42 protein-coding genes (1 of these 42 running past the window's edge) are annotated in these 57,671 nt (G+C 42.1%); 18 read left to right on the top strand and 24 right to left on the bottom strand.

Annotation, left to right across the window (positions count from 1 at the left end; all coding sequences use genetic code 11):
- From ACE1EF_RS05480 to ACE1EF_RS05465, 4 genes are all read right to left on the bottom strand, one after another.
- Positions 1 to 805: the 5' portion of a 3-deoxy-D-manno-octulosonic acid transferase gene (locus ACE1EF_RS05480; RefSeq protein ID WP_375719620.1), read on the bottom strand. It extends 344 nt beyond the left edge of the window; only the first 805 of its 1,149 coding nucleotides appear in the window; its start codon is at positions 803 to 805; its stop codon lies off the left edge, out of view.
- Between the two features lie 85 nt (positions 806 to 890).
- Positions 891 to 2,021, bottom strand: a complete 1,131-nt coding sequence (locus ACE1EF_RS05475; RefSeq protein ID WP_375719619.1) for a DUF819 family protein — start codon at positions 2,019 to 2,021, stop codon at positions 891 to 893.
- A gap of 300 nt (positions 2,022 to 2,321) precedes the next feature.
- Positions 2,322 to 3,365: a glycoside hydrolase family protein gene (locus tag ACE1EF_RS05470; RefSeq protein WP_375719618.1), complete on the bottom strand. Its 1,044-nt coding sequence runs from the start codon at positions 3,363 to 3,365 to the stop codon at positions 2,322 to 2,324.
- Between the two features lie 229 nt (positions 3,366 to 3,594).
- Complete coding sequence (locus tag ACE1EF_RS05465; protein WP_375719617.1) at positions 3,595 to 4,776, bottom strand: low temperature requirement protein A; 1,182 nt, start codon at positions 4,774 to 4,776, stop codon at positions 3,595 to 3,597.
- A gap of 225 nt (positions 4,777 to 5,001) precedes the next feature.
- Between ACE1EF_RS05465 and rpoN the strand changes: the two genes are divergently transcribed.
- Positions 5,002 to 6,447: an RNA polymerase factor sigma-54 gene (rpoN, locus tag ACE1EF_RS05460; RefSeq protein WP_375719616.1), complete on the top strand. Its 1,446-nt coding sequence runs from the start codon at positions 5,002 to 5,004 to the stop codon at positions 6,445 to 6,447.
- Between the two features lie 3 nt (positions 6,448 to 6,450).
- Complete coding sequence (locus ACE1EF_RS05455; protein ID WP_375719615.1) at positions 6,451 to 7,062, top strand: hypothetical protein; 612 nt, start codon at positions 6,451 to 6,453, stop codon at positions 7,060 to 7,062.
- Between the two features lie 53 nt (positions 7,063 to 7,115).
- Here the strand turns inward: ACE1EF_RS05455 and ACE1EF_RS05450 are convergent, their stop codons facing one another.
- Complete coding sequence (locus ACE1EF_RS05450; RefSeq protein WP_375719614.1) at positions 7,116 to 7,811, bottom strand: response regulator transcription factor; 696 nt, start codon at positions 7,809 to 7,811, stop codon at positions 7,116 to 7,118.
- Positions 7,812 to 8,075: 264 nt separating this feature from the next.
- Between ACE1EF_RS05450 and tyrS the strand changes: the two genes are divergently transcribed.
- The gene (tyrS, locus tag ACE1EF_RS05445; RefSeq protein ID WP_375719613.1) at positions 8,076 to 9,368 is read left to right on the top strand and encodes a tyrosine--tRNA ligase; all 1,293 of its coding nucleotides are present in this window, start codon (positions 8,076 to 8,078) and stop codon (positions 9,366 to 9,368) included.
- Between the two features lie 47 nt (positions 9,369 to 9,415).
- Here the strand turns inward: tyrS and ACE1EF_RS05440 are convergent, their stop codons facing one another.
- From ACE1EF_RS05440 to ACE1EF_RS05425, 4 genes are all read right to left on the bottom strand, one after another.
- Positions 9,416 to 10,285, bottom strand: a complete 870-nt coding sequence (locus tag ACE1EF_RS05440; protein WP_375719612.1) for a VIT1/CCC1 transporter family protein — start codon at positions 10,283 to 10,285, stop codon at positions 9,416 to 9,418.
- Positions 10,286 to 10,332: 47 nt separating this feature from the next.
- Positions 10,333 to 12,834 carry a TonB-dependent receptor domain-containing protein gene (locus ACE1EF_RS05435; protein WP_375719611.1) on the bottom strand — a complete coding sequence of 834 codons (2,502 nt, stop codon included), beginning with the start codon at positions 12,832 to 12,834 and terminating at the stop codon, positions 10,333 to 10,335.
- Positions 12,835 to 12,974: 140 nt separating this feature from the next.
- Complete coding sequence (locus ACE1EF_RS05430; RefSeq protein WP_375719610.1) at positions 12,975 to 13,196, bottom strand: DUF2795 domain-containing protein; 222 nt, start codon at positions 13,194 to 13,196, stop codon at positions 12,975 to 12,977.
- A 66-nt stretch (positions 13,197 to 13,262) separates the two neighbouring features.
- Positions 13,263 to 13,820 carry a cob(I)yrinic acid a,c-diamide adenosyltransferase gene (locus ACE1EF_RS05425; RefSeq protein ID WP_375719609.1) on the bottom strand — a complete coding sequence of 186 codons (558 nt, stop codon included), beginning with the start codon at positions 13,818 to 13,820 and terminating at the stop codon, positions 13,263 to 13,265.
- Between the two features lie 161 nt (positions 13,821 to 13,981).
- Here ACE1EF_RS05425 and ACE1EF_RS05420 point away from each other — a divergent pair, with 161 nt between their 5' ends.
- From ACE1EF_RS05420 to ACE1EF_RS05410, 3 genes are all read left to right on the top strand, one after another.
- Entirely contained in the window at positions 13,982 to 19,063 is a 5,082-nt protein-coding gene (locus ACE1EF_RS05420; RefSeq protein WP_375719608.1) for a carboxypeptidase-like regulatory domain-containing protein, read from the top strand.
- A 101-nt stretch (positions 19,064 to 19,164) separates the two neighbouring features.
- The gene (locus ACE1EF_RS05415) at positions 19,165 to 20,247 is read left to right on the top strand and encodes a winged helix DNA-binding domain-containing protein (protein ID WP_375719607.1); all 1,083 of its coding nucleotides are present in this window, start codon (positions 19,165 to 19,167) and stop codon (positions 20,245 to 20,247) included.
- A 255-nt stretch (positions 20,248 to 20,502) separates the two neighbouring features.
- Positions 20,503 to 22,842, top strand: coding sequence for a type IA DNA topoisomerase (locus ACE1EF_RS05410; RefSeq protein ID WP_375719606.1), 2,340 nt, complete (start codon positions 20,503 to 20,505; stop codon positions 22,840 to 22,842).
- A gap of 117 nt (positions 22,843 to 22,959) precedes the next feature.
- Here the strand turns inward: ACE1EF_RS05410 and ACE1EF_RS05405 are convergent, their stop codons facing one another.
- Both ACE1EF_RS05405 and ACE1EF_RS05400 read right to left on the bottom strand, forming a co-directional pair.
- Positions 22,960 to 23,559: a LysO family transporter gene (locus ACE1EF_RS05405; protein ID WP_375719605.1), complete on the bottom strand. Its 600-nt coding sequence runs from the start codon at positions 23,557 to 23,559 to the stop codon at positions 22,960 to 22,962.
- Positions 23,556 to 23,825, bottom strand: a complete 270-nt coding sequence (locus tag ACE1EF_RS05400; RefSeq protein ID WP_375719604.1) for a LysO family transporter — start codon at positions 23,823 to 23,825, stop codon at positions 23,556 to 23,558. Before ACE1EF_RS05400 ends, ACE1EF_RS05405 begins: the two co-directional genes overlap by 4 nt.
- 132 nt (positions 23,826 to 23,957) lie before the next feature.
- Here ACE1EF_RS05400 and lpcA point away from each other — a divergent pair, with 132 nt between their 5' ends.
- From lpcA to purD, 4 genes are read left to right on the top strand one after another with little or no spacing between them, the layout of a single operon-like run.
- Entirely contained in the window at positions 23,958 to 24,545 is a 588-nt protein-coding gene (gene lpcA / locus ACE1EF_RS05395) for a D-sedoheptulose 7-phosphate isomerase (RefSeq protein WP_375719603.1), read from the top strand.
- 22 nt (positions 24,546 to 24,567) lie between these two features.
- A complete protein-coding gene (locus tag ACE1EF_RS05390; RefSeq protein ID WP_375719602.1) occupies positions 24,568 to 27,636 on the top strand; it encodes a protein O-mannosyl-transferase family in 3,069 nt (1,022 codons plus the stop codon).
- Positions 27,637 to 27,642: 6 nt separating this feature from the next.
- Positions 27,643 to 28,257, top strand: a complete 615-nt coding sequence (locus ACE1EF_RS05385) for a polysaccharide deacetylase family protein (RefSeq protein WP_375719601.1) — start codon at positions 27,643 to 27,645, stop codon at positions 28,255 to 28,257.
- A 3-nt stretch (positions 28,258 to 28,260) separates the two neighbouring features.
- On the top strand, positions 28,261 to 29,535 hold the full coding sequence (gene purD, locus ACE1EF_RS05380; RefSeq protein WP_375719600.1) for a phosphoribosylamine--glycine ligase: 1,275 nt from the start codon (positions 28,261 to 28,263) through the stop codon (positions 29,533 to 29,535).
- Positions 29,536 to 29,719: 184 nt separating this feature from the next.
- On the opposite strand, the gene ACE1EF_RS05375 is transcribed toward purD, so the two are convergent.
- Positions 29,720 to 30,928: an aspartyl protease family protein gene (locus ACE1EF_RS05375; protein ID WP_375719599.1), complete on the bottom strand. Its 1,209-nt coding sequence runs from the start codon at positions 30,926 to 30,928 to the stop codon at positions 29,720 to 29,722.
- 159 nt (positions 30,929 to 31,087) lie between these two features.
- Here ACE1EF_RS05375 and ettA point away from each other — a divergent pair, with 159 nt between their 5' ends.
- Positions 31,088 to 32,773 (top strand): energy-dependent translational throttle protein EttA, encoded by a 1,686-nt coding sequence (ettA, locus tag ACE1EF_RS05370; protein ID WP_375719598.1) that lies wholly within the window; start codon positions 31,088 to 31,090, stop codon positions 32,771 to 32,773.
- 53 nt (positions 32,774 to 32,826) lie between these two features.
- Here ettA and ACE1EF_RS05365 read toward each other — a convergent pair whose 3' ends face one another.
- Complete coding sequence (locus tag ACE1EF_RS05365) at positions 32,827 to 33,264, bottom strand: hypothetical protein (RefSeq protein ID WP_375719597.1); 438 nt, start codon at positions 33,262 to 33,264, stop codon at positions 32,827 to 32,829.
- A 584-nt stretch (positions 33,265 to 33,848) separates the two neighbouring features.
- On the opposite strand from ACE1EF_RS05365, the gene recR reads away from it, so the two are divergent.
- The 4 genes from recR to ACE1EF_RS05345 are packed head-to-tail and all read left to right on the top strand — an operon-like array spanning position 33,849 to position 36,620.
- Positions 33,849 to 34,472 (top strand): recombination mediator RecR, encoded by a 624-nt coding sequence (gene recR, locus ACE1EF_RS05360; RefSeq protein WP_375719596.1) that lies wholly within the window; start codon positions 33,849 to 33,851, stop codon positions 34,470 to 34,472.
- Positions 34,453 to 34,950 carry a hypothetical protein gene (locus tag ACE1EF_RS05355; protein WP_375719595.1) on the top strand — a complete coding sequence of 166 codons (498 nt, stop codon included), beginning with the start codon at positions 34,453 to 34,455 and terminating at the stop codon, positions 34,948 to 34,950. Before recR ends, ACE1EF_RS05355 begins: the two co-directional genes overlap by 20 nt.
- 2 nt (positions 34,951 to 34,952) lie before the next feature.
- On the top strand, positions 34,953 to 35,402 hold the full coding sequence (locus ACE1EF_RS05350) for a BT0820 family HAD-type phosphatase (RefSeq protein WP_375719594.1): 450 nt from the start codon (positions 34,953 to 34,955) through the stop codon (positions 35,400 to 35,402).
- 42 nt (positions 35,403 to 35,444) lie between these two features.
- Positions 35,445 to 36,620: a glycosyltransferase family 2 protein gene (locus ACE1EF_RS05345; RefSeq protein ID WP_375719593.1), complete on the top strand. Its 1,176-nt coding sequence runs from the start codon at positions 35,445 to 35,447 to the stop codon at positions 36,618 to 36,620.
- On the opposite strand, the gene ACE1EF_RS05340 is transcribed toward ACE1EF_RS05345, so the two are convergent.
- Positions 36,615 to 37,586 carry an aminodeoxychorismate synthase component I gene (locus tag ACE1EF_RS05340; RefSeq protein ID WP_375719592.1) on the bottom strand — a complete coding sequence of 324 codons (972 nt, stop codon included), beginning with the start codon at positions 37,584 to 37,586 and terminating at the stop codon, positions 36,615 to 36,617. The genes ACE1EF_RS05345 and ACE1EF_RS05340 overlap by 6 nt on opposite strands.
- A 58-nt stretch (positions 37,587 to 37,644) precedes the next feature.
- On the opposite strand from ACE1EF_RS05340, the gene ACE1EF_RS05335 reads away from it, so the two are divergent.
- Together ACE1EF_RS05335 and ruvC are read left to right on the top strand one after the other, a co-directional pair.
- Positions 37,645 to 37,956 (top strand): DUF4286 family protein, encoded by a 312-nt coding sequence (locus ACE1EF_RS05335; RefSeq protein ID WP_375719591.1) that lies wholly within the window; start codon positions 37,645 to 37,647, stop codon positions 37,954 to 37,956.
- Positions 37,957 to 38,514, top strand: a complete 558-nt coding sequence (ruvC, locus tag ACE1EF_RS05330; RefSeq protein ID WP_375719590.1) for a crossover junction endodeoxyribonuclease RuvC — start codon at positions 37,957 to 37,959, stop codon at positions 38,512 to 38,514.
- Between the two features lie 250 nt (positions 38,515 to 38,764).
- Here the strand turns inward: ruvC and ACE1EF_RS05325 are convergent, their stop codons facing one another.
- Together ACE1EF_RS05325 and ACE1EF_RS05320 are read right to left on the bottom strand one after the other, a co-directional pair.
- The gene (locus ACE1EF_RS05325) at positions 38,765 to 40,018 is read right to left on the bottom strand and encodes an arginine deiminase (RefSeq protein ID WP_375719589.1); all 1,254 of its coding nucleotides are present in this window, start codon (positions 40,016 to 40,018) and stop codon (positions 38,765 to 38,767) included.
- 172 nt (positions 40,019 to 40,190) lie between these two features.
- The gene (locus ACE1EF_RS05320; RefSeq protein ID WP_375719588.1) at positions 40,191 to 41,048 is read right to left on the bottom strand and encodes a phosphatase PAP2 family protein; all 858 of its coding nucleotides are present in this window, start codon (positions 41,046 to 41,048) and stop codon (positions 40,191 to 40,193) included.
- Between the two features lie 213 nt (positions 41,049 to 41,261).
- Here ACE1EF_RS05320 and ACE1EF_RS05315 point away from each other — a divergent pair, with 213 nt between their 5' ends.
- Positions 41,262 to 42,173, top strand: a complete 912-nt coding sequence (locus ACE1EF_RS05315; protein ID WP_375719587.1) for a proline dehydrogenase family protein — start codon at positions 41,262 to 41,264, stop codon at positions 42,171 to 42,173.
- Positions 42,174 to 42,280: 107 nt separating this feature from the next.
- On the opposite strand, the gene ACE1EF_RS05310 is transcribed toward ACE1EF_RS05315, so the two are convergent.
- The 8 genes from ACE1EF_RS05310 to ACE1EF_RS05275 form a co-directional block, all read right to left on the bottom strand.
- Entirely contained in the window at positions 42,281 to 43,003 is a 723-nt protein-coding gene (locus ACE1EF_RS05310) for a phosphoglycerol geranylgeranyltransferase (protein WP_375719586.1), read from the bottom strand.
- Positions 42,990 to 43,622 carry a 4'-phosphopantetheinyl transferase family protein gene (locus ACE1EF_RS05305; RefSeq protein ID WP_375719585.1) on the bottom strand — a complete coding sequence of 211 codons (633 nt, stop codon included), beginning with the start codon at positions 43,620 to 43,622 and terminating at the stop codon, positions 42,990 to 42,992. The genes ACE1EF_RS05310 and ACE1EF_RS05305 overlap by 14 nt, the downstream gene beginning before the upstream one ends.
- Positions 43,622 to 44,194, bottom strand: a complete 573-nt coding sequence (gldD, locus tag ACE1EF_RS05300; RefSeq protein WP_375719584.1) for a gliding motility lipoprotein GldD — start codon at positions 44,192 to 44,194, stop codon at positions 43,622 to 43,624. The genes ACE1EF_RS05305 and gldD overlap by 1 nt, the downstream gene beginning before the upstream one ends.
- Positions 44,184 to 45,536, bottom strand: a complete 1,353-nt coding sequence (gldE, locus tag ACE1EF_RS05295) for a gliding motility-associated protein GldE (protein ID WP_473774484.1) — start codon at positions 45,534 to 45,536, stop codon at positions 44,184 to 44,186. Before gldE ends, gldD begins: the two co-directional genes overlap by 11 nt.
- Positions 45,537 to 45,573: 37 nt before the next feature.
- A complete protein-coding gene (locus ACE1EF_RS05290; protein ID WP_375719583.1) occupies positions 45,574 to 46,044 on the bottom strand; it encodes a single-stranded DNA-binding protein in 471 nt (156 codons plus the stop codon).
- An 860-nt stretch (positions 46,045 to 46,904) separates the two neighbouring features.
- On the bottom strand, positions 46,905 to 48,905 hold the full coding sequence (locus ACE1EF_RS05285) for a CotH kinase family protein (protein WP_375719582.1): 2,001 nt from the start codon (positions 48,903 to 48,905) through the stop codon (positions 46,905 to 46,907).
- Positions 48,906 to 49,304: 399 nt separating this feature from the next.
- Positions 49,305 to 52,448, bottom strand: coding sequence for a T9SS type A sorting domain-containing protein (locus tag ACE1EF_RS05280; RefSeq protein ID WP_375719581.1), 3,144 nt, complete (start codon positions 52,446 to 52,448; stop codon positions 49,305 to 49,307).
- 648 nt (positions 52,449 to 53,096) lie between these two features.
- A complete protein-coding gene (locus tag ACE1EF_RS05275; protein ID WP_375719580.1) occupies positions 53,097 to 56,051 on the bottom strand; it encodes a hybrid sensor histidine kinase/response regulator transcription factor in 2,955 nt (984 codons plus the stop codon).
- Positions 56,052 to 57,671 lie beyond the last annotated feature (1,620 nt).

Below are 57,671 nucleotides of genomic sequence, written 5' to 3'. Positions count from 1 at the left end.
CTGTTGCAGCTTCATCTTTACCTGTTGAAGTATAACGACAGAAACGGTTATCTCCAAGGCCGTTAATGATTTGCTGCACATGTTTATCATGTATCTCGTGAGGAGCAATAATGAATTTTACAGAATGATTTACAGCTTCTTCGCGTAAGTAACGAGAGATCAGTTCTTCGTCGGGTGGCCAGGTGCTGCCACAAACAATAACTTTTGAGTCTTTTGCAAAAGCATCCAGTGCGGGATCATTAAATTCGCTGGAGGGCAGGGATGTGACACGATCGAACCTGGTATCGCCTGCCTTTATGGCATTATGAATTCCGATTCTGGCCAATCGTTCAACAGATTCATCGGTTTGTACAAAGAGCATGGTAAACAGTTTCAGCAATTTGCGGTACCAGCCTCCGTACCATTTAAAGAACAGTTGATTTTCACGGAATATGGCAGATACAAGATAAACAGGAATGTTTCTTTGTTGCAGGCCGGAGAGGAATCTGAACCAGAAATCATACTTTACAAAAAAAGCTTTTTCAGGATTTATGATATCCAGAAAAAACCGCACATTGTTTTTGGTGTCAAAAGGCAGATAGAGTATGATATCTGCACCACTATAATTTTTACGAATCTCATATCCTGATGGAGAAAAGAATGTGAGCACAATTTTATGTCCGGGATTTTTTGCCTTATATGCTTCCAATAACGGGCGGCCCTGTTCAAATTCGCCCAGGGAACTGCAATGAAACCAAACATAAGTGCTGTTTACATCTGTGGCATTTTGCAACTTTTCTTTCCAGTTCCTCCGACCTTCAATCATTAGTTTCAATTTTGAATTAAAGGGTGCGGCAAGAATCAGGAAAAACCTGAATAATCTGATTCCGGTAGAATATAAAAGTTTCATTTCAGTGTAAAATGTATGCAAATAAAAAACCCAGATAATTTCCCACTGCATATCCAATTACGCCTACTGTAATTCCCGGTATCAACAGGTTTTTATTGTTCAGTGTTCCTGCAATAACGGGGACAAAAGGAGGAGAACAGATGAGTGCCGTGGAGGTAATCATCATGGTGTCGGCATCAACTCCAAATACTTTTGAAAAAATAAAATGCAGTGCAAAGGTAGAGAATATTACGAATGCAACATAGTAAAATATGGTGCTGCTCAGGTGTGCAATCTCATAAAAATTAGCACGGGTGGCAATGGCCAGACTGAATACATATATGAAATACATCCCTGCCGGAAACGATTTTTTCAGTGTGGAAGCAAAACTGAACATTGATATGGCAATAGCCAGCGTAGTGATCATCAGAATGATGACGATCATCTGGTATTTTTCATGCAGACTTAAGCCGGTGAATGCACTGACGCCGGCAATACCAAGGCTGATCAGCAAACCGAGAATAGCATGTTTATAATCGAAAGTCACGATCCATTCTTTAAGACGCTTCGGTTGTTGTTCTGTGCTGACATCTACCGCCTGAACATTCGGATTATGTTTCATCACTTTCCTGAACCAGACCTTTCCAAGTGTCATAAGAAAGAAGAGATAAACGGCACTTAAAATAGTATCCATGGTATGAACGCCGATATAGACATCGTTCGAGACCTCCAGACCGGTTTTTATGGATGCCAGATTTGGCGTACCACCGGTATAAACCCCGATAAGCATAGCGCCTATTTTCCATCCGTCTTTTAGTTTTGATCCGAACATCGTATGTCCTACAGCAACAACCAACATCAACACAGTTACTGCAATGATCATAGATTTCAGGGTTACACCGGCTGTTGCTTTCCAGTGTCTTGGATTGGCATCAAATAATAAAATTGGTAAAGCCAGCAGAATGGATCCCGAGGCTATATTATCCTGAAGTTCATACGTTGTTTCATTGAACATTGGGGTGTGTCCCAATAAAATGCCAATAGCATAGCAGATTAATACTGCCCCAATTTTATTTAAAGCCTTGTAACGTTGCGTTAGGTAAGAAATGATTAAAGGTAGAATCAGAAAAAACAGTATTAAAAGAATGGTCATAACAGTTCACTCCATGTAAGACATCAAACAAAGATGTGAAATTATTTTTAAAATCAGTCCCGGATGGTGATGTTTTTATGCCATGTTATCAACCACATTACAGAAAATAAATGAGTATCTTAGGTTATCATCTGATTGTAATATTATTTAGTAAGTTTACAGTAATTGTAAGAAGATAGTAAGGAATAATCTGAACCTCTATTTAAAAGAAATGAATTCTCATATTAAACCCATTCAACTCAAAACTATGCTTACGAATTTCTGTATGTAGGGTAAACAATGAAATCAAAAGTCCACATGTTAATTGGTAGCCACGGCATAATTTATTGATGGACCCGGATGCCATGCTGAAAACCACATGACAAATTTATTATGGTCAATCAATACCCGAGGACTAAAAAGCCCGGTACTGTTTTTTGAGCGACTTATAACTGGATTATGTGAATATCTTTGCCACCTGATTCCATCTTCGGATGTAGCATAGCCAATTTTCGCAATTGGATATCCTCCGGTCAGCATCGTTGAGCCTGAGTACCACATTTCGTATGTATCCTTAATCTTAATGACACTACCGCAAACTGCAGTGCTCTTGTCAAAAGACTCTCCCACCTTAAACACTGGTTCCTTACGAACTGACCATTGTATTCCATTCAGAGATGTTGCATAGCCGGTTTGCCACATTGTATTAGTTGTTGGGAATGCATATGGTCCAACCCCACCGATAAACCACATTTTATATAAGCCATCTTCTTTAATAACCGGCCCGGGTAAAACTCCGTCTTTATTCCAGTCAAAATTACCTGTAATTACAGGATTATCTTTCCATTTCCAGTTTATTCCATTGTTTGATGTGGCGTAACCAATCATCATGCCTGTTGATGTAACAGTGCCACCTCCAATCCACATTTTTAGCGTATCCTCATCAATTATTACAATGGGGCAGGCAAGGTGAGGATATGCCCAGCCGTCTGGTCGTGCTTTAAGAACAGGATGAGGTAATTTATCCCATTTCATTCCATCTGTAGACCAGGCATAACCTATATTTATCGTTCCATCAAATGGAGCAGAGGTACTTCCCTCATACCACATCCTGAGTGTGTCCTTAAAATTCACAATAGTTGGTGCATCTACAAGTAATCCATCCCATTCATCTGGCTCGCCACTTGTTGAAATAACAGGATTGTTGGAATACAGGCTCCATATGGTATGGGGTAGGGCAGTATTTTGCCCGGTAGTATCACGGTCATCGCCTTTTACTGTCGTCTCATCTTTGCTGCATCCGGTAAGGATGTAGAAAATGAAATATAGCACCAATACAGGTACACTAATCCTTTTAATTAACATGTTTAATGTAATTGATTTTACTAAAAAAGCTGAATCTAATTGCTTAGATTTAACAGATACTTTTGCGATTGATATTAAATATACCAATGATGAGAGAAAATAAGACCAGGATTGCTTTGCTGAATAGAATTAGATCAAATATAAATAATATGATTCAGAAAATGAAACAATTAAGTGGATATTTTTGAAGAATTACTTCAAAGTTTTGTTCAGAAATAACCTTTACAGCTCAAACCTTTTTTCTTTGCAATGCCATATACCTTAAATTCAGGAATAAAATTTCGCTCACCAGAATGATTAATACACCAGCCAGGTAATACGTTCTGTTGATATGAATTTTAGTAAATGTTGAAACCAAAAACACGGTAGCTGTGATGAGTAAGGATATATCGATTGGCTTTTTCAGTGGGCGCATTCCTTCCGGCAATACCAGAAATAGCATCATAAGTCTGATACAGACCAGGAATGTGGCAATAGCATAACCAAGATTTTGAAGCGGAATCTCATGATGCGTATCAAAGAAAACGGTAAAGCTGACAGCAATCAGACCGAGCGATAGAAGCAACGGTATAAACAAGTATTCAAGTAACGAGGCTTTTAAAAAGCCTTTTTGAGCATCTCTTTGTGCAACAAGCGTAAAAAATATCCACCAGAGGGCAAATACAATTGCAATTTCAAGTGTAAAGTTAAGCCAGGTTGTAAACTCAGAGGCGTTTGTTTGTGTAATGCCGTTTACTACGCCCAGTACAACTTCACCAAACATAATAATTACTAACAGGCCCATACGTTCAAACATGCTTGATGACAGAGCGATATCTGATCTGTCCCGGTTCAGTAATACCACAGAGAACATTGGAGGGGCATAATTGCATGCAATGATCAGGGGGAAAAGGAGCTTCTGCCATTCAGGGTTTAAAAACAGTGTCAGCCCCATTAAACCGAGTGAAATGAGGTAAAGAATCGTATATGGTCTGTTGTAACGTCGGTGCGATTTATCATAAAATCCAACGCTCCACCACATGTAAGTGATATACAGCTGCATGATCATCAGCACGATCATAATATTAAAAAAGCGGTTCTCCTGTGTTTGATCGATAACTACTGCCAATGCTGCAATAATCACCATTTGCCAGAGGGTCATCAAACGGGTCCGTAATCCTTCATTTCCGTGAATATCGTGATAAAGGCTTCCGTTCACCCAGCCCCAGTAGATAAGGATGAACATAACTGCATATTCAAAAAAACTTTCGCTGGTGATGTGCAAGGAAAAATGATGGGTGATCCGTGAAATGGCTATCACATAAACCAGGTCGTAAAACAGTTCCAGCCAACTGACTCGTCTTTCTTCCTGCGGGCGGTCAAATTTTTTTGGTGGACCCCACCACGATGCAGAATTTGTGGTTAATCGCATATATTTTATGTTTGGTGTGGGATGAGATAAATATACAATGAAAAGATGGTACTTCAAATAGTAAATGAACTCCGAATGGTAAACAATCAGACTTCTTTTTAAGGGAGCCTTATAACTTGTTTTGATCCTTAATTCGCAGAGTTTTTAAACATTTTGTTGTTTTTAAGAAGTTCTGTTATTCTGTATAAACCAATTTTGTTAAATTTGGTTTGTTAACTCAGAGAGATGCAAAAACTAACGTTACAACAAAAGCTTCAGCAGAAGTTGTCACCACTGCAGATTCAGGTGATAAAACTTCTTGAGGTGCCGGCCATTGAACTGGAACAGCGCATAAAGAAAGAGCTGGAAGAGAATCCGGTGCTGGAGGAGGGGAAAGATGAGGACCTTTCTGTTAAGGAAGAGGATCCGTATGAAGAGAGTGGCGTGGATGACGACTTCTCTCTGGATGAGTACATTAACCAGGATGATATTCCGGCATATAAACTCCGCTCACGGAATTACTCCAAAGACGATAAAAAAACAGAGATCCCGTTTTCTGTCGGTAAATCTTTCCATGAGTTTCTGCTGAACCAGCTTGGTGAGATTGATCTGAATGAGGAAGACAGGCAGCTGGCTGAATACGTTATTGGTAATATCGACGAAGATGGTTATATCCGTCGCGATGTAGAAGCAATGTCCGATGATCTGGCGTTTATCATGAATCTGGATGTGCAGGATGCACATCTGATGAAAATACTGAAGAAGATTCAGAAATTTGACCCACCGGGAGTTGGTGCACGCGATCTGCGGGAATGCCTTATCTTACAGATTCGCCGTAAGGACCGTTCAAGGGATGTGATTCTTCGGGCTGAAGAGATTGTAGATGAGCATTTTGACTCGTTTACCAAAAAACATTACGAAAAAATTCTGAAAAAGACCGGCTGGACCCAACAGGAGTTTAAGGACGCAATGGATGAAATACAGAAGTTGAATCCTAAGCCGGGTAGTTCATATAGTAACCAGCAAATGAAATCGGTTCAGCAGATTGTCCCCGATTTTATTCTCGACCTGAAAGATGATGAGTTGGTATTGTCGCTGAATAATAAGAATGTTCCCGATTTGAAGGTGAGCCAGACTTATTCTGATATGCTTGAAACTTATGCATCTTCCAAAGGAAAACAGTCGCGCGAGCAGAAGGATGCAGTACTGTTTGTTAAGCAAAAGCTGGACTCGGCCAAGTGGTTCATCGAAGCAATTAAGCAAAGGCACAATACACTGATGACAACAATGCAGGCTATCGTGGATATGCAGCACGACTATTTTGCTGACGGAGATGAGACGAAGTTAAAACCGATGCACCTGAAAGATATTGCAGCAGTCACCGGTTATGACATCTCGACTATTTCAAGGGTAAGTAACAGTAAATACATCCAGACTCATTTCGGGATTTTTCCTGTTAAATATTTCTTTTCCGATGCAATGCAGACCGATTCCGGAGAGGAAGTGTCCACCAAAGAGATTAAGACAATTTTAAGTGAAGCGATAGAAGCGGAAAATAAACGACGGCCGTTAACTGATGATAAACTGGCTCAGCTGTTGAACGATAAAGGTTATCACATTGCCCGCCGAACCGTTGCAAAATACAGGGAACAGCTGGGTATACCGGTAGCCCGATTAAGAAAGGAATTATAGGTTATGAATGATAAGATTGCGAAGACCCTTTCAGTTGTTTTTCACCCGCTTTTCATGCCGACGTTTGGACTGGCTTTACTGTTTGGATTTGATAACCTTTACGGGTTTTTTCCACCGGTTTACAAATGGTTTAATATTCTCGTCATCGTTGTTTTTACCTTGCTTATTCCCTTGATCTCATTCTGGGTTCTGATGAAAACCGGGCAGATTTCGGATATTAATATCCGTGATAAGAATGAAAGGCTGGTACCAATGATCCTGACGTTTCTATCTTATGTGGCAGCGTATGTATTATTACTGCGCTTTAAGGTGCCACAGATTGTTACCCGCTTTGTGTTGGGAGGTGTGATTACCCTGCTTATTTCAGGTATCATCACACCGTTTTGGAAGATCAGTGCCCATATGACGGGAATTGGGGGATTTGCCGGTGCAGTTTTTATGTTTGCCCTGGTATTGAACCAGAACCTTTCACCACTGGTAGGCCTGATTGTTCTGATGGGCGGAAGTCTGGGCTGGGCTCGCATTCAACTGAAAGCGCATACCCTGATGCAGGTAACAGCAGGATACTGGCTTGGATTTTTGATGATGGTGGCTGTCTTCTGGAGTATAGCATAAAAAAAGAGCTACTCATCAATGAATAGCTCCTGTATTGTAATGGTTAAATGGTTTTATTGTTCTACAAACCGGTAACCTACACCCTTAATTGTTTTGATGTAATCATCACCGATTTTTTCGCGTAATTTTCTGATATGTACGTCAATGGTACGGTCTCCGACAACAATTTTATTGCCCCATACAGTTCGGTAAATCTCTTCTCGTGTAAATACCTTTTCAGGTTTTGATGCAAGAAGCATTAACAGTTCAAACTCTTTCTTGGGCAGAATCAGTTCTTCACCTTCATGAATAACAAGATATCTTTCACGGTCAATTATCAGATCGCCAATTTCAAGTTTTGTTGCTGTAGTCCCTGCTGCTTCTGAATGGTGATGACGTTTTAACAATGCAGATACTTTACTTTTAAGCACTTTAGGTTTGATAGGCTTGGTAATATAATCATCTGCACCGGCTTCGTATCCTGCTACCTGCGAATAATCTTCTCCGCGGGCGGTGAAAAATACAACAATCGTGTCATCCAGTTCTGGTGTCTTTCTCAATTCCTCACATGTTTCGATTCCGTCCATTTCAGGCATCATAACATCAAGAATTATCAGATGCGGATGTTCGCGTTTTGCAATTTCAACTGCCTCCAATCCGTTTCCGGCAGCAAAGATCTGATATCCCTCCTTTATTAAGTTGTATTTTAAGAATTCCAGGATATCTGGTTCGTCATCTACAATAAGGACTTTAAAGTTAGTTTCACTCATGGCCTATGTATTTTGGTGCTAATTTAGATAATTTTTTTTATATCTGTTAATTATTTATTAAATATTTTAAACTTTCTTAGTAAATATGGGGAATTCTACCCACTTAGAATGTTTATTTTAGTTCATATTTACATTATAAAGTCTCGTAATGGTTAGTTAATCTTGGTGTGACTTTAATTACAGATTAGCCCCGATTATGTAAATTTTTTTTATGCACCCGTTATTCAATTTTGCTTATTATCTTTGTGGCTCAAAACTAGAATTATGAATTTTATTGAAGAGTTGAAATGGCGGGGTATGCTACACGATATGATGCCCGGAACAGAGGAACAGTTAGATAAAGAGATGACTACGGCATACATCGGTTTTGATCCGACTGCTGATTCTTTACATGTGGGTAGTTTTGCACAAATCATGCTTCTTAAACGCTTTCAACTTGCAGGACATAAGCCAATTGCGCTGGTAGGTGGTGCAACCGGAATGATTGGCGATCCGTCAGGAAAGAGCCAGGAGCGTAACCTTCTGAATGAAGAGACACTTCAGAAGAACCTGGATGGTATAAAAAAGCAGTTGATGAAGTTCATTGACTTTAGTTCGGATGAACCCAATGCAGCCGAAATGGTCAATAACTATGACTGGATGAAGGAGTACAGTTTCCTGGAATTTATTCGTGATATAGGAAAGCATATCACTGTAAACTATATGATGGCAAAGGACAGTGTTAAAAAGCGGCTTGGCGAAGAATCCAAGTCCGGCATGTCTTTTACGGAATTTACCTATCAGCTGGTGCAGGGATTTGATTTCCTGTGGCTCAACGATCATAAAAACTGTAAGTTGCAGATGGGCGGATCGGATCAGTGGGGTAATATTACAACCGGTACGGAGCTGATTAGAAGAAAAACCGGCAACGATGCTTTTGCACTGACCATTCCTTTGGTTACCAAAGCAGACGGAGGGAAGTTTGGTAAAACAGAATCCGGCAATGTTTGGCTTGACCCTGAACGGACTTCTCCGTATGAGTTCTACCAGTTCTGGTTAAATACATCTGATGAGGATGCTGAAAAATACATTAAGATATTTACGCTTTTAGGCAAGGATGAGATCGATGCATTAATAGCTGAACACAGGGAAGTACCACATCTTCGTGTATTGCAAAAGCGTTTAGCTCAGGAGATTACTATCATGGTTCATTCTGAAGAAGAATACAATATGGCAGTAGAAGCTTCACTGATCCTCTTTGGAAAAGGAACCACAGATTCCCTGAAGAAGCTGAATGAGAAAACGTTTCTTTCCATCTTTGAAGGTGTGCCAACTTTTGAGGTCGATAAGGCCTTGTTCGACAGCGGTATAGCATTTCCGGAACTGTTGGTGGACAAGTCTTCTGTCTTCGCTTCGAAAGGCGAATTGAGACGCCTTTTGCAGGGTGGGGGTGTAAGCATGAATAAAGAGAAAATCTCAGAATATGAATTAGTGGTCAATGCTAATTCTCTGTTAAATGATAAATATTTGTTAATTCAGAAGGGAAAGAAAAACTACTTTATCCTGATTGCAAAGTAGGATATTTAAGAAAGTGTAAAGAGAAAAAGGCCTTCAAGGGCCTTTTTTTATACGTCTATGTTAAAAAATAGTCTGAGAATATATCCGATCAGAAAACTCAGCGCACCAACGCCAAAGCATATACCGATCATTTCCAGGAAACGGCGTTTGAAATTAACTTCCTTAACCACCGAAATATAATAGTTAAATGCGGCAACAATGAACACGGCAGCCACAAAGGACTGAGCTAGTGAAAAATAAATGTCACTGAATACGAGGAAAGGCGTCACCAGCGCAATGACTGTAAAAATGTAAGCGATGCCGGTATACAGGGATGCTTTACCTGCATGCTTATCTGTTTCTTCCGATTTTGTGGACAGGTATTCTGATGCAGCCATGGACAGTGCCGCAGCAATGCCGGTTACTGCTCCGGTAAGAGCAATAAGCTTAGGATTACGAAGCGCTAAAGTCAGTCCGGCCAGTACGCCGGTCAGCTCAACCAGCGCATCGTTAAGACCCAGAACTATGGACCCGATATATTTTAAATGCTCCTCATCGATCATTTTGATCAGGGCATTCTCATGGATGTTCTCTTCTTTTTGTATGGTAGCAGCTTCCGGAATATTGTTTATGGCAGAATAGGCATCCTGGGCATTTTCTTCACCACGTTCCATCAGCTTTATGGCAAAAGTTATTCCCAGTATCCTTGAGATGAGATAAAACATCGTGACTTTAAACTTATTGGGGGTTGCCTGTTTTTTAAGGTATTTCCCCCAAATGATGGCATGACGCTGCTCGTCTTCTGCAATCTGCATTAATACCTGGCTGTTTTCCTGATTTTTTGTATGTGCAGCCAGCTTTTTATAAATCAGATATTCAGTTAGTTCGTTCCGTTGGAATGAATAAATGATGCTTTCCTGATCCCGGGTAAGTTCCATTGTGAAAATTTTTCGTAAAGAAAACTAATTTTTCCCGGATATCAGCATCAAAATGAATTATCCATATCCATTCCACCACCGTTTTCCTGCTGCTGATTTTGTTTTTTGTCCGGCATGAAATTATTTAACTTATACGACAGCTGTAGCTGTACCACAGGGGACTGCATATCCCAGGTCCGTTCACTTTTAAAGTTGGTGCCGGAAGAGCGCATATGAAATTTGGCTGTATTGAGAAGGTCGTTCACAGACAGTGTAACACTCAGTTTCCTTTTCATGAAATCCTGGCGTACTGCAAGGTTTGTAAATGCAAAACCATCACGTTCACCCTGTGCCGATACCGACGGACTGCGGTACATCACATCAAACTGAATCCTGTTGTTTTTAAAGGGTTTAAAAGTATTACTCATCCGTAATCCCCAGTTCTGACTTTCTCTTACAAGTGGAGCCCCATCTATACTGGTTTCTATTTTGTAATTGAACAGACTACCATTCAGGTTCAGGCTGTACCAGTTAGTGAATTCATAGTTCAGCATGCCTTCCACACCCAATGCAAAGTCTTTACCTGAATTTTCTGTTTTCATCAATATGATATTGGTTGCTGTATCCCTTGTAACCGGGTTGACATAAACGCTCTGAATGCGGTCGATGCGGTTTTCAGTCATCCTGTAGAATCCCTCCAGAGAAAAGAATCCTTTCTTGAATGACTTCTGAAAGCCCAGCTCGTAGGAATCAATGTATTCCGGTTGAATATTCGGATTACCCTGACGCACATTGTAGGCATTGACCCAGGTTTCAAAGGGTTCCATATACCAGCTTCTTGGACGCTCAATACGCTTGGAGTAACTGGCCATCACCTGGAAATCTGCAGGTAAGGCATATGAGAAGTGAATGCTTGGGAACAGATCCCATCTGTTAATGGTAAAGCTGGAATCTGCAAACACAGCCTGTGCATTATAGTAATTAAAATCTATGGATCTGTCTGTATATTCTCCTCTCAGCCCCAGTTTATAACCAAATCGACCCAATTCGCCTCCCAGCGTTGCGTAAATGGAGTGGATCTGTCTGAAAAAGTCGGTTGTTTTATATTCCAGGGACTGTGGTCCAGGATCATAAGTAAACCCGGCCTGCTGGTAGTCAACCCTGTCGTACCATTCGTATTCCTTGTCGTATCTCCACTGGTATCCGGCCTCAAGGCTTAACTGAGTGGTTATTGGCAGCGTATAATCCGTTTTAAAGCGCATTTCTGTTCCATCACCAACTTCCCAGGATTTTAATCCATTGATAAAAGTTGAACCGTTTACCTGTTCATTCACATTTTCTTCGTCGGATTTCTCATATTGATAAAAGAACGTAGAAATCAGTTTGTGGCCTTCGCCCTTAAACTTTTTATCGTAGGTGAGGTCTCCGCTTACATATTGACCATTTCCTTTATTAAGACTGGTACTCATTGACGTTTCGCGGTTAAATTCAGCTCCATTGGCCATCTCCCAGGTTATATAATCCACATCATTGGAAAACTTTCTGTTGTTAAGTCCACCATTCAGATTCAACTGTAAGGATGATGTTGTATCGGGGTTAATGGTAAAACCGGTTTTAAGGTTATTGGATGAGAATCCGCGTCCGCCATCACCAATCTGACTGTTAAAGAATGTAGTATCGTCTTTATATGTTTCTGTCAAGCCTTCAAAATGGCCCTTGTGCTGACGATCTGAGCGGCTTCCTCCAACATAAAAGCTGTAATTGGGACGCTGGAAATTAAGCAGAAAGTCACCTCCGATACTTCCTAAGGAATTGGCATCCATGTTAATTATTCCGTTCAGCCCTTTGAGTTTTGACTTTTTAGTAATGATATTAATAATACCGGCTGTTCCGTCCGGGTCATATTTTACCGAAGGGTTGGTAATAATTTCAATATTTTCTATCTGGCTGGCAGGAACCTGTTCCAGTGCATCCGTGGCTTCAAACGGGGTTGGTTTTCCGTCAATGAGAACGGTAAAATTCGAACTTCCACGCAGCGTTACGTTTCCTTCTACATCTACAGTAATGGATGGTGTATTGGCCAGAATGTCTACAGCAGAACCTCCGGCCGAAGTCAGATACTGGCTGGGATTTACAATTTTTTTATCAATTTTGTATTGTATGGCTTTTTTTTCAGCAACCACATCCACACTTTCCAGATTTGAAACAGATGGCGTGAGTCTAATTATACCTGTATTGAACCTTCTGGATTTGGACGTGATTTCAAAATTATCAATTCGTGTTTCGTCAAATCCAATAAATTTGACCTCAATATAATATTCTCCCGGATCAAGATCGCGGATAGAGAAATGACCGTTGTTATCTGTAATTCCACCGGTGACAAGTTCACCGTCTTTATTGTAAATAGCCACATTGGCATATTCTATGGGCTGGTTGTTGGATTCATCAACTATTTTACCTGTAAGTATACCCTCTGAATCTTCTCCTGTCATTACCGGTGTGGGCTGTGAGTAGGTATTAAGCTGAAAACCTATCATGGAAATCAGCAAAAGCAACAATTTATAACGCATATTAATTCTTATTCAGTTTCAAGATTGACAACCATTAAACAACGGTTATTCCCTTAATGTTACATTTTTTTATTTTTTTGGGAAATTTTTACAAATAGGTCCCGGAATATGGGGCAATAAAAAAGCCGCTTAAGCGGCTTTTAATATTCATCTTCATTAAAGAAAAAGTCGTCTTTGCTCGGATAGTCGGGCCAAATATCTTCAATACTTTCGTAAATTTCACCTTCATCTTCGATTTCCTGCAGGTTTTCAATGACCTCAAGCGGTGCACCCGAACGCATGGCAAAATCGATTAATTCATCTTTTGTAGCCGGCCATGGTGCATCTTCAAGTTTCGAAGCTAATTCTAGAGTCCAGTACATAATAGTTGGTTTAGCTAGTTAAATCCTTTTTTATTTTGCGCAAAAGTAAAATAAAATTCCATATAATCAAGAGGGGATCCATGATAATTCGTCAAAATTGTGATCCTGAGACAATTTTCTTCCCAATACAAACAAATAGTCAGAAACTCTATTGAAAAATATGATTATGTGTTCGTCAATTTCTGCAATATCTGACAGTCTGACAATGGCTCTTTCGCACCTCCTTGTAACAGTCCTTGCAATGTGGCAGGCACTGATTTGCGGATCACCGCCAGGTATAATAAAATGATTCAAAGGCGGAAGTATGCTGTCAATGCGGTCTATTTGGTCTTCAATGGCTTCAATATCTTCCTGTGTAATTATGGTTGCATCTTTTAACGGAAAAACGGATTGATCAGTAGCCAGATTGCCTGCAGCGGAAAAAAACTTTTTCTGAATGAAAATGATGAAATCCCTGTCACCCGGATCCATAGGATACGAACGAATCATCCCCAAATGGCAGTTCAGCTCATCAATGGTGCCGTATGCTTCCAGTCTGATATCACTCTTTGAAACCCGTGTACCTCCAATGAGTGATGTTTTCCCTGAATCTCCGGTTTTAGTATATATATCGCTTTTCTTCATTTGTCATATTTTATGCATAACCGCCATGCCTGCAAAAATGTTCCCGAAGGTACTTAATTCTCAGGTGATGAAATAATTTTTAAGCCGAATTATGCTGATTAGTGGCATCTTTTTTGCTCTGTTTTGTAACTGTAATACATACCTCATTATTGTAATAACTTATGACCGCCGCAACAAAACAATATCTCAGGAATTACCTGGTACTTTGTGTTATGACCTTTTGTTGTATTCTTGTTTCCAAGGCTCAAAATTGTCTGACCGGAACTGTCTTAGATGCTGAAACACGCAGGCCTGTTCCTTTTGCAACTGTATATATCAGCGGAACAACTTATGGTACCACTACAGGCTTTGATGGGGCATTCACACTTAAAAATATCCCATTTTCATCGACCCTTATAGTTAGCCATGCAAGTTATGAGCCGAAAGCATTAGAGATAGAAGGGGAAATTCCCTCCGGCCTTCTCATTTTGCTGAGAGAGAAAAAAATTGATTTATCTGAAGTTAAAGTTCAGGCAGAAAATCAAAGAGACAAAAACCTGACGCTGTTCAAAACATTTTTTTTAGGCTCTGACCTTTGGGGAAGTAAGGTTGAATTGTATAACGACAGTACTTTGTTCTTTCGTAACGTGTATGATACGGTTAAGGTCATGCTGACGGATTCGGTCCGGAATGAAATTGATATGGGGCATTTGTTAAATGCCTCTGTGATAAGTAAGGATAGTTCATACCTGAAAATACCTGAATTATCTTCATTTAAGGCAATGGCAGAAACCCCGCTTCTTTTGGATATGCCACATTTAGGTTATAAACTGCAGGTTGATCTGGTTGACTTTGATCTTGACCTTGGTACACCAGGGAAACGATGCAGTTTTCTTGGATATTATTATTTTCAACCATATGATTCTCTTGGGAAGTCAAAAATCAGAAAATACGAAAGAAACAGACAGTCGGTATATTATAACTCAGGTCTTCATTTTTTGAGGTCGCTTTATGAAGAAACGCTGGCTGAAAATGGTTATGAGATAGAGATCCTGGTTTATGATAAGGAATCCGGTATGGGCGTTAAAATACCCTTTGACCCTGATACCTACATTACTTATATTTCAGGAAACAGGTTGCGGATTACAGGCTTAAAAAACAGGAAACTGACTATCAACTATTATTCAAAGATTAATGGTGCACCTGTTGATCTTACAAAAAAGTCAAAAAACGGGATTTGCCAGAGATCAACACTTTATTTTCTGAGAGATACGTGTTTTATTAACCGTGAAGGAACGGTTTCGAATAATGATGTTATGTTTGGGGGAGCAATCGCTACAAAAAAAGTCGGAAGTTTTCTGCCGGAAAATTATGAACTGGAAGATCAGCATTTTTCTCCGGAACCTGTTGCTCAAAAGCTTGCTGAATTTAATCACAAAACACATCCTGAGAAACTTTTTCTTGCTACAGACAGGGATATTTATCTCTCCGGAGATACCCTTTGGTTCAGTTCCTGGGTATTGAATTCAACTGATTTTACACCGGAAAAAATTGAAAAGATATTGTATGTTGATCTGATTGGTCCCGATGGAAAAACGGTGTCAAATCATTTATTTGAAATTCAGAATGGGAGGGCATTCGGACAGTTTGTGCTGGAAGAGGCATTTAAAACCGGCCATTTCAGGTTAAGAGCGTATACAAATTTTTTGCGTAATAGTGGACCTGAATTTCTGTTTGAGAAACCAGTATTAATTTACTCGTCATTTTATAAACCCCAAACAGACCAGGAAAATGAATCAGTTTCTTCATCCGGCCTTTATAAACAAACAGGTAATATTTTTGGTGCCACCGATTCAGACGGTGTTAATGTTATACCGTTAGACGTTCAGTTTTTACCCGAAGGGGGCAACTGGGTGGAAAGCATACCATGCAGAATGGCCTTTGCTGCAACATGTCCTGGTGATAGACCGCCTGAATTTAACGGTATTATTTATGACCAGAACAATAATTACATCACCGTTTTTAAAACTCAGAATAGGGGGAAAGGTGTGTTTTTTATTCGGCCTGAACCCAATACCCGATATCATGCCATTATTGAAGATGAATATGGCAATAAAACCAGGTTTGATTTGCCTGTGGCTCAGAAACAAGGTTATAATTTATCTGTTAAAGACGGCATCCAATCAAATCAGCTTAAGATTGAGATTAACAGATCGGATGCCACACAAAACTATGATTTTTTATACTTTACGATAACCCAACATCACAATATTGTGCAAACAGTTTCATTCGTTCCGGATGAACAAAAAAATACGGTGTTGTTAAATAAATCTTTGTTAACCACAGGAATTGCTATCATTACACTGTTCAGTCATAGAAATGTGCCTTTATGTGAACGCCTTGTTTTTATTAACAACAATGATTATTTACATTTTTCTGTAGATTCAATCCATAGCAGTAACAATTCAATTTGCTACACAGTCAGGGTTCAGGATAAAAACAGCAAGCCTGTCAGCGGTTGCTTTGCGGTATCAGTAACCGGAAATTCACTTCTTGGTTCTGAGCAGGCAGGTTCAACGTCGAATATGGTTAATTACCTTTTGTTGAAGTCTGAGCTTCCGGGCATTGATGGCGATTGCAGTTATTTTTATAAAACTGACCCGGTGTCGAAATGGATCACCGATCTGACGATGATGACCAATGGATGGCGCCGGTTTACGTGGCAGGAGGTGCTGGCCGACTCAATTTACAAACCGATCTTTCCTTTAGAGCAGAGATTCTATATTTCGGGAAAGATAACCAGATCAGGAAACAATAAACCGGCAAAAAATATTGATGTCAGTATGGTTGGAATAGGTTCAGACACAATTGGCGGTCAAGCCAAAACCAATATACAGGGCGAGTTTATGTTCCTGGTGGATTATTTTACAGATACCATGGATTTTTTTATCCGAACCAAAAACCGGGCTAATTTACGATGGAATTATAATATTAGTTTAACCACAAACATGGGCGATGCACAAAGCAACAGACTCAAATTTATGCACGACCAGTTAACCATGCGATCCACAAATGAACCGATACGAACCATTCCAATGAATGAAAGGAATTTTAAGTTTGAAAAAAATCCGGAATTGAATGCATTAGCATATTTATCCGGTAATGGAACGGGAATAGTTGATTCTATAGGACAACAGGTGTCTTCTGTTATGAAAGAAAGGCAAATGCCCGATAAGCTACAGCCATTGCCTGATACAACAGATGTTGTTCTGGAAGAGATCAGTATACATGCAGAACGTATCCTGACCCCGATGGAAAAAATGCGTAAAAAGTACGGTTTAGCTTCAAGGACGATGGGTGCAGAACAATTGCATATGGTTCAGGAAAGTAACTTGTGGGGCACAGGCGTATGGAGTTATATCTTTAAACTTATACCGGATTACAGATACTTAAGCGATATTGGCAGGATATATATATTTGTTGATGGGAAGTTACATTATTTTACGCACAGGCCACGCATCCCATTTTGTGTTCCAGGCAGATCCCCGTCACCCTGGTTGGAGTGGTATATTGAAATTTTAGGTGAACTGGATATTAGCGAGATTAAAAGTGTTGAGGTTATTGAAAACCCAAAGTCAAGTCCGATTGCTTTGGCAATGGATTTGGACCCAGGGGTTGAATGTGAGGAAAAATCCGGTCCGGAATATATTATTTCCATACAAACGATAACAGGTAAAGAACTCAGACCAAATCATTATTTTATTGGTATAGCAGAAACGAATATGATTGGTTTCACGCCCACAAGAAAATTTTATACACCTAAATATACCAACACCTCAGGTAACCGTAACAGATTTTCAACTGTGTACTGGTCTCCGGACCTATCAACCAATATTCATGGGGAGATGATGATTAGATTACCTAAAGAGATTCCGCTGGAGGATTATAAGCTTCAGGTTAGTGGTTTGTCTGACGGTTTTATCCCTGGCTTTTTTAGTCATGATTTCAAAACACGGGCATATGCATTACCTCCTGATTCAGATGAACTTGAGGCTTTTCCGAATACAGTAACATATGCAGATTTGGGATCAGGCAACAAAAGTATGGATATAAGGCAAACCGATACTTTAATCGAAATTACTGTTGAAACAGAAAATGGACACCGGGTGGGTATCGCATCGATCAGTTCACTCAAAAAATGCTTTCCTGATCAGCCTGTAACAAACGGAGCAGTAACGTTGCGTAGAAAGAATTTAACAGGAAGCGATACATTATTAATTTCTGTGCCCGGATGGGGAAACCTTTTTGTAACGCCGGACGAAATGAAAGGAAAAGATTACAGGCTGACGATACCTCATCAGGTTTTTGCTGTCGATTCTGCGTTTAATGCTGCAGAATTCATGAACAGTGTTTTTCTGAAAGTTCCGCAGAATATTAAATTAACAGGATACGAATCAGAAGGTGTTTTTCGCCAATTGATATATAAAGAGAATAAGCTGGAACGATTAACCGATTTTGGATTCATCCATCGGTACGAAGGGATGGATAATGTAGTCAGAAAATTCAGGCAATCCGTATCTGAAATACATCGGTATCATATTGCTGATTTTAAAGAAGAGGTGCCATTCAGGCTGAAGTATGATTCTGTAAATATCATACCGGAATTAAATCCTATGGCAGCATACCTCACATTTATGTATCGTACAAGTGGGTATGAATGGAAATATGCAGGTCAGCAGTATTTCAAAGGACGTCTCTCAACAATTATTGAATTTGAAGCTGTTAGCCGTTATTCCCAGAGTTTGTATTCAGGAATCATGCTTATCGATGAAGAAACCAAAGGTATTGCACACGTTCAGTGGCATGTAGCATCCGATAAAAAGAAACTGGCTGTTGAAGGTTATTATCTGGCTCCAAAAAAAGATGCCAGACAGTTTTCGTTGATTCAGGATCAGCATTTTGCGATCTTTGTTCTTAAAGGTAAAGACTGGAAATTAAATAGTGCTTCTCAAAATCTGGTTTTTACCTGCAATAATGAAAGGTTTTCGGTTGTAAGTGAAATGGTTAATACGGATTTCCCGGAAAGAAAAACAAAACGGTTTAAGGCAATAAGCCTTCGTGATTTGTTAAAAGAGGAAAAAAAACTGAATGAGATCAATTATGATCCTTCCGGATGGAGAAACAGCGATGTGCTTCTGCCGGATGTTAAATTGCAGGATCAGATTAAACAACTTCACTTACAGACTGTATATAAACATAGGTAGTTAAAGAATTTGAATTGACTTTTTGTATTGATACAATTATCTTACTAATTTCAGGGTAAAGAAACCTTCGTAAATTGTGTTTTGAGGTTCGAATTTTAAGCATGAACAAAAAAAATATTTCAAAACTTCGTTTAATTAATCAACAGGTTGTAGATCCGAGGTTCCATTCGGCCAGCGAACTGGTAAGCTGGATGGGTATGATGCAGGCTCAGGATCTGAACATGGCAAAATGGGCCCTTGGAGTGCGTTTGCCCGGTTCAACAGAAGATGATATTAACACAGCAATTGATAAGGGAGATATCCTGCGAACTCATGTATTACGTCCTACCTGGCATTTTGTTTCTCCCAGGGACATTTACTGGATGCTTGATCTTTCAGCAGAGCACATCAAAACAGCGATGCGTTCGCGTGATAAGCAACTGGAGCTGGATGATGCTGTGTACAAAAGAAGCAATGCAGTAATTGAAAAGGCATTAAGTGGAGGGAACCATTTAACCCGTGCTGAACTTGGGGATGAGATTGAAAAATCAGGTATTTCTCTTGACAACAGTAGAATAGCGCATATGCTGGTCAGGGCCGAGGTGGAAAAAATTATCTGTAGCGGAGCAATGAAAGGGAAACAGGCCACCTATGCTTTGTTGTCAGAGCGGGTAGAAAAACAGGATATTTTAACACACGATGAAGCGCTTACAGAACTTGCCGTAAGATATTTTAGCAGTCATGGTCCGGCTACACTAAAAGATTTTATATGGTGGTCCGGTCTTTCGGTAAAAGAAGCCAGGCAGGCACTCGACAGTTTAAAGTCAGATTTTATATTTTTTACAGTTGACGATGAAACCTATTGGTTTTCTAATGTTGATATACCCTACAAAACAAACAAACAAAACATCCATTTACTGCCGGCATTCGACGAGTTTATTATCAGTTACAGAGACAGGACGGCGGCAATTCTGAGCAGGGATCACACGAAGGCAGTATCCAATAATGGCGTATTCAGACCTGTAATTGTGCAGAATGGAGCAGTTGTAGGTATTTGGAAGCGCAGCACAAAAAATGATAAGATCTCTCTGTCAACGGAATATTTTATCAGAGAGAGTAATGCACTGAACAGAAGGGTGGAGAAAGCTTTTGAGCTGTATGCTGATTTCTCAGGTTTGAAATATGTTAGAATTCCTGATAACTAAACGCATAATTGACAGATGTCAAGCCATGGCAGGTTGGTACTTTTAGAAATAACGCTCTTTTATCGGGTAAAGCGTCTGACTTTAAAAGACTGGAAGTGAATGAAGGGTCCTGCAAATTATATTATCAACAATCCGTGATTTTCTTTTTGTGCCACTTACATTATCTTTATTTTTGAAGGATTTTTAATTCAGACTTAAGATTTCAGATACAGGATTTATCCTGGTTCTTATGTCTTACGTCTTATATCCAAAAAGATGATCGTTTGTATTGCAGAAAAACCAAGTGTGGCACGTGATCTGGCCAGAATTCTGGGTGCGGGATCACGGAAAAACGGCTATTTTGAAGGGAATGGTTATCAGGTAACCTGGACTTTCGGGCATTTATGTGGCCTGAAAGAACCACATGAATATAATCCAAACTGGAAAAGATGGAATCTCTACGATTTACCAATTGTTCCGCAACGCTTTGGCATCAGGCTGATTGATGATGAAGGCATTAAAAAACAGTTTTCGGTGATTGAAAACCTGGTTCAGAATGCGGAAGAGGTTATTAATTGTGGTGATGCCGGACAGGAAGGAGAGCTGATACAACGTTGGGTGCTGCAGAAGGCACAGTGTTCCTGTCCTGTAAAACGGTTGTGGATATCTTCACTCACCGATGAAGCGATTAAGGAAGGATTTGAAAAGCTTTACGATCAGAAGGACTTTGAAAGTGTATATTATGCAGGTCTTTCAAGGGCTACCGGTGACTGGCTCCTTGGAATAAATGCAACACGTTTATATACCCTGAAATATGGTCAGCGCAACCAGTTGTTATCCGTCGGTCGTGTGCAGACACCAACACTGGCACTGATTGTGGAACGGCAAAAGGAGATCGATAATTTTAAGCCTGAACCATACTGGGAGCTACGGACACTTTACCGCGAAGTGTGGTTCAGCTATGTTGATGGCCGCTTCAGTAAGAAGGAAGATGCAGAACAGATGGTGGCCGATATCTCCGGCAAGCCCTTTTTTATTGTGTCTGCTGAAACCAAAGAAGGTAATGAGTTTGCCCCTAAATTATTCGATCTCACCTCGCTTCAGGTAGAATGTAATACCCGTTATGGCTTTACCGCAGATAAAACATTAAAGCTGATCCAGTCACTCTATGAGAAAAAAGTAACCACCTATCCCAGGGTAGATACTACATTTCTGAGCGATGATATTTATCCGAAAATACCTGCTATATTAAAAGGACTCAAAGCATACGAAGAATACACTGCACCGCTTATGCAGCAAAAGATCCGTAAAACTAAACGGGTTTTTGACAATAAGAAGGTGACGGATCACCATGCCATTATTCCGACAGGTATACCGGCCAATAATCTTACGCCGGATGAAAAGCTGGTTTATGAGCAGGTGACCCTGCGTTTTATTGCCGCTTTTTACCCTGATTGTAAGGTACTGAAAACCACGGTTAACGGAAAAGTTGAGCAGTATGGTTTTAGGGCAAGTGGTAAGCAAATCGTGGAACCCGGATGGCGCATAGTGCTGAAATCCAATACTTCAGACAGCAACGACGAGGACCAGATAATGCCTGAACTTAATGAAGGGGAATCGGGTCCGCATGAACCGGATCTGCAGGAAAAGGAGACCAAGCCACCCCGGTATTTTACTGAAGCATCGCTGCTGCGTTCAATGGAGACAGCCGGAAAACAGATTGATGATGATGATCTGCGCGATGCGTTAAAAGAAAACGGAATCGGTCGACCGTCCACCAGGGCCGGGATAATTGAAACATTGTTCAGGCGGCATTATATTGTCAGGGATAAAAAACGGATTTTAGCCACCGAGACAGGGAAGGAACTGATCAATACCATACAGAATGAGCTGCTGAAATCAGCTGAGCTTACAGGGATGTGGGAGAAGAAACTGCGACAGATTGAAGAAGGAACATATGATGTGTCAGGCTTCATCAGTGAACTGAAAGAGATGGTCGCCGGTGTCGTGAAAGAAGTAAAACAGGATCGTTCCAATATACAGATTCCGGTTCATGAAGAGCAAACGGAACAAAAAACTGAACCTAAACCGGATGAACTGATTTGCCCGAAGTGTAAAAAAGGAAAAATCCTCAAAGGCAAAGGCGCCTATGGCTGTTCCAGATGGAATGAAGGCTGTGACTTCAGGCTTCCGTTTGTGTTATCAGGAAAAAAGCTAACGGAAAAACAGGCTGAAACATTGATTGACAAGGGGAAATCACCTCTGATTAAAGGCATAACTCTGGGAGAGGAATCCACTGAGGGACATTTTGTATTAAACGATGCATTTGTTCCGGAATTTATAGAGAAAGAACCTGAAAAGCTGGTGTGTCCTGCCTGTAAAAAGGGAGAGATTATAAAAGGTAACAAGGCCTGGGGATGCTCTGCATTTAGGGATGGATGCCGGTTTGTGATTCCGTTCATTATTCATGAAAAGGAAATTCAGGAAAGCAGTATGCAACAGATTGTTCTGAAAGGTAAAACGCGGAAAATGAAAGGATTTGTAATTAACGGATCCGAAACGGAGGGTTATCTGTATGTGGATGATAGCGGACAATTGCAATTCGGTTCATCTTAGTTCCCGCAAATTCCGCAGATGATTTCAAGGATTATCGCATAAAACAGGAGTGTTTGTGGGAAGCTGAGGTAATTTGTAATGGATGGTAATAGCTGTATCAGATTCTTTTATGAATGGCTATGATAAAATAAAAGTCACCAATACAGGTACCAGAAAGGTTATTACTACACCACTGTAAATAGAAATCATTACATATTCTTTCCCGGAAAACCGGATTACCACAGGTAGAGTAGTATCCATAGATGTAGCACCACCGGCAGCGATCGGTGTTAGTTTCCCGGTGTACTTTATCATGAATGGTGTGATAAGTAAAGTGAAAATTTCCCGGATAAGATTGGCTACCAAGGCAATGGTTCCAAGCGTTTCACCATGAAGTTTCGAAATCAGAATGGAGGATAAACTGTAATACCCCATTCCAGCGCTGACCGCAAGTACTTCTCTCAGGTTAAGATCACTAAAAAAGGGTAAGGCAAGAAGTGCAAAAAGTAACGATCCTATTACAGATACAACCGGAATTAAGATAAGCCAGCCACGCATGCGTTTCAGAGCCATCAGTGATTCCTTATCGCTACCGATCCCGATTCCCACAAATAGTAATAGGGCATACAGGGCATATTCAGACCAGTTTCCGGCATCAAAGCTTTCCGGTAGAACACCGAATGTTCCGAGGACAATTCCGGTAATAAAAATAAGCGCTATGACGATGATGTCCCTCATTTTTTAAGTATCAGGCGGTTATAGATCACAATGAAAATAATACTTCCGGCTACAGAAAAAAGGCTAATCACAAGGGCCTTTATGCCAATGGTATCGAAGTGTGCCTGAACCTGAGGATTGTGCCCTGCCTCATAACCCAGCAGAAAAAGCAGGGCCAGTACACTGAGAAAGGTAAGCCGGCTGCTGGTTTTAATAATCCCCTTCCTTTTTTTAACAATATGACCTGTTAAAATTCCTGCAACAAATATCAGTAAGATGGTTAGCATGGTTAAATAATCTAAATTCTGCAATAAAAATCGAGCTTTAGCCCTCAAAAGTACCAAAATTATATTTTTATTGTACTTTTGTTGAATTGCAAAAAAGGCTGTATTAATTAACCGGTTTTTATAGAAACAAACATGTCGATTGAGATTATCCGAAATAATTTTGTTGAAGCGCAAAAGGTGTTAAACGAATTTATTTCAGAACCTAAGAATTTTGAAACCATACTAAATGCAGGAAATCTGATTGCGGATGCAATCCGGAACGGAAATAAGATTTTATCATGTGGAAACGGAGGTTCCATGTGCGATTCCATGCATTTTGCAGAGGAGATGACAGGACGTTTCAGAAGAAACCGGAAGGCATTGCCTGCCTTTGCAATGGCTGATGCATCACACATCACCTGTTCTGCCAACGATTATGGGTATGAAGCTGTTTTTTCCCGTTATGTTGAAGCATTCGGAGCAGAAGGCGATGTTTTACTGGCATTGAGTACCAGTGGTAATTCACCCAATATTGTCAATGCGGCCAATGTGGCCAAAAACAGGGGGATGAAAATTATCGGGCTCACCGGAAAAGGTGGGGGCATTTTGGCAGGTATCTGCGATGTGGAGATCAGAGTGGATCATTTGGGGTGGTCCGACAGAATTCAGGAAATACATATTAAAATAATTCATACACTCATTGACTATGTCGAGACTGAACTCGGCGTGGGACAGGAGTGAATGGTTCAGAAAATTCCAAAAAATGAAGAATTATAAGATCTGGAACATTGGTTTAGGCTGGGTAGCATTTGCCGTTGCAGCTTTTACCTATTTATCAACAGTAGAACCAACAGCCAGTTTCTGGGACTGTGGTGAATTTATCGCTTCGTCTTACAAATTGCTTGTAGGCCATCCTCCGGGAGCACCGGTATTTATGATGATCGGAAGGATCTTTACCCTCTTTGCTCCCGATCCGTCAAAGGTTGCAGTGATGATGAATTCCATGTCTGCGCTGTCAAGTGCATTTACCATTTTGTTTTTGTTCTGGACCATTACACATCTGGCTAAAAAGCTGATTGTTGATAACGGATCCGAAATTACAACAGGACAAAGTATCGCTGTTCTGGGAGCTGGTCTTGTAGGTTCCCTTGCATACACATTTTCAGATACATTCTGGTTTTCAGCTGTTGAAGGTGAGGTTTATGCTATGTCGTCACTCTTCACAGCCGTGGTATTCTGGGCCATTTTGAAATGGGAAAACGAAGCCGATAAACCATTTGCCAACCGCTGGATTATCCTCATCGGATTTTTAATCGGGCTCTCTGTCGGTGTTCACCTGTTAAACCTGCTGGCTATTCCGGCTATCATCCTTGTATACTACTTTAAAAAATATACGCCGACCATAAAGGGAACGCTGGTGGCACTTGTTATATCATTCCTAGTTCTTATGGTACTTATGTATGGCATTATACCTGGAATTGTAAAACTGGCATCCATATTTGAACTGATTTTTGTAAATGGCATTGGTCTGCCATACCACAGTGGAATGATCTTCTTTATGATCCTGCTGGCAGCTGGACTCGCGTATGGTATATATTATACCTACATTAAGGTTAAGGTATTATGGAACACCATCTTTACCTTCCTGGCGGTTATCATTATCGGGTATTCTGCTTTTGCGATGGTTCTGATCCGTAGTAATGCCAATCCACCAATGAACCAGAATGATCCGAACGATGCATTCTCCCTGCTTTCATACCTGAACAGGGAACAATATGGTGACCGGCCACTGGTATACGGACAGTATTACGATACACCGGTAATTGATACCAAACAAACATCGGCAGTCCGCGATCAGATTAACGGACGCTACGAAATTATCGACCATAAATTACAATATGTTTATGATCCTACATTCGAAGGTGTTTTCCCACGCATGTGGTCAAACCAGCCAAGTCACGTTAACGCGTATAAGTCATGGGCCCGGATAAAAGGTATAAAAATGAAAGGCCAGGATGGAAAGATGCATGTGAAGCCTACATTTAGTGAAAACCTCAGATTTTTGTTCCGGTATCAGCTCGGACATATGTACTGGCGCTATTTTATGTGGAATTTTTCAGGACGCCAGAATGAAATTCAGGGACATGGAGGTTCACAGGAAGGAAACTGGATATCCGGTATAAATTTCATTGACGATGCCCGTGTGGGAAATCAGGAAAAACTGCCTGAATACATGAAGAATGACAAGGCACGCAATGTATACTTTATGTTGCCTTTATTGCTCGGATTGTTTGGAATCGCATTTCAGTTGTTTGGCAGCGATAAGAATAGAAAGAATACAAAGGGTTTTGAGAGCTTTGCGGTTGTTGCCATGCTGTTCATCCTTACAGGTATAGCTATTGTGATCTATCTGAACCAGTATCCGTATCAGCCCAGGGAGCGTGATTATGCCTACGCCGGCTCATTCTATGCTTTCAGCATTTGGATAGGGATTGGTGTGCTCTTTATCTGGGATATGCTGAAAAAACTGACTGGTTCACCTGCTGCAGGAGCTATTGCAACCATTGCAGGTCTTGCTATTCCAACCATCATGGGCGCAGAAAACTGGAACGATCATGACCGTTCAGGTCGTTATGCTGCCAGGGATTTTGCCTGGAATTATCTGCAGTCGACCGATAAGGAGGCCGTGCTCTTTACCAATGGAGATAACGATACATTCCCCCTGTGGTATGCACAGGAAGTGGAAGGAACACGCACTGACGTTCGCGTGTGTAACCTGAGTTATCTGCAGACAGGTTGGTATATCAATCAGATGCGCATGCGTGCCTACGATTCCAACCCTGTGAAGTTTACGCTTGATGCCAGTCAGACCAGGGAAGGACAACGCAACCTGGCTCTGATAGATAAAATGAATAATAAAGATAAAGTTATTGATTTAAAAAGGGCAATTGAGTTTATAGGAAGTAATAACCCCGAAACAAAAGAAACCAGATCGGGCTATGACTACTTCCCGGGGACTAAATTCTCCATTCCTGTGGATTCTGCTTATGTCGTTGATAACGGAACCGTTCGTCCTCAGGATGCAGACCGCATTGACAAAGAATTTATTGTGGATCTGAGCGGCATCAGCCGTTATGTTGGTAAAAACTCGATAATGGTCCTGGATATGCTGGCTACCAATCAGTGGCAGCGCCCGGTCTATTTTGCAGTAACCGTTCCCGATGAAAACTATATTGATATGGATGATCACTTCCAGGTTGAAGGTTTGGCGTACCGTGTTGTACCGGTAACCAATGGCAAGGACGACATTCAGGGACGTGTTGCAACAGATATCATGTATGATAACATGATGAATAAATTCAAATGGGGTGGTGTGGACAAGCCGGGAATCTGGATGGATCAGACCATTCTCAGAATGTGTTACAATTACCGGAACAATTTTACCCGTCTGGCCGGAGAATTCCTTAAAGACGGAGATACCGAAAAAGCCCGGAAAGTATTGTTAAAAGCCAAAGAAGTATTGCCTGAAGAAAATGTTCCGCATAACATGTATTCACTGCCATTTGCAGAAACCATGTTGAAGGCAGGCATGGAAGACGATGGTTCGTATGTGCTGAATGAGGTTTATGACCGATCGGTTGAAACACTGGACTATTATCTGTCGATGCAACCAAAATTCAAGAGAGAGTTGCTGCGGGATATTCAACAGGAGTTAGGCGTTGTAAGACAGATATACATTATTGCAGATCGCTATAATATGACGGATCTGGCGAAAAAGTCAGAAGAGACCTTTAAAGAATACTACGGTCAGCTGGAATCTTCAATGCAGTAGTGTTTCATGTTGATTGAACGACCGCCTTTATTGCTGCAATGGATGACCCCATCGTTGTTATGGCGTGTAAACACCGCCGATAAAGAGGTTTATCTGACCTTTGACGATGGCCCGGTTCCTGAGGTAACACCGTGGGTTCTCGATCTTCTGGATCGCTACAACATAAAGGCCACCTTCTTTTGTGTAGGTGAGAATGTGGCGAAATATCCGGAATTGTTCGAAGCATTACAAGCAAAAGGACATGCTGTTGGGAATCATACATACAATCATTTAAAATTGTATAAGACAGAACCGGATGCATACCGCAGAAATATACGCAAGGCTGCAACAGGGAATAAGAGCAGACTGTTTCGTCCACCCCATGGTCAGATCAATATGTCGATGAACCGGTGGCTGCAGCTGCACAAATATAAGGTCGTGATGTGGGATGTACTTCCGGCCGATTATGATATGAACAGAACGGGTGAGCAATGTTTTGAAACTGTAAAACGAAAAACAAGAGCTGGCTCAATCATTGTCTTTCACGACTCGGTGAAAGCCCGGAAAAATCTGGTGGAAGCTTTACCGCTTTCCATAGAATACTTGTTAGACCAGGGATGGAAATTTAAAACACTTACATAAGCAATGGGATTAAATATATTACTGTTAGGTTCAGGAGGAAGAGAACATGCCATGGCATGGAAAATCAGTCAGAGCGAACAAACGGATGAACTTTTTATTCTGCCCGGAAATGCCGGAACTTCAGAGGTTGGAACCAATGTTGCCATGGCGATGAATGATTTTGCCGGAATTAAGGAACTGGTGCTGACGAAGAGAATTCATCTGGTTGTTGTTGGTCCTGAGGCTCCTCTGGTAGATGGTATAGCTGACTTTTTTGCTTCTGACAATGACCTGAAACACATTGGTATTGTAGGACCTCAGACCAAAGGTGCAACTCTGGAGGGCAGTAAGGAGTTTGCCAAGGAATTTATGGTACGGCATAATATTCCTACAGCAGCTTATCAAAGTTTTACAAAGGATACACTGGGTGACGGTGTAGCTTTTTTGAAGACTCTGGAGGCACCGTATGTGCTGAAGGCAGATGGCCTGGCAGCTGGTAAAGGTGTGTTAATCCTGGATTCACTGGAAGAAGCCACACAGGAACTGGAAGAAATGCTTTCAGGAAAATTCGGGGATGCCAGTTCAACGGTTGTAATTGAAGAATTTTTGTCGGGCGTAGAACTTTCCGTTTTTGTAATGACGGATGGTGATTCATATAAAATTTTACCTGAAGCAAAGGATTATAAACGCATCGGCGAAGGTGACACCGGACTGAACACCGGTGGAATGGGCGCCATCTCTCCGGTACCGTTTGCTGATGAAAATTTTATGCATAAAATAGAAAAACGTATCGTTAAACCTACGGTGGAAGGATTAAAAAAAGATGCGATACCTTACAAGGGGTTTATCTTTCTGGGCCTTATAAACTGCGATGGAGAACCTAAAGTGATTGAATATAATGTGCGCATGGGAGATCCGGAAACCGAAGCTGTGATGCTGCGTGTTAAATCTGATTTTGTGGATTTACTGCAGGGCGTGGCTGAAGGTAATCTTAACGAAAAGGAACTTGAGTTTGACGAACGCACTGCGGTGACTGTTATGATGGTCGCCGGAGGTTACCCCGGTTCTTATCATAAGGGAGATGAGATTACAGGAATAAACGACGTAAAGGAAAGCGTTGTTTTCCATGCCGGAACAAAATTCGATGGTGATAAGGTTGTCACTAATGGTGGTCGGGTGATCGCCGTCAGTTCCTATGGTAAGGATATGAAATCGGCTCTGGCGGTCTCGTATAAAAATGCTCAGAAAATAAATTTCAAAGGAAAATATTACCGCAAAGATCTGGGATTCGATCTCTAAAAGATAAAAGATATAAGACTTAAGACACAAGATAAAAAAGATTGTCCTTCTTTTGAGGTGGCGTCAGGCATCTTGTATGAGGACGGAAGACTTGCAATACAAAAAACGTACAAAGCTGAATCTTAAGTCTTAGATCTTAAGTCTTAAATCTTGTATCTTGATACCTGATACCTGATTCTTGATACTATAACTTAAACAACTTAAACTTTATTTTCTCATGTATCAGTTCATCGCCGTTCTGACGGGTAATGTTAAGTCTGATCTTACCTGATGGTTTTCGCAGCATCTCTTTTACCTCGATGAGTGTGAGTGTTGAAACCGACTGTCCGTCAATGCTTTCAATCTTGTCTCCTACTCTAAGGCCTGCATTTGCAGCCGGCGATTCGTCCCACAATTCTGCAATCTCGAAGAACGGCAGATTCTGATATGGCTGTACCACCTCAATACCGGTAGTATTGTATTTAAACCGCTGGCTGTAATGAATGTTTCGTTTTACATACATCATGGTGTCAGGATAATTCAGGATCACATGAAAACGGCGCAGCAGTTCTGAACCGATGGTGCCATCCCGTTCATTACTGGTAATAATCATCTCTATGGCGCTGGAGTCAGGAAAGGCAACAATGGGCTTCTTAAAGCGGTATGAACCGATCGCTGCTTTGTCTATCCTGGATACGGATCCGAAAATTTCACCATTCAGCCCCTGTCCGATGTAAGTATAAATTGACTGGTCGGGAATCCGGTAATGTTTAAAGTTGGAATTCACCAGCCATAGTGCCAGTTCAGCTCCGGTATCCACCAGCAGTTTGACCTTATGCTCTTCACCACTCAGTATTACATTTGCCGTGATGTAAGCTTTATTATCCTCTATAGTGACAGGAACCTCTTTAAATGAGCGGGGAATTTTATATGTTGCAGGATCATAGAAGTACATACACTTTTTGATGTAATCAATTTTTACGATGTGGTCTTTTATAAGATCATAGCCTATCATGCCGTTAATCTTGGATCCCAGGTGCTTCGAAAGCTGAAAAATATTTTGTTTCAGGGCGTAAAGAGAAACGGTGTCTACCCTGAGCGTTTGTATCGTCATGCTGTTTAAGGTGCTCAGATAGGTGGACAGTGGTTCACCCTCCCCAAGACCATGAAGCGTCACCTCACGTACGTAGTTCAGGTCCAGCGAATCATTTTTATAGAGCTCTGTGACTATTGTATGTCTGATGCCTGTATCAAAGATGAAATTGAGTGGTGTTGAATTATTAATGACAACAGGAACAATAATATTCGTACCAATCATCTCAAAATTGATGACATGATCCGGTTCATTGTACAGACAAAAAGCAGACCCGTTGAAGAGTGTAAAAAGCAGCAGTGTGGCAATAAGGTTTCTCATGACATAAATATAGTAAAATATCCTTGACATTTGCAAAATAGCTTCTGAATGAAGTTGTTGGTATGTCGTCTTTGATAAGTATTAAAATCCTGTGAAATATTTTAGATTGCTTCAGGTGTATCACAACTTTATATTACATTTGCGCCCAAAATCCGGAGTATGTCAGACGATAAGAAAGTTATCTTTTCAATGGTGGGAGTATCAAAGGTCTTTCCACCTCAAAAAAAAGTACTGAATAATATTTATCTCTCTTTTTTCTATGGCGCAAAAATTGGATTTATCGGGTTAAACGGATCCGGTAAATCTACATTAATGAAGATTATTGCCGGTGTGGAAAAAGAGTATCAGGGAGATGTGGTTTGGTCTCAGGGCTATTCTGTTGGTTATCTCGAACAGGAACCGCATCTCGATGAGTCCAAGACTGTAAAGGAAGTAGTCAAGGAAGGTGTAAAAGAGGTTACAGATGTGCTTGAAGCATTCGAAGCCATCAATAAGAAATTTGAGGATCCTGCAGTTTATGAGAATCCTGATAAAATGGATAAGTTGCTGGAGGAACAGGCAAAGCTTCAGGAGAAAATTGACCTGCTGGATGCCTGGAATATTGACACCAAGCTGGAACGTGCCATGGATGCCTTGCGCTGTCCGCCGGAAGATGCCAGTGTGAAAGTTATAAGTGGAGGTGAGCGCCGTCGTGTGGCTCTTTGCCGTTTGCTTTTGCAGCAACCCGATGTGTTGTTACTGGATGAGCCTACCAACCACCTGGATGCTGAGTCGGTACAGTGGCTGGAAATGCATTTACAACAGTATAGCGGTACCGTGATCGCCATCACCCACGACCGGTATTTTCTCGACAACGTGGCAGGATGGATCCTGGAGCTTGACCGGGGTGAAGGCATCCCCTGGAAAGGCAACTACAGCAGCTGGCTGGAACAAAAGGCTAAACGGCTGGAGTCGGAAGAGAAACAGGCGAGCAAACGCCGTAAAACGCTTGAACGCGAACTGGAATGGGTGCGTATGTCGCCCAAGGCACGACAGGCTAAATCAAAAGCACGTTTATCGGCATATGATAAGCTGCTGAATGAAGATGTAAAAGAGAAAGAGCAAAAGTTAGAGATATTTATTCCCAACGGCCCGAGGCTAGGTGATAAAGTGATAGAGGCCCATAATGTCTCGAAGGCCTTCGGGGATAAACTATTATTTGAAGATCTTGAATTTACTTTACCACCGAATGGTATTGTTGGTGTTATTGGCCCGAATGGTGCCGGTAAGACAACATTGTTCCGGATGATTATGGGGCAGCAGGCTCCGGATAAAGGATCATTCAGTGTGGGAGAGACCGTCAAAACAGGATATGTAGATCAGGCACATGCTGATATCGATCCGGGTAAATCTGTGTTTGAAGTTGTTTCAGGCGGTGCAGAGTTCATCCGGATGGGTGGACGTGAAATCAATGCAAGGGCATACCTGGCGCGTTTCAATTTTACCGGCGGTGATCAGGAGAAAAAATGCGGAGTTCTGTCCGGTGGTGAACGCAACAGATTACACCTGGCCCTGACACTGAAATCTGAAGCCAATGTGCTGTTACTGGATGAGCCTACCAACGATATTGATGTCAATACCTTGCGGGCTTTAGAAGAAGGTTTGGAAGATTTTGCCGGTTGTGCCGTGGTCATATCTCACGACAGATGGTTTCTTGATCGTATAGCTACACATATCCTGGCTTTTGAAGGGAACTCTTCAGTCGTATATTTTGAAGGTGGTTATTCGGATTATGAAATAAACCGTAAGAAAAGATTGGGCGATGAGGGGCCAAAGCGCATCAGATATAAAAAACTCACAAAATAATAAATAAAAAAAACAGGCTTTCGGCCTGTTTTTTTTTGTTATGCAATTACCGGTTACATTTTATTCATCTCTTTCATAGAAACATAACTGGTTGAATTGATGATATAAGAAGAATACTCCTTGCTCAGTTCATCCGCCTTTTCTTTTGAACCAACCACTTCAATAAATGCATTCCACCATTTAATGCCGTCTTCAGTGCGTCTCCATTCCAGATCTGCCGGACCTTTTTCAAGATGCCAGATAAACATGGCATCGTATTCACCTGAGACCAGCCAGTAGATCTTTGGTCCTTCTACCATGGCATTTTTGCCCGCTTTTTTGTACATGTCCAGAATTTCATTTACACGCTTAAACGTTCCGGCCTGGTACTTAACCATAACCACTTCGTGCCATGTTACATCTTTCCATTTTTCGGGTTTTGGAGATTCGTCCTGAGAGTATGCGAGAGAGAGGGTAAACATGAAGACCAGTGAAAGAACAATAGTTTTCATGATGAAAGATTTTAATTAATAATTACCTAAATTTAAGGAGAATAATTATTTTAAAAAAGAATAAATAAAAATAATATCTGCAAATACGATTAAAAAGTATGTTAAGCCGCTTGAATAAAGCTTAAGAGGTAAGTATAAAAAAAAAGGACGGCGGGAGCCATCCTTTTTACCACAACATTAATTAACTAAATTACCAATACCTATGAAAAAAACCTCACAACAAAGATAAGGCGAAAATATGTTATAAAACAAGTTTTAGGTGTTAAAATTATGTTACAAAACATATAATTATGCTAAAATTGTATTCTTTTTTACACCTTGTTTTGTGTTAAGTTTTAGTATTACAGTTATTTACGGGTGTTTTGTGAGACTGAATTAAAGTTAGAAAAAAAATCATTTTTTTTATTTTTAATTGCATACAATGAATTCATGTGGATATTTCGGGCAAATCATATTAGAAAGATCGCATTTTTTTGATAAGATCAGTACCAGTGCCGGACAGTAAAATGAACCTTCAGAATTACAGGGCGGAGCTCTTGCAGGGCTTCAATTATTCTTATCTTTGAGAAAATTTTAAAAACAGCATGAATTTAGCACAATTCCCTTCGGCATTATTGGAAGAAGCGGTTAACGAATTTGCTCAGTTACCGGGAATCGGACGGAAAACGGCTTTGAGGCTTGTGTTATTTCTCCTGAAACGGGATACTGATCAGGTGAAGGCATTCAGCAATTCTATCATTCGTTTAAAGGATGAAATATGTTACTGTAAACATTGCCATAATATTTCTGATACTGAGGTTTGCGGTATTTGTGCCCATCCTAAAAGGGATCATTCCATTGTCTGCGTTGTTGAAAATATTAAAGATGTCATGGCTGTGGAAAATACCATGCAGTATTTTGGCGTATATCATGTGCTGGGTGGTATTATATCACCGGTTGACGGAATAGGTCCCAATGATATTGAGTTAAATTCGTTATTTAAAAGGATAGGTGAGGGTGGAGTGAATGAATTGATCCTGGCCCTTCCAACAACCATGGAAGGTGATACAACCAATTTTTATATCTACAAAAAGTTAAAGCAGAGTGGAATTAAAATAACAACGCTCGCCCGTGGCGTTTCCATTGGTGATGAGTTGGAGTATACTGATGAAGTGACCCTTGGACGTTCGTTAAAGAACCGGACACTTTTTGAAGATAATTTTAGCTGAAACACAACAACTGAAAATAATGAATGAAATAGTGGAATTTTCCGGTGATGATATCAAACCCTTAAGACGTTTTTTTAATATTCTGTGGTTGATAGTACTTGGATATACAGCCGTTTTGCTGTTAACGGTATATGATGGTACGGCTGTAATTGACGGTGCTTTGAGTGAATATATTAAAACAGTGGAGATCATTCTTTTACTGGCAACAGTACCGGCAGTGTTTGGGTGGTACACTATGAAGGTTAAAAAAATACGGACTGTTGAAGGTAGGGAGGAAAAACTTAAAAATTATGAAAAAGTTTGGAAGTTAAGGGCATTGATCGTTTTTATTGTGTTTTTATTTGTCATTACAGCGTATATTTTGTTAGTTGATAAATCCATGGCTTATGTGGTTGCGATAGCAGCACTGGTATTTATGTACTGCAGGCCATCGGTCAACACGCTGAAAAATGAATTAAACGATATTCCAAAACTGTAAATATGCTTATTGCTGTAGATTTTGACGGAACCATTGTAGAACATGCCTATCCTGCTATAGGAAGGGAGATTCCGTTTGCAATAGAAACCTTAAAACAGTTACAGGAGGAAGGCCATGATCTGGTTCTGTGGACTTACAGGGCAGGAAAAGAGCTGGACGATGCCGTTGAATTCTGTAAAAGCAACGGTTTGGAGTTTTTTGCGGTCAATGCTGCATATCCCGGTGATGAGGTTGATGCTTACAACAGTCGTAAAATAAATGCAGATATTTTTATCGATGATCGTAATGTAGGTGGACTTCCGGATTGGGGGGTTATTTACCGGCTAATCACAGGTAAAGGAGAACTGGATTTTGATATGCGCCAGGCTGTAGAACGTAAAAACTGGCTAATCAGGCTGGGTGAAAGACTTGAGCGGTTGAAAGGCGATGTAAATACAGAACGGGAACAATAACAAGGTGTTTACCTTTGGGAAAAACAATTAAAAATAACATACGTGAAACTCTCCGTAATCATTGTTAATTATAATGCCAGGTATTTTCTGGATCTTTGTCTGCAGTCTGTAAAAAGAGCCATGCAGGGCATTGATACTGAGGTTATAGTCGTAGATAATGCATCTACCGATACCTCTGTGGACATGATTAGGGAAAAGTTTCCCTGGGTGAATCTGATCGAGAATAAAGAGAATTGTGGCTTTTCAAAAGCGAACAACATTGCTATAAAACAGGCAAAAGGACAGTTTATCTTACTGCAGAATCCAGATACCATTGTTGCTGAAGACACTTATGAGCAGTGTCTGTTATACCTTGATGAGAATGACTATGTCGGTGCACTTGGCATCCGTATGGTGGATGGGAGCGGAGAATATCTCAGGGAATCCAAGCGCGGATTGCCAACACCCATGACGGCGATTTTCAGGGCAGCAGGCTTGTCGTATATTTTCCCAAAATCTAAATTATTTGCACGCTATTATGTTGGCCATCTTGTTAATAACCGGAATGCTGAGGTTCCCATTCTGGCCGGTGCTTATATGATGATCCGGAAAACTGCACTCGACACCTGTGGTTTGCTTGACGAGGATTATTTTATGTATGGTGAGGATATTGATCTGTCTTACAGAATTGACAGGGGTGGGTTTACCAACAGTTATTTTGGTCTGGCCTCCATTATCCATTTTAAAGGGGAAAGTACGAGCAAGCAAACAGATAAATACCTGAACAGCTTTTTTGGTGCCATGGAAATATTTTATCAGAAACATTTTTCAGGTAGTATGTCGGTTTGGATTAACGGATTAATCCATTGGGGCATCAAAACCAAGAAGGTATTTAAAAAAATGATCATCCGGCGTTCTGAGCCTGTCAGTTCGGACCTGCCCGAAAAACTGGTGATTTGTGGTAGTAATCAACCTGAAGTTGAACTGATTAAAAAAACGTTCAGTAAAGGTTTTACATTTGAAGAAGTTCAGTCTGTGGATGGTCTGAAGCTCATTGATGAAGGGAAGGGCATAATTTTTTCTCCACGTCTTGCATACAAGGATGTGATCAACTGGGTCTCCGGTAATGCAACCAAGGCGAAATTCTTCTTTATGTCCGGAGACCGGAACTTTATTCTTGGCAGTCCCAATAAGGATTTTCCGGGTAAGGTGTGGAACCTTAAAAATCAGGAATCATAGTGGCAGGTAAACCTTTGCCAGCATCTCATTATATTCATCCTCGCAATTGCTCATGTGGGTAATCCCACCGCCACTGCGGTAGTACATGCGGCCATTAAACTCTTCAATATAACGGATCATAACAGAACTCACCAGTTCCTCCCCGGTAAATATTCCCATTACTCCGGTATAATAGCCCCGCGGTCCGAACTCGGCTTTACGGATAATCTCAACGGTTTGCTTTTTCGGGGCACCGCTTACTGAACCGGCCGGCAGCATGGGCAGTAATACATTACCCACATTATCTTTCCAGTCAGATGGCAGCTTACCGGTAATTTCAGAACTGACCTGTAAAAGATCGTGTGTCCATGTATTGATCTCATCCACATACCGGTACTTGGTTACTGTAACTTCATTGGCTACCATACTCAGGTCGTTACGGATCAGATCCACAATAGTGGCATGTTCGGCTTCTTCTTTTTTATTATTCATTATGCGTTTCAGGGCATCAGGAACCTTAGCGTCTATTGTACCTTTCATAGGGTGTGAATGGATGTAACCATCACTTACAGTCACAAAAATCTCCGGGGAAAAAACCACAAACTGACCATCCAGCCACAACCTGAATTTCTGCCTGTTTTTAAAGAAGATATTCCTGAGACTGATATCTGTTGAAACTGCCGTGGCCATCGTAAGGTTACAGAGATAGGAGTTTCCGTACTCCAGGTTTTGCATCACAATGTCAAATGCCGTCCGGTATTTCTCAAAGGAAACAGGGGCGCGGTGAAAAGAATGATTTGGTCTGACATCTTCTTCTTCGGGATAATTCTTTATCCCGTCAAAGTTGTAGAGTAATTGCTTTTCGTCTATCTCATTCAAATAAAACAAAAGTGGCTTTTCAAGTTCAAAATCCAGAATAAAAAGGAACGGAGCTTTACGTCCCATCTCATTCATTTTCGATCTTATTTCATCGTACTTCTGAAACATGGCGTAAAATTATATAAAAAGATTAATTTTGTACGGATCAGATTAATTAACCTCATCTATGTTTATAGTAAACATCACATTCAATGCTTCTATTCAGGTATTTGAGACCTGGCGAAAATATGTGACCAAGTATTTTATCCCACAGTCCATGAAAGATGGAGGTTTTTCTGAATACAAGATTATCAAGGTTCTTGTTGATGAGGAGATGGGAGGGCAGACATATAGCGTACAGTTTTTATCGGAAAATCCAATAAAGGTAGATAATTACCTACGGGAAATATTCCCTGATTTTCAGGATGAACTCATCCATACCTTCGGCGAGCAGGTTGTGGTTTTCGCCACACCGTTAAAAGAGACAACACTGGAATAATTGAACAGCGAAGAACGCATCATATTAGGTATTGACCCGGGAACAACCATCATGGGCTACGGCATTATTAAGGTACATGGCCGAAAAGCCGAATGTCTTACACTGGGGGTTATCGACCTGAAAAAATACAATGATCACTATGTGAAGCTCCGGCGTATTTTTGAACGGACCGTACAGTTAATCGATGATTATAAACCGGATGAGCTTGCCATAGAAGCCCCGTTTTACGGAAAAAATGTACAAAGTATGCTAAAGCTTGGCAGGGCACAGGGCGTTGCTATGGCTGCAGCTCTGTCCCGGGATCTTCCCATTTTTGAATATGCCCCCCTGAAAATTAAGATGGCTTTAACCGGGAATGGAAAAGCCAGTAAGGAACAGGTTGCTTATATGGTCAAGAATTATCTCAGCCTGACAGATGTTCCTGAATACCTTGATGCTACAGACGGACTGGCCGCAGCCGTCTGTCACTTTTTTCAGAATCAGGGCCTGAAAACAGACAAGTCCTATAACAGCTGGAAAGACTTTATGAATAAAAACCCGAACCGGGTTAAGAAGTAAATAAGATTCTAATGTACTGCAGAGTTTCTGCCACTTTGTTTATAACCGGTACAGGCATTTAGCATATAAAATTTAAAGGTTATCCAGACTGACACAGGTTGTTTTACTGCATCACAATCTGAAGCCCGATGTTCGTGAGAGCTCTGAAATAAAATTCCCCTGTACAAAGTACAAAGGGGAATCGTTCTATCATTATTTTAATTCCGAAAGTGTATTGTGCAAAACCAACGGTGTAAAACCAGGCATCGCTCTACAACGGATCACGCAACACAGGCATGCTCATACAACGGGCACCGCCACCGCCACGAGCCAGTTCACTGCCTTCAAGTGCCACCATACATTTTTTATAATCGGTTGGGTACTGTTTGCTTGAGATGACTTTTTCAGCACTGAGAATTTCGAAACCATCGTTACTCAGTTCTTCCAGAGTATAGCTGTTACGGGCATAACCAATCACTTTCCCCGGTGCAAAAGCAAAGAAGTTCGCACCGCTGTGCCACTGTTCACGTTCCATGATCCAGGAATTTTTTCTGCCGCCGCAAAACAGTGGCTTCAGGTCGAAGTCAATGGAATTAAGGGCAGAAAGAAGGTTTTCCACAGTTTCGATTTTCTTTGAGCCATCCGGGTTGATTCTGATGTGGATCGTCTGGTATTTATTGCGTTTCAGTATCAGCGGTTCATAGACCATACAGCGGTCTTCGTCAAGAAAAGTAAACACCATATCCAGGTGGATAAACGATTCGGGACTGTCCGGAAGTTCCTGTACAATCACGTGCCATGTTCTGTCTTTGGAGGCCATCAGCTGATTAATCAGGTTATCTATGCCTGAAGTGGATGTGCGTTTCCCGATCCCGATTACCAGTACATTATCAGACGCGATGAGTACATCACCTCCTTCAATATTCATACAGTAATTCGGAACAATTCCCTTGGCAGAATTGATAACCCGTGTCGTAAAGGAATGGTTAAAAATAGAATTCATAATATGTGTTTCCCGTTCCCGCACCTTATTGGCCATTTTTGATATCAGTACATTGTTCCAGATGCTGACCGATGCGTCCCGTGTAAAGAAGAAATTATGCAAGGGTTGCAGCGCAAATTTCTCTTTGCTCAGGTAGTTTGTCAGGCTGTTATCCTTTAGCGGCAATCCTTCAATCAGGGTTGTACTTAAAACCTCCGGCGTCATGCCTAGGAGTTCATCGCGGTACTGGGAAGACCGTTCTGCCGTGAGAATATCATTGATCAGATCTTTTTTTATGGCATCTTCCTGAAGCAGGTCTGTAAGCAGATCCTTAACATAAAAAACGTTAGTCACATGGTTCAGTACATCTTCAAATTGTTTATATTCTTCATTCACAACTGAAAGGTTCAGTATATCACTGTATAGGGCACGTTGTGCATTTTCGGGTGTCATGTTTTCCACCTCATGCCCGGGCTTATGCAGGATAACTCCCTGTAACTTTCCTATCTCGGAATTGACATTTATTGTCAGGCGTTTATTCATTTGCGTTTATCTTTAAAATATTAATCAAAGAACCAAAACATCGCATACGCATTTTAGTCTGTCTTCGATCCTGAGCCTTGTTTTGTGTGTTATAAACTGGCAATCAAATATACGGAAAAGGACAGACATAAAAGCTAAATTTAATCATGACCTTTGACCGGAGAAAAAAGAATCAGAAGGTATAGGAAAGATGAAATCCCTGTGATTCCGGAGCGAGCACTGGTACAAAACTGATCCGGGCTGAGTGATAGCTTTTAACGATCATTTTTCCGATAACAGTTCCAATTACTGCACCAAAAAATACATCCGAAGGCCAGTGTTTCTCATCATGTATCCTCGACAGACCTGTTAAGGTAGCACTGGTATAGGCTATGATAGGGATCAGTTTATGATCCTTATACATTTCGGCAATCACCGAGGCTACTCCAAACACGGTGGCCGTATGCCCCGACCAGAAAGATCTTCCCCCAAACGGGCCCCTCCAGTCCTGTGCATTTAGGGGATCGGTATGATATGGTCTGACTCTTCCGGCCAGTGTTTTGGGGATCAGGGTAACTATTCCCGTAATAAGATAACTCTCGGCTGCAAGTATGGCTGTGGTTGCCGGGCGGTCTTTGTGAAATATGAGGCCATAACCGGCCATTCCTCCCAGAAGGGCAAACGTGGCATAATTCCCCTGAGGCTCAAGAAAATAAGTGCTTGTAAATTCAGTGAAGGGTGTCCTGTTACGTTTGATAAAGGTGTAAACAGGTTCATCCAGTTTATAGATAGTGGCTCCGGCCGCAAGTATAAGTCCAGCTTTTAAAAACTGTTTCTTATTCCAGCGGAATGGTGATGTGAATACATTTCCAAGGTCTGAAACTGACTTGTGGTATATGTTTAGCGGAGAGTTTAGATCTGAGAGCCGGAATGAAAGGTCTGTAAGCGGACTGTATTCCGTTTGACTAACGCTATCTTTTTTTGCGGGTTCAGATGGAAATGCACTGAGCGACAAAAGAACCATTAAAACGGTGAGAACATGTTTAATCATAGTCAGCCATATTGCGGTCTAAAAGTATGTAATATATCATTTAAAACAAATCAAAAGTTGAGGTAAAGGCAGTGATTTTCAATCTTATCCTCTTGAACATAGATGATTCCCGTTGTGATAAAAATCATGGAATTGACTGTTTTTTCGTGAGAATTCTCATTTTTTACAGGTCGATTCATGCTGTATTTTAGCTTATAACAAATTTAGAATGTGATGATAAACAAACTTATAGCAAATATAATTCCCTGGTTCCCCAAACCATTTATCTGGCAGTTTTCAAAAAAGTATGTGGCCGGTGAAACCCTGGAGACAGCCATGCAGGTGTCTGCCGATCTCAATGAAAAAGGGATGATGGTGACCATTGATTTGCTTGGCGAGTTTATAAAAAACATGGATGAAGCCAGGGATCACGAGAAGGCTTATTATGGTATTATTGATGCGATAACCGAAAATAAAATACGGGGTGGTGTATCTTTAAAACCAACATTTTTCGGACTGACCATTGATAAGGACGAAAGTTATACACTGATCAGGAATATAGTAAAGTATGCCGCCGATCGCTCCTGTTTCGTCCGTATTGATATGGAAGATTCTGATTGTACAACAGATGAGATTGAGTTGTTCAGAAAACTGAAGGCTGAGTTTCCAAAAGAGGTAGGTCTGGTGCTGCAGGCGTATCTCAAACGGACATCGAATGACGTAACTGCGCTGCAGGATATTCAGATGAATGGGACGCCTTTGAATTTTCGTTTGTGTAAAGGAATCTATGTTGAACCGGAAAAGATAGCTTACAGGGATTACCAGAAAGTACGTGATAATTATCTGCAGTTGCTGGAACAAATGATTAAAGCCGGAAATTATGTAGCCATTGCCACGCATGACCGCTATCTGGTGGAGGGCGCCTTTAAACTTATTGAACAATACAAATTACCCCATACGGCATATGAATTTCAGATGCTTTACGGGGTGACACCGAACTTAAGGGATGAGATTGTTGCAAAAGGGCACCGCATGCGTATTTATGTGCCCTACGGACAGGACTGGTTCGGCTATTGTACCCGACGACTGAAGGAAAATCCCAAAATGACAAGCGACATTATAAAGGGGATTTTTGTAAAAGGGTAGTAAAAAATACAGACACAAGATCCAGGACACAAGATCCAGGATACATTTTTTCACTGCTCATTATTCATTTAATGTCACCTGTAATTGCTGATCTGGCCGAAGTGTTTCTAGTGAATTCCTTCTATAATATCCTGCAGAACTTCCGGATTATTTTCGAATAATGTACCGATGACTGCTATATCTGCTCCCGCATTAAAAAGGGATTTAAGCTGCTCTGCAGTTTTTATTCCACCGCCGACAATCAGCGGCAGATGAACGGTTGATTTCACCTTCCTTACCAGTTCCGGGGAAGCAGGATGAGTGGCACCACTTCCTGTTTCAAGATAGATCATTTTCAATCCGAGGTATTTGCCTGCAAGGGCTGTGGCCACAATAATGTCGTGTTGTTCCGATGGAACAGGATTTGTATTACTGATATATGAAACGGCTGTTTTCTTTCCTCCGTTAAGGACAATATAACCTGTTGGAATAGGTTCCAGACCATACTCCATGATACGTGGTGCTGCCAGCACATGATTTCCGATAAGATATTCGGGATTACGTCCTGAAATAAGGCTGAGCATTAGCAGTGCATCGGCATTTGCCGAGAGCTGGGTCACATCACCCGGAAAGAGTATAACCGGAATACTGACTTTTTCTTTGATCCGGGCAATCACATCTCCGATATGTTTAAAGGTAAAACTACCTCCCACAAGAATAAGATCGATATGCTTTTCATGGCGATGTACGGCTTCCAGCTGGCCCGATGAAAATTTATCCGGGTCAATCAGCAGGGCGATCTGCTTTTTACCTGTTGCTATTTTTTTGTTTATCTCATCAAATATCATCATTGTTCACTCCCCAAACTAATACAATATCTTCAAATACTTTATAGGACAGCTCAATCTCGGCTTCCTGATTTTCTTTTTTTATCGCAGTTTTCAGAATGCCGCCATCGGTAATGTTATCTGATTCGATGGACAGGTTCGACTTAAAATTAATGCCCTGTCTGATACACATTTTAAACAGGGCTTCCTTCGCACTCCATAGCAGCGTCAGCATCATGTCATCGTTTCCGGCCAGCTCCAGTTCTTTTATGCTCAGGAATTTGGATTTCACTTTTCCTGCACGTGGAGATATCATCTCCACATCCATACCGGGCTGTCCGTTTTGGGTCAGCATTACCGCAATATACCCATCGCAATGCGAGATGCTGATCTGTTTGCCCGAATTTAACACCGGGCGTCCCGATTCCTCGTATAGCAGGGGTTCGCGCTTACCTGTCATAACCCGAAGTAAGAAGCGCGCAGCAGCGTATTCCAGCTTTCTCCGGTCGCTCTGCAGGCTGATGAACAGTTCCACTTCACTTGGAAAAAGGATGATGCGTTCCAGGAAATACTGCAATGGCTCTTCAATCTTCCAGAGGGTGAGATTGACATGATCGTCATTATGTTTAAAGCATAAAGCCATTAGTTTTCCCAGTTAAGGGTTTCAATGAGATGAAGTATGTCCTGTCGCACATAATTTATCACCGGATTAAGACTGTCCCGGTCAGGAACAGCATTAAAATAGAGTGAGCCGAGCAGAAAGTGTTGTGTGCTGTCGGTGGCAAAAAACTGAAGGGCAGAAGCTGCATTCCCGCCAATATCGTATACCATGCCGTACACCTTTTGTTTATCAAAGCCAAAAAATGACTCATCAATGGATGTGGCTTTAACGGCATGTTTATAAGCAAAACGTCTGGCATCTTCAGTCAGCGGTTGCAGACTGGTATCGTTTAAGGTGAAATACGAGAGGTAAACACGGCCTTTCCACTGAGGATAGTTAATATCCAGCCAAATGCCAGATCCTTTCTTTTCCGGTGTTGTTACAGAAGCATAATCCGAAGATTCAAACGAAAACAGGGAAGGCACACTTATTTCGGTGTAAACATGATCTGAAGGAACGTCAATGCGAAGTATGCCCCGTTGCCGTGGTACACTGTTGTCGCTGCAGGAAATAACACCTAAAAGCAGCAGTATAATAAAAACACTATTCCTCATCCTCTTCCACATCATCAAGTTCAATAGAGACTCTCATTTTTTTGATTCTGCGATTATCAGCAGAAAGTATCTTAAATCTGCAGTGCGCTATGGTAATCTCCTCATTTTTATCGGGAATCTCACCCCGCACTTCCAGTATCAGGCCGGCCAGTGTATCTGCATCACCCCGCACATCTTCAAAATAACTTTCATCTACTCCGGTTATTTTAAAGAAGTCGTTTAACAGCGTTTTGGCTTCAAAAACATACGATCCGTCACTCTCTTTGGTATAGGATGAATCGTCTTCATCGTATTCATCACTAATCTCACCGACTATTTCTTCCAGGATATCTTCCAGGGTCACCAAACCGGAGGTCCCGCCATATTCATCAATAACGATGGCCATATGGATTTTATTGGTCTGAAACTCCTCAAGAAGGTCGTTGATCTTTTTGGTTTCAGGCACAAAATATGGTGCGCGAATCAGGGATTGCCATCTGAAGTTCTCATTTTTATTCAGATGGGGTAAAAGATCTTTAATGTAAAGTATGCCTTTGATTTTGTCCGGTGAATTGTGAAACACGGGAATACGTGAGAAACCGGATTCCACAATGACAGCCATGACTTTATTGTAGTTGCTTTTTATATCCAGATCGATCATGTCAATCCGGGAAGTCATGATCTCTTCAACCGAAATGTTTCCGAACTTAATGATGCCTTCCAGCATCTCTTTATCCTCTGTCAGCTCCTCCGATGTCAGTTCCAGGACTGAAGACAGCTCATCCATGGAGATGTTTCCGGATTTTCGTGCGACGCGTTTATTGACAAAATTTGTTGAGGTTATCAGGAAAGAGACGAAGGGGCCGAAACCTTTTTCCGTATATCGCAGGGGCAAAGCCATAAAACGGGCCAGTTTCATACCGTGTTTCGTAGCGTAGATCTTTGGCATAATCTCTCCGAACAACAGCAGTAAAAAGGTAATCACCACCACTTCAAGGATGAATCCCAGGATGGGTGAAGCCGAAAAATCGAATACCCTGTTGCTGAAGTAAGACAACAGGATGACGATGCCCACATTAATAAAATTATTGGCAATAAGAATGGTGGCCAGCAAGCGGTCCGGCAGCTTCAGAAAATCCAGTATCTGTCTGTTTTTTGAATCTGAATCATTCACTTTGAGTTTTTCCAGATCCCTTGGTTCGAGAGAAAAGAAGGCGACTTCTGAACCTGAAATCAAGGCGGACATACCCAGGAGGATCAAGGAAAGTAAAAGACTGATCACCGCACTGATAGTCAGCGGGTGGAGATGAATGGTTCCCGTAAATAGTAATATTGAATGGCAACTAAAAGGGTCTGGTTCCAACGGTTATCAATTTAAATTCAACATATGCCCTTAAAAATTAAAAGGGCAAATCATCTTCTGAGGAGTCATCTGCCTCAAAAGGCTGAGAATTTTCCTGTTGAGAGGAATTTGCGGCTGTCTGTCTGGTCTGTGCCGGGGCAGAAGTTGATCCTGAATCTGTTGCAGGATTATCAGCCTTACGACCCAGAAGCTGAATGGTATCTGCCACAATCTCAGTCGTATATTTCTTTACACCGTTCTGATCATCGTACGAACGGGTGCGTAATTTACCTTCTATGTAAAGTTGGGTTCCTTTAACAATATAGCTTTCTGCCAGCTTTGCCAGTCCGCGCCAGGCGACAATATTGTGCCATTCGGTGGAATCCGGTACCTGAGTACCATCTCTTCTTGTAAATCCACGTTCTGTTGTTGCTATGGGGAATGATGCTACTGCAAGATCCTGATCGATGTATCTGATATCCGGGTCTTTACCCACGTTTCCTACAAGAATAACTTTATTGACTGACATAATCTGAGGTTTAAAATGATTGGTTGTAAAAATACGTATTTTTTAATGGCTTTGAAATTTTTTAAAGTTTAAAAACGTTATTGAGGGTTTTAGTGAGCGTAGAGGAGGAATTTGTAATGCTGGTCCGGAGTGAGTCAAATAAAATTCATGACCCTCCCTGGTTTCATTCAAACCTGCAAGTCTCATATTTACCGCCCTCCCTAAACCCGATTTTCAATCGATCCCAGGGAGGGTGTTCGGACAAGTGGTTTTTGTTGGGATGCAGGAAATATTTTGCCTGAAGGGCAAATCGCAATTCAGCCCAAGGCGCAGCCTTGGGATTATAAGTCATGTAAATCCAAAGCCGCGCAGAGTAGTTGAAAAATTGAAGATCGTTCTTGTCGGCTTTTTGTAGGATGTTGAAATATTATTTTGAGTCAATTAATCATGACCCTCTCTGGTTATTATCAAACCTGCAAGATTCGGATAAACTGCCCTCCCTAAACCCGATTTTCAATCGGTCCCAGGGAGGGTGATCGGACAAGTGTTTTTAATTGGGATGCAGGAAATATTTTGCCTGAAGGGCAAACCGCAATTCAGCCCAAGGCGCAGCCTTGGGTTTATAAGTTATGTATATCCGAAGCCGCGCAGAGCAGTCGAAAAATTGAAGATCGTTCTTGTCGGCTTTTTGTAGGATGTTGAAATATTATTTTGAGTCAATTTATCTGACCCACTCTGGTTATTATCAAACCTGCAAGATCAGTCTTCCCTATAGGGAATCGAAGGGTAAAAGGCGCAGGTCTGAATTCTTAATATAGGTTCAAATAACCGGAATTACAAATTCCTAACCATAACATCCTCCATGCTACCAGGGATTAATTCTAATTCTTTAGAAATATCCTCGTTGTTGTTTTTCCACTGAAAAGTTTAATATGTGCCAGGTACATCCCCGTATCCAGATTATCAAGATTAATTGTATTGGTTTGAATGAGATCAAAAACACGGACCTGTTTGCCATTCAGTTTGGTCAGCGTGACTGAAAGAATCCGCTCAGGTGCCTGGATATTCAACGCATTTTGTACCGGATTGGGGTAGAGGCATACTTTTTCAATTCCGGGATGGATTGCACTGGTGCTTGTTGCTTTTAAAACCGGTTCTATCATCATGTTTTGGGTAACTGTCAGTTTCAGGGTCAGGGCATTACTGTAATACTCTCCGTTAATTTTCCAGTGATCGAAGGTATCCGCCAAAAATGAATCAATTGTAAGCTCCACTTCAGATCCCATTTCATACAGTCCTTTAAATGTATTTCCGCTGAACGATTTCCCATTGATATAAAGCGCGACAGGGCGAACAGAATCATTTTTAAAAGTGAAATCAAAGAGTGGGTAGTCTGCCATAAATTCCTGGTACTGTTTTCTGACAATGTCAGCCCTTTTTTCAGCAAAATAATTCATGCGGCTAATATCGTTTTCCCAGGTTGCATAATCCATGTTCCAACGACCGGCATGCCAGAACATTTCATCCGCAATTGATGCTGCTGTGGCTGTGATCACAGATTGCACATGTGATGCTGAAAACCGGGTATTCAGCTCGTAAAAGAGACGGTCGGTGAACTGTTCCCTGAAGGTGCGGATCTGCATCAGTTCTATGAACAGTAAAACGGTATTGGAGGTTTTTATATCCGGGTCATCGTATATGGACAGAAGTTTTGTAAACAGGTTGTTGCCTTCGCCGCCCGGACGGAAGGCAAAGCCGAAGTCGGTATCGTACAAAATCCAGCGCCACCGGCCATCCGAAGACCGTTCCCGCCAGTACCGTACATTATTGACGGGCCAGTCCGTATTTCCGCTGTAAATCTCGGCCACCATGTACCGGATAAACTCATCCACATCCATTTGCTGCTCCAGGTTTTGCCGGTTCAGGGAATCATGTAGGTCAGATGATTTAATCAGACCGATCAGTTTTGAAATATTTATGGTATCACCGTGTTTCACTTCATCCAGATTCTCCAGCATGTCGATGTTATCCGGATCTGTACCGTAATTTTCGGCTATATAGTGCTCGTTGAGCTTTTCCCGCATGTTATACAGGCCCCAGTATGCTCCGTTCAGATAGACGGCCACGGGTTCGTATGCCTGGTAATCAACACCCGAATCATCCTCCAGCAGGCGGCTCATCAGACCATCACGCATCATGGAATGTCCGTTGTCATTGCCAGAGTTGCGTAAAATGAATGCTTCAAATTTTCCGATGGCTTTGGATGTGAAGAACGGATATTTGAAATTCTTATCGCCGTATTTTTTACGGGCGTAAAGCGCAAAGGATTTTTGCGGAAAGTTCCGGCTGCAGTTGCCGTGGATTTTCAGGCCCGCGTTGGCTTTATACAAAAGGGAGCCATCCGGTGCAAAATACTCAAAGAACGCCGCCCTTTCCCAATCCCGGCAAAAATTTCGTTTGATCTGGTTATTGCAATACCCCGTGATGCCGTTTTTACCGACCACATAAATTCCGGTGGAATCGCCGAACAGATCTTCCGGATCAGCAGAAAGTGAAAGCACCGGAATCGTATGCTGCCTGCCGGTAAACAGATAGGAGTTGGTTGTAACCGTAGAACATATTCCATTGGCACTCAGCGTAACCGCCTTCAGAATCACCGTACTGTCAATGGTTAACGACGCCGTGTAAAGCTTGTCTGTTTCATCGGGTTTTGATCCGTCCGTGGTATAATAGATGGTGCCTTCCGGATCGGTGGAGCTCAGACTCACGCTTACCGGTTCGGTATAGATTCCCCCATTGACAGAGCATACCACGGTTTGAGTAGATGCTGTAAAGCTCCACAATGCAAATAGAAAAGTTGATATGAGAATTTTAAGTTTCACTGCATAAAAGGATGAAATTTGATTTTGATCTCTTACTCTTTGCCGGAGGTTTTCTTTTAAACTGGCCGTCCCGGAGGGACGTAATATAGGTAACTGATGTCGAACATAACACATTGAAGTCCCTTTGGGGACGCAATACACAGGGATTGTTTTCATTTTAAATTGAAAAAAACTTTTTTAAACGCCATTGCAACCCTCCTGACGGAGCACCCTGAATAAGGTCGTTAATCCGGCCCGTAAACAGCAGTATATCCGCATTCATGGTACGGTTTTATTGCAAAGGATCGCAATGACGTAAAAGTTATCCGGTATTTTTCTTAACCATCAGAATACATCTCCCCTGCGTTCAGGGGAGATGTAAGGGACCCTTATTGGGTATTCAGATTATAGGATGATGTGTTATTCCGTTTTAACTAATCTACCGGTCTCGGTGAATTCAGCTGTTTTAACCTTATAAAGGTACATGCCTGCGCCCAGGTCATTCAGCGGTAACTGCAAATCATGATCACCCGCAACCACTGCTGATTGTGTAGTGGTATAGACCATTTGTCCCTGTAAATCGTATATGCTGATCCGGACATCTGACGATCTGCCCAGACTGTAGTTCAATGCAACGGTATTGCTGAACGGATTCGGATAGATGACTGTGCGCGAACCGGATTTATATTGCAGATACTGAACCGGTGTAGAACCGCCTTCTTCCGATTTTCCCAGGATGGCCCATCCGATGTTGTTTTCTTCATGAACCTCGGTCAGTACATTCTGCGGATCGATGTAGGCATAAATGCGGGGGAAGGATTCCAGACCTGCCGGCACTTTCCATTTCATGCTCACCGTTTTGTAGGACTGCTCATTGATAAGTCCGTTGGTGTAGAACAGGGATTCCCCGTTGATATCCTTAATCAGCTGACCGCCATTCATCGGATCACCCACATAAAAGCTGACAGGTATTTTATCTGCTGTCGGATACGGACTGAAATCGTTGACGAACGCTTTTACGGTAATTACATCGCCGGCTTTCGGGTCAGACGGAGAGAAGGTAATGGATTTCGTCCTTGTACGCTTAATCTCATCCTCCAGTTTGAGCCCTTTTTCAGGATCAAGGCGCCATGGAAGGATGAATGCCGGATCTGGTATGTCGTAGTTGGAGCTCCACCAGGTATCAGTTCCTCCCGGCTCAGGCATGATGGGGCGTGCTGCATAATCGATGACGAGTGCACCGTTTTTACCCCAGTAAATGTATGGTGTGATATTGTAGCCCGTTTCGCCGATGGACCGGTTTACACCACCCAGATGGACGGTAATATCCAGGGCTTTGCCAACTGACACCGAATGGGTGCTGAGGTCGCTGCGGTCGTAACTTGCTGTTCCGCTAACTTCGATGCCCCAGTTGCTGACACTGCCGCCGACTTCCACACCAACTTCCCGTTCTTCAACGGTCTGACTGTTGAATGTGTTACTGAGGTTCACGTTGAATGTGAAGTTGGAATTTCCATCCAGATCAAAACTCTCACCGCCGTACGATCCGCGGATTTTGTCTTCGCCATCGGGATTGATGAGGTCCGTATACGGCGTGTAGGAAAGGATGTTACCCACTTCGTGTTTGGGAATATACCCGGAAGCGCTCTGTTCCTTACTTGGAAACCAGCGGTTTTCTGTCAGTTTTGGCTTCAGGGTAATGATATTGCCGGTGGGTTTATTCTGTACATTGTATATCACATATTCCCATATTTCGTAATCACATACGGTGGCATAGATCTGGTCATCGTATGTTGCTGTAACGGACTGTGAGATCACCACTGTCTGAGAACTGTCTGTTGTTTTTTCAAAATGTTTCCCGTATTTGCCTTCCACATATCCTTCCACACCAGCACCGAATATTTTACCACCTGCCTTTGCTTTGGCACTGACAGCCCAACTCTGTTGCACCTTGGCGCTGACAGCTATTTCGTTGGTTGAGGTTGTGGTATAGTTGGCATAACTCTCACAACCATCGCCTTCGTGGCAGTTGTTGACATCGTAAGGAATTTCATCGAACATATCGAAATGGGTGGGCGGTGCATTCAGGATCACCAAAGGCTGAACCACATCTGTTTTGGTATATTTTTTACCCGGACCGATCCGGAACATGTCCCCGTCGAAATCTCCTACAGCCAGGTAGGCCGATCCCGGATTTTTGCCCCACAGGTTCAGATAATGTTCCACGATCATGGTTGGATTATTGTTTTCATCCACCTTATAGACGGACAGCACAAAATCGCTGGAGATATCATGAAGTAAGACGATCTCCTTCCCGTCAGCTGTATTGTTATTGATCTCAGCAATATCCACGTATTTAAATACGTTTCCCCAGATGTATTCAAGGTAGGTGGCAGTAAACAGCAGCGAGGTGTCATTATCCAGATGCAGAATCTGACATTCTGTACCGGTGGTTACAATTTCATCTCTTCCGTTACCGCTTAAATCACCGGTCACCATGTTCAGCTGCATACCATTCCAGTTCTGTTCCATGTAAAACATATCCGTTTTATCGTACATAACTGTTTCAAAGGGATCATCGAAATCTGTCATCGGATCATCACCAACCCGCGCCGGAAACACATACAATGCACCCGGTTCTGAGAATACGGATAATCCCACAGCCACTTCCGGAATGGAGTCGCCGTTGAAATCACCGGTCGTAACATCCACGCTCAGGTCAATGTCATCCGCGATAAAATCGTTTATAATGGTTGAATCCATCAACTGTCGGGCGTGAGGCATCTCCATGAGATCCGGATCGGACATAAAACTGTACACCTTGAGATACAGTCCCGGTTCCGGGTCATCGGAATAAAACACAGATAATAGCTCATCAGTGCCATCCATGTTGAGATCAGCGATGGTGGTTGACAACTTTTCCGATGTTTCATTCATGCTGGTCTTCTCATCGCTGAAGGTAAGCAGCCATTCCGGTTCATACCTATCATTGACGGTATAAACCGAATTCACAATATTGCCGGCAGTATCCACATAGGTGACGATAAATTCTGCTTTGCCATCACCATCCAGGTCACCGGATTCCACATAGAGGTTATCTTTAAAATTATCATTCAGCATGCTTATCGGTCCTTCATTCAGTGTACCGGTCACCACCGTGTCATATTTCAGGCCTGTAAGACCGGGCAGTGCATAGTGAATGGTATCGCCTTCACCGTGACTGAACACGATATACTCAATATCGCCATCCCCATCGAAATCACCTTTGGTGCCGGTGATAATGGCATTCCCCAGGTTATCCATCACATTGGAGGTATCCCCTTCATCAAGGCGCAGATTAACATCGCTAATCAGCTCGTAGTCATCTTTCAGGCGGTACGCGCTGTGTGTAAATGTAATGCCTTTACCATTGTTATTGTACCCGCTGTTTTCCCAAATAACAGCCATTTCGCTCTTCCCGATAAATCCGTCCGTAGGTGTGATGGGGCCCTGAGCACTCGAGGTTCCCTCGGCCATAAATCCCAGACAGATAAACAATGTTGTAAAACGTAGAAAATTTTTCATGATATTTTATTTTTAACGACCTCTTACAAATTTAGAATGAGATTAAATAAGGGGGTTAATCATATGTTGCATGGTATTGTACTTATGTTGCAAAGTGGTTTAATGCACTGCATTTACAGCGAGGGGAAGTGGTTTTTTATGACCCACTCTGGTTTATTTCAAACCTGCAAGTTTCGTATTAACTGCCCTCCCTAATACTGATGCTTCGATCAGTACCATGGAGGGTGATCGGACAAGTGGTTTTCATTGGGATGCAGGAAATATTTTGCCTGAAGGGCAAATAGCAATTCAGCCCATGGCTCAGCCATGGGTTTATAAGTCATGTTAATCCAAAGCCGTGCAGAGCAGTTGAAAAATTGAAGATCGTTTATGTCGGCTTTTTGTAGCATGTTGAAAAAACATATTAGTTGCAATTGATTGTTGTTTATACCCCTAAATTTCCTTGTGCTTCCGCTAAGTTCTTCACAAAAGGCTATGGCCGTCGGCGAAAGCTTTAACAACACGCGGAAAAGGAACTTGTATTTTACATTTAAGGAATCAAATTTTAACGCCTTCCCTTTAGGGAATCAAAGGGTAAAAGGCGTGAGTCTGAATTCTTAATGTAAATTCCTGACCCCTACATCCTCGTTGCAAACGAGGGTGAGTCCTTTACACCGGATGGGCAAGTTCGCCGGGGGTAATGCCGAAATAGGCTTTGAAGCATTTATTGAAATAGGCGGGACTGCTGAAACCAACCATATAGGCTACTTCAGACACGGTTCCGGCTTTGTTGGACAGAAACTCTTTTGACCGTTTCAGACGGTAGTTGCGTACATACTGACTGGCAGAGAGGCCGGTGAGGTTGTGCAGTTTGCGGTGCAGCTGACTGCGGCTCATACCTACAGCACTGCTCAGTTCTTCAATACTCAGGGCCTCGTTCGAAATATTTTCTTCAATGATGCGGGTCAGCTTTTGAAAAAAGCGGTCATCCAACGAGCTGAGCTTGTTTTCGCCGGGTTTGTAGAGCAGGTCTTTGGAAAATTTCTCACGGAGCTGTGTCCGGATGGCGATCAGGTTCTGCATGCGTTGTACCAGCTCATCGGGCTGAAAGGGCTTCAGCAGGTAATCGTCCGCAGCGGCTTTTAAGCCCTCCAGTTTGCTCTCCTGCGACGCTTTGGCGGTCAGCAGGATGATCGGAATATGCGAGGTTTTTTCGTTGTTCTTCAGGGTGGAACAGACTTCCATGCCATCGATGCCGGGCATCATCACATCCGACACAATGATATCAGGAATCTGCTCCAGCGCTGTGGCCACACCTTTAATGCCATCTTCTGCCGTGATGACTTTAAAAAAAGGAGTCAGGCACGATTTAATAAAGGACCGCAGTTCGTGGTTATCTTCAATGATGAGCGCCGTTTCGGCATGCTCCGGTGTTTTGGAATTTTCCGGTATGGTGGCCGGGCCAACCAGTTCCTGCCGTTCCTGTGCAGGGACTTCAACCGGGGAATCTTCGGTTACGGGGTTGAGCGGCAGAACCAGGATAAACGTCGTGCCACCAGCTTCGCTGCTCTCCACGGTAATCTTTCCCCTGGCCAGGTTCACCAGTTCGCTGGTCAGTGCCAGTCCGATGCCGGTACCGCTGCTGTGACTGCCGTTGTCCGTTTCGGTTCCGGTATAAAAGCGGTTAAAGATCTGTGTGATGCGCTCCGGCGGAATGTACGATCCGGTATTTCTCACCCGGAAGGTTGCTTTCTGGGCATCATCCAGAACAGCTGCACTGAAAATGACTTTCCCGTTGTCCGGTTCATTTTTAAAGGCATTGGACAGCAGGTTATTCAGAATCACCTCCAGGTTTTCCGGATCATAGTTGAACAGTGTTTTGTCGGTTGGCGTTTCGGTTTCAAAGGCGATATTCCGCGATTCGGCCAGGGAACGGAACGATGCCGTAATGCGGTTCAGAAACACGGCAAGATCCTGACGGACCACCCGCGTGCTCACGCCTCCGGACTCCAGCCGTGCCAGATCCAGAATCTGGTTGATCAGGCTCAGCAGGCGCCGCGCGTTGTGTTCAATTACCGACAGAAGCGGTTTGAATTTCTTCAGCTCTTTTTCCTTATTCAGTTCGTATAGCGGACTCAGGATCAGGCTTAACGGGGTACGGAACTCGTGCGATATGTTGGCAAAAAAACGGGTCTTCATGCGGTCCACCTCGGCGCTTTTCTGTACGAGCTGCCGGTTTTTCCGGTTCCGCATAAACAGCATCACCACCACGGCCAGGGTCAGGGTCACCACTAAAATGGCAATAAGCAGCAGGTTACGGCGGTTTTTACCGGCCAGTTCGTTTTCGGTCTGAAGCTGTTGAATGACGGCCCTGTTCTTTTCGGATTCATATTTTGCGGTCACCTCGGCCAGCTCTTTCGACTTCTCATCGCTGGTCACCGAATCGCTGTATGCCGCATACAGTTTGTACCACGACAGCGCATTTTTAAAATCGTTCTCAGCCTCGTAAACCTTTGCCAGGTAACCGGTGATGTCCTTCATGTAGCTATCCTCATCGAACTCCTTCATAATGGCATTGGCCTCCGTCAGGTTGGCTTTGGCCTCACGCAGTTTCCCCTGTTCGTACTCCGATTTTCCCATGCCCAGCAGGTTGGTTCCGGTATAATAGCGGTCCTTCTGTTCACGGTTGATCCGGAGGGCCTGCCGGTAGTCCTTTTCGGCCTGCACATAATTTTTCATGTTGAACCGGAGGTTTCCCAGCGACAACAGTGTCTTGGCCTGTTCGGGCACAAAGTTGCCATCCAGGGCTATCCGGTACGAGCGGTTCAGCACCGAATCGGCTTCATCGTAGCGTTCCAGGTCATTCAGAATATCGCCCTTATAGCGGTAGGCCACGGCCAGAAACTTTTGGTTGTCGGAGCGCTCATAGTTGGCGATCACAGTATTGATCATTTCCAGCGCCTTCTCTTTTTCGCCCTTAAGACTGTAAATATCCACCAGGTTATTCAGCGTGAACATCTCCCACTGCTGCACATGATGCCGCTGAAAGATACGCAGTGCCTCCAGTCCGGTTTCCATGGCTTTGGTATACTGACCCAGACCGGCATACATGCCAATAATAAGGTAGCGCGTGGCAGCGTATCCGATGGAATCACCGTGACTTAAAAACAGGGCGGCAGCCTTATCGGCGTAATACAGGGTGGAATCGAACTTGCTGAGTTCGTAATAGATGTTGCCCAGGTTATAGTAGACTGATCCGAAAATTTCGTAGTTCTGCGGGGTTTGATTGGCTTCGTAGGCTTTCAGGTAACTCTGACGGGCTTCGTCCTTTTTGCCCATATGAAACAGGGCGCTGCCTTCACGTTCCCAGGTGCGGGCCAGGGCCAGGTCGAAGTTGTTTTTTATGGCCAGACCGCGGGCCCGGCGACAGTAGCCCAGCGCTTCCTCACCATTGGTATAGGTGGTATGATCGCAAAGGGCCATCAGGTAGACAATACGGGTGGAATCGGTTTTGGCATGCTGTAATCCGGCCTTCAGGCTGTCGATAATGGCAGACTGCCCGAATGCGCTGAATCCCAGTGTCAGAAACAGATATACAATACTAATCCGTAACGCTTTATGCATGTCTTATCGGTGATGAATTTTATTAACCTGTGGAGAGTATCATTAAAACAACTGGCAGGTGAGTGTTGTTTAGATTTATTACGAATTAACAATGAAAAGTGAAAAATTAATAATGAACAATGAATAATGAACAATTTGGAATTTCTTGTGTCTTGCGTCTTGGTTCTTGTTTTTATTGTCCGGTTATAGCTTCAGAGATTCCTCGCTGCACTCGGAATGACAGGCATTTGCTGGCAGTTAGGCTGGAGGTTGAGTTGGTTTGCGACAGATTCACAAATTTACCCATCCTCCAGCCCCGTATGAACCTAAAGACTGTCATTCTGAGCGTAATAAAATGAAGCGAAGAATCTGTAAGTAAAATTGATTTTTTGACCAGACATCAATGTTTAGGAATTAGGAATGAATAATGAACAATTAAACTCTACGATACACCGAAAGTACTTTTCGACCTTTTGACCATTGGACTGTTTTGACGCTTCGTGTTACAGGTTACGGTTTACAGGTTACGGGTTGCAATTGATGAACAATGAATAATGAACAATGAATAATGATTAATGAATCGTTTGGAATTTCTTGCGTCTTGGTTCTTATGTCTAATGTCCGGTTATAGCTTCAGAGATTCCTCGCTGCACTCGGAATGACAGGCATTTGCTGGCTGTTAGGCTGGAGGTTTGATTGGTTTGCGACAGATTCACAAACTTACCCATCCTCCAGCCCCGTATGAACCCAAAGACTGTCATTCTGAGCGTAATAAAATGAAGCGAAGAATCTTTAAGTAGAATTGATTTTTTGTCTGGACATCAATGATAAGGAATTATGAATGTATAATGAACAATTAAACTCTACGATACACTGAAAGTACTTTTCGACCTTTTGACCATTGGACTGTTTTGACACTTCGTGTTGCAGGTTACGGGTTGCAATTGATGAACAATGAATAATGAATGACTAACCCCGGAGGGGTGATATGTTTGTAGCCCGGGGTAAATGAACGCAGAGAATGCAACCCCGGGTTATAAGCGCCATGGGAATCAAGGCCGGAGAACGGATCTCCTGATGAAAGAAATCATGCGAGGCCGCACGTTGAGACAATTAACAATGAAAAATTAAAATGAACAATTAAACTCTACGATACACTGAAAGTACTTTTCGACCTTTTGACCATTGGACTCTTTTGACGCTTCGTGTTAAAGGTTACGGGTTGCAATTGATGAACAATGAATAATGAACAATGAATAATGATTAATGAATCGTTTGGAATTTCTTGCGTCTTGGTTCTTATGTCTAATGTCCGGTTATAGCTTCAGAGATTCCTCGCTGCACTCGGAATGACAGGCATTTGCTGGCTGTTAGGCTGGAGGTTTGATTGGTTTGCGACAGATTCACAAACTTACTCATCCTCCAGCCCCGTATGAACCTAAAAGACTGTCATTCTGAGCGTAATGAAATGAAGCGAAGAATCTTTAAGTAGAATTGATTTTTTGTCTGGACATCAATGTTTAGGAATTAGGAATGAACAATGAATAATGAATGACTAACCCCGGAGGGGTGGTATGTTTGTAGCCCGGGGTAAATGAACGCAGAGAATGCAACCCCGGGTAATAAGCGCCATGGGAATCA

The sequence above is a fragment of the Quyinboa sediminis genome, assembly GCF_042219855.1.
Classification (GTDB): domain Bacteria; phylum Bacteroidota; class Bacteroidia; order Bacteroidales; family UBA5342; genus JBHJHP01.
Note: the sequence above shows the minus strand (reverse complement) of the source record. Positions and strands in the feature narration are given on the sequence as shown.

Excerpts from the sequence above, each read along its gene's own strand:
- ACE1EF_RS05475 (WP_375719619.1), bottom strand. The coding sequence starts at position 2,021 with ATGACCATTCTTTTAATACTGTTTTTTCTGATTCTACCTTTAATCATT.
- ACE1EF_RS05470 (WP_375719618.1), bottom strand. The coding sequence starts at position 3,365 with ATGTTAATTAAAAGGATTAGTGTACCTGTATTGGTGCTATATTTCATT.
- ACE1EF_RS05465 (WP_375719617.1), bottom strand. The coding sequence starts at position 4,776 with ATGCGATTAACCACAAATTCTGCATCGTGGTGGGGTCCACCAAAAAAA.
- rpoN (WP_375719616.1), top strand. The coding sequence starts at position 5,002 with ATGCAAAAACTAACGTTACAACAAAAGCTTCAGCAGAAGTTGTCACCA.
- ACE1EF_RS05455 (WP_375719615.1), top strand. The coding sequence starts at position 6,451 with ATGAATGATAAGATTGCGAAGACCCTTTCAGTTGTTTTTCACCCGCTT.
- ACE1EF_RS05450 (WP_375719614.1), bottom strand. The coding sequence starts at position 7,811 with ATGAGTGAAACTAACTTTAAAGTCCTTATTGTAGATGACGAACCAGAT.
- tyrS (WP_375719613.1), top strand. The coding sequence starts at position 8,076 with ATGAATTTTATTGAAGAGTTGAAATGGCGGGGTATGCTACACGATATG.
- ACE1EF_RS05440 (WP_375719612.1), bottom strand. The coding sequence starts at position 10,285 with ATGGAACTTACCCGGGATCAGGAAAGCATCATTTATTCATTCCAACGG.
- ACE1EF_RS05435 (WP_375719611.1), bottom strand. The coding sequence starts at position 12,834 with ATGCGTTATAAATTGTTGCTTTTGCTGATTTCCATGATAGGTTTTCAG.
- ACE1EF_RS05430 (WP_375719610.1), bottom strand. The coding sequence starts at position 13,196 with ATGTACTGGACTCTAGAATTAGCTTCGAAACTTGAAGATGCACCATGG.
- ACE1EF_RS05425 (WP_375719609.1), bottom strand. The coding sequence starts at position 13,820 with ATGAAGAAAAGCGATATATATACTAAAACCGGAGATTCAGGGAAAACA.
- ACE1EF_RS05420 (WP_375719608.1), top strand. The coding sequence starts at position 13,982 with ATGACCGCCGCAACAAAACAATATCTCAGGAATTACCTGGTACTTTGT.
- ACE1EF_RS05415 (WP_375719607.1), top strand. The coding sequence starts at position 19,165 with ATGAACAAAAAAAATATTTCAAAACTTCGTTTAATTAATCAACAGGTT.
- ACE1EF_RS05410 (WP_375719606.1), top strand. The coding sequence starts at position 20,503 with ATGATCGTTTGTATTGCAGAAAAACCAAGTGTGGCACGTGATCTGGCC.
- ACE1EF_RS05405 (WP_375719605.1), bottom strand. The coding sequence starts at position 23,559 with ATGAGGGACATCATCGTCATAGCGCTTATTTTTATTACCGGAATTGTC.
- ACE1EF_RS05400 (WP_375719604.1), bottom strand. The coding sequence starts at position 23,825 with ATGCTAACCATCTTACTGATATTTGTTGCAGGAATTTTAACAGGTCAT.
- lpcA (WP_375719603.1), top strand. The coding sequence starts at position 23,958 with ATGTCGATTGAGATTATCCGAAATAATTTTGTTGAAGCGCAAAAGGTG.
- ACE1EF_RS05390 (WP_375719602.1), top strand. The coding sequence starts at position 24,568 with ATGAAGAATTATAAGATCTGGAACATTGGTTTAGGCTGGGTAGCATTT.
- ACE1EF_RS05385 (WP_375719601.1), top strand. The coding sequence starts at position 27,643 with ATGTTGATTGAACGACCGCCTTTATTGCTGCAATGGATGACCCCATCG.
- purD (WP_375719600.1), top strand. The coding sequence starts at position 28,261 with ATGGGATTAAATATATTACTGTTAGGTTCAGGAGGAAGAGAACATGCC.
- ACE1EF_RS05375 (WP_375719599.1), bottom strand. The coding sequence starts at position 30,928 with ATGAGAAACCTTATTGCCACACTGCTGCTTTTTACACTCTTCAACGGG.
- ettA (WP_375719598.1), top strand. The coding sequence starts at position 31,088 with ATGTCAGACGATAAGAAAGTTATCTTTTCAATGGTGGGAGTATCAAAG.
- ACE1EF_RS05365 (WP_375719597.1), bottom strand. The coding sequence starts at position 33,264 with ATGAAAACTATTGTTCTTTCACTGGTCTTCATGTTTACCCTCTCTCTC.
- recR (WP_375719596.1), top strand. The coding sequence starts at position 33,849 with ATGAATTTAGCACAATTCCCTTCGGCATTATTGGAAGAAGCGGTTAAC.
- ACE1EF_RS05350 (WP_375719594.1), top strand. The coding sequence starts at position 34,953 with ATGCTTATTGCTGTAGATTTTGACGGAACCATTGTAGAACATGCCTAT.
- ACE1EF_RS05340 (WP_375719592.1), bottom strand. The coding sequence starts at position 37,586 with ATGTTTCAGAAGTACGATGAAATAAGATCGAAAATGAATGAGATGGGA.
- ACE1EF_RS05335 (WP_375719591.1), top strand. The coding sequence starts at position 37,645 with ATGTTTATAGTAAACATCACATTCAATGCTTCTATTCAGGTATTTGAG.
- ACE1EF_RS05325 (WP_375719589.1), bottom strand. The coding sequence starts at position 40,018 with ATGAATAAACGCCTGACAATAAATGTCAATTCCGAGATAGGAAAGTTA.
- ACE1EF_RS05320 (WP_375719588.1), bottom strand. The coding sequence starts at position 41,048 with ATGATTAAACATGTTCTCACCGTTTTAATGGTTCTTTTGTCGCTCAGT.
- ACE1EF_RS05315 (WP_375719587.1), top strand. The coding sequence starts at position 41,262 with ATGATAAACAAACTTATAGCAAATATAATTCCCTGGTTCCCCAAACCA.
- ACE1EF_RS05310 (WP_375719586.1), bottom strand. The coding sequence starts at position 43,003 with ATGATGATATTTGATGAGATAAACAAAAAAATAGCAACAGGTAAAAAG.
- ACE1EF_RS05305 (WP_375719585.1), bottom strand. The coding sequence starts at position 43,622 with ATGGCTTTATGCTTTAAACATAATGACGATCATGTCAATCTCACCCTC.
- gldD (WP_375719584.1), bottom strand. The coding sequence starts at position 44,194 with ATGAGGAATAGTGTTTTTATTATACTGCTGCTTTTAGGTGTTATTTCC.
- ACE1EF_RS05290 (WP_375719583.1), bottom strand. The coding sequence starts at position 46,044 with ATGTCAGTCAATAAAGTTATTCTTGTAGGAAACGTGGGTAAAGACCCG.
- ACE1EF_RS05280 (WP_375719581.1), bottom strand. The coding sequence starts at position 52,448 with ATGAAAAATTTTCTACGTTTTACAACATTGTTTATCTGTCTGGGATTT.
- ACE1EF_RS05275 (WP_375719580.1), bottom strand. The coding sequence starts at position 56,051 with ATGCATAAAGCGTTACGGATTAGTATTGTATATCTGTTTCTGACACTG.